56 protein-coding genes and 1 other RNA gene (1 of these 57 only partly in view) are annotated in these 55,848 nt (G+C 73.9%); 36 read left to right on the top strand and 21 right to left on the bottom strand.

Translation table 11 applies throughout. The features are described from left to right. Window positions 1-1,863 (top strand): ABC transporter ATP-binding protein (locus IN07_RS07335; protein WP_036334894.1); only part of this gene is annotated, 1,863 nt, incomplete at its 5' end. 31 nt (window positions 1,864-1,894) lie between these two features. Here IN07_RS07335 and IN07_RS07340 read toward each other — a convergent pair. After that, window positions 1,895-2,332, bottom strand: coding sequence for a hypothetical protein (locus tag IN07_RS07340; RefSeq protein WP_156119074.1), 438 nt, complete (start codon window positions 2,330-2,332; stop codon window positions 1,895-1,897). Window positions 2,333-2,428: 96 nt separating this feature from the next. Next, the gene (locus IN07_RS07345) at window positions 2,429-2,872 is read right to left on the bottom strand and encodes a hypothetical protein (protein ID WP_156119075.1); all 444 of its coding nucleotides are present in this window, start codon (window positions 2,870-2,872) and stop codon (window positions 2,429-2,431) included. 185 nt (window positions 2,873-3,057) lie between these two features. Here IN07_RS07345 and IN07_RS07350 point away from each other — a divergent pair, with 185 nt between their 5' ends. From IN07_RS07350 to nadA, 5 genes are all read left to right on the top strand, one after another. After that, window positions 3,058-3,555 (top strand): GNAT family N-acetyltransferase, encoded by a 498-nt coding sequence (locus tag IN07_RS07350; RefSeq protein ID WP_036334771.1) that lies wholly within the window; start codon window positions 3,058-3,060, stop codon window positions 3,553-3,555. A 77-nt stretch (window positions 3,556-3,632) separates the two neighbouring features. After that, window positions 3,633-4,487, top strand: coding sequence for a Nif3-like dinuclear metal center hexameric protein (locus tag IN07_RS07355; RefSeq protein WP_052091000.1), 855 nt, complete (start codon window positions 3,633-3,635; stop codon window positions 4,485-4,487). 78 nt (window positions 4,488-4,565) lie between these two features. Then, window positions 4,566-5,306 carry a zinc ribbon domain-containing protein gene (locus tag IN07_RS07360; protein WP_036334773.1) on the top strand — a complete coding sequence of 247 codons (741 nt, stop codon included), beginning with the start codon at window positions 4,566-4,568 and terminating at the stop codon, window positions 5,304-5,306. A 79-nt stretch (window positions 5,307-5,385) separates the two neighbouring features. After that, window positions 5,386-6,477 carry a bifunctional RNase H/acid phosphatase gene (locus IN07_RS07365; RefSeq protein WP_036334775.1) on the top strand — a complete coding sequence of 364 codons (1,092 nt, stop codon included), beginning with the start codon at window positions 5,386-5,388 and terminating at the stop codon, window positions 6,475-6,477. A gap of 74 nt (window positions 6,478-6,551) precedes the next feature. Then, window positions 6,552-7,562 (top strand): quinolinate synthase NadA, encoded by a 1,011-nt coding sequence (gene nadA, locus IN07_RS07370; RefSeq protein ID WP_081975258.1) that lies wholly within the window; start codon window positions 6,552-6,554, stop codon window positions 7,560-7,562. An 88-nt stretch (window positions 7,563-7,650) separates the two neighbouring features. Here nadA and IN07_RS07375 read toward each other — a convergent pair whose 3' ends face one another. Beyond that, window positions 7,651-8,406, bottom strand: coding sequence for a sulfite exporter TauE/SafE family protein (locus IN07_RS07375; protein ID WP_036334776.1), 756 nt, complete (start codon window positions 8,404-8,406; stop codon window positions 7,651-7,653). A 25-nt stretch (window positions 8,407-8,431) separates the two neighbouring features. On the opposite strand from IN07_RS07375, the gene IN07_RS07380 reads away from it, so the two are divergent. Next, entirely contained in the window at window positions 8,432-8,794 is a 363-nt protein-coding gene (locus IN07_RS07380; RefSeq protein WP_231558039.1) for a DoxX family protein, read from the top strand. A 49-nt stretch (window positions 8,795-8,843) separates the two neighbouring features. Here the strand turns inward: IN07_RS07380 and IN07_RS07385 are convergent, their stop codons facing one another. Beyond that, entirely contained in the window at window positions 8,844-9,851 is a 1,008-nt protein-coding gene (locus IN07_RS07385) for an Lrp/AsnC family transcriptional regulator (protein ID WP_036334779.1), read from the bottom strand. A gap of 88 nt (window positions 9,852-9,939) precedes the next feature. Between IN07_RS07385 and IN07_RS07390 the strand changes: the two genes are divergently transcribed. The 3 genes from IN07_RS07390 to rnpB all read left to right on the top strand — a co-directional run bounded on the left by IN07_RS07390 (window position 9,940) and on the right by rnpB (window position 12,637). Then, window positions 9,940-11,460 (top strand): MFS transporter, encoded by a 1,521-nt coding sequence (locus IN07_RS07390; RefSeq protein WP_036334781.1) that lies wholly within the window; start codon window positions 9,940-9,942, stop codon window positions 11,458-11,460. Between the two features lie 17 nt (window positions 11,461-11,477). Further along, window positions 11,478-12,206 carry a PIG-L deacetylase family protein gene (locus tag IN07_RS07395; protein WP_036334899.1) on the top strand — a complete coding sequence of 243 codons (729 nt, stop codon included), beginning with the start codon at window positions 11,478-11,480 and terminating at the stop codon, window positions 12,204-12,206. 30 nt (window positions 12,207-12,236) lie between these two features. Next, window positions 12,237-12,637, top strand: an RNA gene (rnpB, locus tag IN07_RS23875) — RNase P RNA component class A. Window positions 12,638-12,642: 5 nt separating this feature from the next. Here the strand turns inward: rnpB and IN07_RS07400 are convergent. After that, window positions 12,643-12,849, bottom strand: coding sequence for a hypothetical protein (locus tag IN07_RS07400; RefSeq protein ID WP_036334783.1), 207 nt, complete (start codon window positions 12,847-12,849; stop codon window positions 12,643-12,645). 157 nt (window positions 12,850-13,006) lie between these two features. Between IN07_RS07400 and IN07_RS26930 the strand changes: the two genes are divergently transcribed. The 9 genes from IN07_RS26930 (at window position 13,007) to IN07_RS07450 (ending at window position 20,910) form a co-directional block, all read left to right on the top strand. After that, the gene (locus tag IN07_RS26930) at window positions 13,007-13,426 is read left to right on the top strand and encodes a YkvA family protein (RefSeq protein WP_036334785.1); all 420 of its coding nucleotides are present in this window, start codon (window positions 13,007-13,009) and stop codon (window positions 13,424-13,426) included. Window positions 13,427-14,027: 601 nt separating this feature from the next. After that, complete coding sequence (locus IN07_RS07415; protein ID WP_036334787.1) at window positions 14,028-14,240, top strand: Flp family type IVb pilin; 213 nt, start codon at window positions 14,028-14,030, stop codon at window positions 14,238-14,240. 121 nt (window positions 14,241-14,361) lie between these two features. Next, window positions 14,362-14,766, top strand: a complete 405-nt coding sequence (locus tag IN07_RS07420; protein ID WP_036334788.1) for a TadE/TadG family type IV pilus assembly protein — start codon at window positions 14,362-14,364, stop codon at window positions 14,764-14,766. Beyond that, a complete protein-coding gene (locus tag IN07_RS07425; protein WP_052091001.1) occupies window positions 14,754-15,728 on the top strand; it encodes a pilus assembly protein TadG-related protein in 975 nt (324 codons plus the stop codon). Before IN07_RS07420 ends, IN07_RS07425 begins: the two co-directional genes overlap by 13 nt. Before the next feature lie 8 nt (window positions 15,729-15,736). Next, window positions 15,737-16,477 carry a Flp pilus assembly protein CpaB gene (gene cpaB, locus IN07_RS07430; RefSeq protein ID WP_036334789.1) on the top strand — a complete coding sequence of 247 codons (741 nt, stop codon included), beginning with the start codon at window positions 15,737-15,739 and terminating at the stop codon, window positions 16,475-16,477. Then, the gene (locus IN07_RS07435) at window positions 16,474-17,664 is read left to right on the top strand and encodes an AAA family ATPase (protein WP_036334790.1); all 1,191 of its coding nucleotides are present in this window, start codon (window positions 16,474-16,476) and stop codon (window positions 17,662-17,664) included. Before cpaB ends, IN07_RS07435 begins: the two co-directional genes overlap by 4 nt. Beyond that, window positions 17,664-19,076: a CpaF family protein gene (locus IN07_RS07440; protein ID WP_036334791.1), complete on the top strand. Its 1,413-nt coding sequence runs from the start codon at window positions 17,664-17,666 to the stop codon at window positions 19,074-19,076. The genes IN07_RS07435 and IN07_RS07440 overlap by 1 nt, the downstream gene beginning before the upstream one ends. Beyond that, complete coding sequence (locus tag IN07_RS07445; RefSeq protein ID WP_036334792.1) at window positions 19,076-20,017, top strand: type II secretion system F family protein; 942 nt, start codon at window positions 19,076-19,078, stop codon at window positions 20,015-20,017. The genes IN07_RS07440 and IN07_RS07445 overlap by 1 nt, the downstream gene beginning before the upstream one ends. A gap of 2 nt (window positions 20,018-20,019) precedes the next feature. Beyond that, the gene (locus IN07_RS07450; RefSeq protein ID WP_036334793.1) at window positions 20,020-20,910 is read left to right on the top strand and encodes a type II secretion system F family protein; all 891 of its coding nucleotides are present in this window, start codon (window positions 20,020-20,022) and stop codon (window positions 20,908-20,910) included. A gap of 53 nt (window positions 20,911-20,963) precedes the next feature. Here the strand turns inward: IN07_RS07450 and IN07_RS07455 are convergent, their stop codons facing one another. Next, window positions 20,964-21,308: a hypothetical protein gene (locus tag IN07_RS07455; RefSeq protein ID WP_036334794.1), complete on the bottom strand. Its 345-nt coding sequence runs from the start codon at window positions 21,306-21,308 to the stop codon at window positions 20,964-20,966. A 177-nt stretch (window positions 21,309-21,485) separates the two neighbouring features. Here IN07_RS07455 and IN07_RS07460 point away from each other — a divergent pair, with 177 nt between their 5' ends. The 3 genes from IN07_RS07460 to IN07_RS07470 are packed head-to-tail and all read left to right on the top strand — an operon-like array spanning window position 21,486 to window position 23,223. Further along, window positions 21,486-22,613, top strand: a complete 1,128-nt coding sequence (locus tag IN07_RS07460; protein WP_036334795.1) for a baeRF2 domain-containing protein — start codon at window positions 21,486-21,488, stop codon at window positions 22,611-22,613. A 59-nt stretch (window positions 22,614-22,672) separates the two neighbouring features. Next, complete coding sequence (locus IN07_RS07465; protein WP_036334796.1) at window positions 22,673-22,930, top strand: DUF2795 domain-containing protein; 258 nt, start codon at window positions 22,673-22,675, stop codon at window positions 22,928-22,930. Between the two features lie 50 nt (window positions 22,931-22,980). Next, window positions 22,981-23,223: a hypothetical protein gene (locus tag IN07_RS07470; protein ID WP_231558040.1), complete on the top strand. Its 243-nt coding sequence runs from the start codon at window positions 22,981-22,983 to the stop codon at window positions 23,221-23,223. 12 nt (window positions 23,224-23,235) lie between these two features. On the opposite strand, the gene IN07_RS07475 is transcribed toward IN07_RS07470, so the two are convergent. Further along, on the bottom strand, window positions 23,236-24,261 hold the full coding sequence (locus IN07_RS07475; protein ID WP_036334798.1) for a LacI family DNA-binding transcriptional regulator: 1,026 nt from the start codon (window positions 24,259-24,261) through the stop codon (window positions 23,236-23,238). Between the two features lie 181 nt (window positions 24,262-24,442). On the opposite strand from IN07_RS07475, the gene IN07_RS07480 reads away from it, so the two are divergent. The 3 genes from IN07_RS07480 to IN07_RS07490 all read left to right on the top strand — a co-directional run bounded on the left by IN07_RS07480 (window position 24,443) and on the right by IN07_RS07490 (window position 26,981). Continuing rightward, window positions 24,443-25,627 carry an endo-1,4-beta-xylanase gene (locus tag IN07_RS07480; protein WP_036334799.1) on the top strand — a complete coding sequence of 395 codons (1,185 nt, stop codon included), beginning with the start codon at window positions 24,443-24,445 and terminating at the stop codon, window positions 25,625-25,627. 103 nt (window positions 25,628-25,730) lie between these two features. Next, window positions 25,731-26,153: a ChaB family protein gene (locus tag IN07_RS07485; RefSeq protein WP_036334800.1), complete on the top strand. Its 423-nt coding sequence runs from the start codon at window positions 25,731-25,733 to the stop codon at window positions 26,151-26,153. 18 nt (window positions 26,154-26,171) lie between these two features. Next, window positions 26,172-26,981, top strand: a complete 810-nt coding sequence (locus tag IN07_RS07490) for a potassium channel family protein (RefSeq protein ID WP_064972381.1) — start codon at window positions 26,172-26,174, stop codon at window positions 26,979-26,981. Here the strand turns inward: IN07_RS07490 and IN07_RS07495 are convergent. Together IN07_RS07495 and IN07_RS23855 are read right to left on the bottom strand one after the other, a co-directional pair. Next, a complete protein-coding gene (locus IN07_RS07495) occupies window positions 26,914-28,236 on the bottom strand; it encodes a M24 family metallopeptidase (RefSeq protein ID WP_052091002.1) in 1,323 nt (440 codons plus the stop codon). The two genes, IN07_RS07490 and IN07_RS07495, sit on opposite strands and share 68 nt — an antisense overlap. 60 nt (window positions 28,237-28,296) lie before the next feature. Further along, entirely contained in the window at window positions 28,297-29,460 is a 1,164-nt protein-coding gene (locus tag IN07_RS23855) for a GGDEF domain-containing protein (RefSeq protein WP_081975266.1), read from the bottom strand. 190 nt (window positions 29,461-29,650) lie between these two features. On the opposite strand from IN07_RS23855, the gene IN07_RS07505 reads away from it, so the two are divergent. Together IN07_RS07505 and npdG are read left to right on the top strand one after the other, a co-directional pair. Beyond that, complete coding sequence (locus IN07_RS07505) at window positions 29,651-29,839, top strand: hypothetical protein (protein ID WP_036334802.1); 189 nt, start codon at window positions 29,651-29,653, stop codon at window positions 29,837-29,839. An 88-nt stretch (window positions 29,840-29,927) separates the two neighbouring features. Beyond that, window positions 29,928-30,623, top strand: coding sequence for an NADPH-dependent F420 reductase (gene npdG / locus IN07_RS07510; RefSeq protein WP_036334803.1), 696 nt, complete (start codon window positions 29,928-29,930; stop codon window positions 30,621-30,623). A gap of 128 nt (window positions 30,624-30,751) precedes the next feature. Here npdG and panB read toward each other — a convergent pair whose 3' ends face one another. Both panB and IN07_RS07520 read right to left on the bottom strand, forming a co-directional pair. Next, window positions 30,752-31,582, bottom strand: coding sequence for a 3-methyl-2-oxobutanoate hydroxymethyltransferase (gene panB, locus IN07_RS07515; RefSeq protein ID WP_036334804.1), 831 nt, complete (start codon window positions 31,580-31,582; stop codon window positions 30,752-30,754). After that, window positions 31,579-33,432, bottom strand: a complete 1,854-nt coding sequence (locus IN07_RS07520; RefSeq protein WP_052091003.1) for an NAD+ synthase — start codon at window positions 33,430-33,432, stop codon at window positions 31,579-31,581. The genes panB and IN07_RS07520 overlap by 4 nt, the downstream gene beginning before the upstream one ends. Before the next feature lie 176 nt (window positions 33,433-33,608). Between IN07_RS07520 and IN07_RS07525 the strand changes: the two genes are divergently transcribed. The 5 genes from IN07_RS07525 (at window position 33,609) to IN07_RS07545 (ending at window position 40,712) form a co-directional block, all read left to right on the top strand. Then, a complete protein-coding gene (locus IN07_RS07525; RefSeq protein WP_231558041.1) occupies window positions 33,609-34,958 on the top strand; it encodes a glutamine synthetase family protein in 1,350 nt (449 codons plus the stop codon). Between the two features lie 98 nt (window positions 34,959-35,056). After that, window positions 35,057-35,788 (top strand): type 1 glutamine amidotransferase, encoded by a 732-nt coding sequence (locus IN07_RS07530; RefSeq protein ID WP_036334806.1) that lies wholly within the window; start codon window positions 35,057-35,059, stop codon window positions 35,786-35,788. Window positions 35,789-35,790: 2 nt separating this feature from the next. Beyond that, the gene (locus IN07_RS07535; protein ID WP_231558042.1) at window positions 35,791-38,892 is read left to right on the top strand and encodes a bifunctional [glutamine synthetase] adenylyltransferase/[glutamine synthetase]-adenylyl-L-tyrosine phosphorylase; all 3,102 of its coding nucleotides are present in this window, start codon (window positions 35,791-35,793) and stop codon (window positions 38,890-38,892) included. 75 nt (window positions 38,893-38,967) lie between these two features. Then, window positions 38,968-39,330, top strand: coding sequence for a CDGSH iron-sulfur domain-containing protein (locus IN07_RS07540; RefSeq protein WP_231558043.1), 363 nt, complete (start codon window positions 38,968-38,970; stop codon window positions 39,328-39,330). A 107-nt stretch (window positions 39,331-39,437) separates the two neighbouring features. Then, window positions 39,438-40,712 (top strand): hypothetical protein, encoded by a 1,275-nt coding sequence (locus tag IN07_RS07545; protein ID WP_052091004.1) that lies wholly within the window; start codon window positions 39,438-39,440, stop codon window positions 40,710-40,712. Between the two features lie 19 nt (window positions 40,713-40,731). Here the strand turns inward: IN07_RS07545 and IN07_RS07550 are convergent, their stop codons facing one another. Both IN07_RS07550 and IN07_RS07555 read right to left on the bottom strand, forming a co-directional pair. Beyond that, window positions 40,732-41,745 carry an iron-containing redox enzyme family protein gene (locus IN07_RS07550; RefSeq protein WP_052091005.1) on the bottom strand — a complete coding sequence of 338 codons (1,014 nt, stop codon included), beginning with the start codon at window positions 41,743-41,745 and terminating at the stop codon, window positions 40,732-40,734. A gap of 112 nt (window positions 41,746-41,857) precedes the next feature. After that, a complete protein-coding gene (locus tag IN07_RS07555; protein ID WP_036334810.1) occupies window positions 41,858-43,417 on the bottom strand; it encodes a methyl-accepting chemotaxis protein in 1,560 nt (519 codons plus the stop codon). A 272-nt stretch (window positions 43,418-43,689) separates the two neighbouring features. Here IN07_RS07555 and IN07_RS23860 point away from each other — a divergent pair, with 272 nt between their 5' ends. Beyond that, window positions 43,690-45,234 (top strand): AMIN-like domain-containing (lipo)protein, encoded by a 1,545-nt coding sequence (locus IN07_RS23860; RefSeq protein WP_052091006.1) that lies wholly within the window; start codon window positions 43,690-43,692, stop codon window positions 45,232-45,234. Window positions 45,235-45,309: 75 nt separating this feature from the next. On the opposite strand, the gene IN07_RS07565 is transcribed toward IN07_RS23860, so the two are convergent. Continuing rightward, window positions 45,310-46,131 (bottom strand): alpha/beta fold hydrolase, encoded by an 822-nt coding sequence (locus IN07_RS07565; RefSeq protein ID WP_052091007.1) that lies wholly within the window; start codon window positions 46,129-46,131, stop codon window positions 45,310-45,312. A gap of 130 nt (window positions 46,132-46,261) precedes the next feature. On the opposite strand from IN07_RS07565, the gene IN07_RS07570 reads away from it, so the two are divergent. Continuing rightward, complete coding sequence (locus IN07_RS07570; protein ID WP_052091008.1) at window positions 46,262-47,500, top strand: EAL domain-containing protein; 1,239 nt, start codon at window positions 46,262-46,264, stop codon at window positions 47,498-47,500. A gap of 103 nt (window positions 47,501-47,603) precedes the next feature. Here the strand turns inward: IN07_RS07570 and glnA are convergent, their stop codons facing one another. Continuing rightward, the gene (gene glnA, locus IN07_RS07575) at window positions 47,604-49,037 is read right to left on the bottom strand and encodes a type I glutamate--ammonia ligase (RefSeq protein WP_036334811.1); all 1,434 of its coding nucleotides are present in this window, start codon (window positions 49,035-49,037) and stop codon (window positions 47,604-47,606) included. A 188-nt stretch (window positions 49,038-49,225) separates the two neighbouring features. Here glnA and IN07_RS07580 point away from each other — a divergent pair, with 188 nt between their 5' ends. Next, a complete protein-coding gene (locus IN07_RS07580) occupies window positions 49,226-49,648 on the top strand; it encodes an RDD family protein (protein ID WP_036334813.1) in 423 nt (140 codons plus the stop codon). Between the two features lie 5 nt (window positions 49,649-49,653). Here the strand turns inward: IN07_RS07580 and IN07_RS07585 are convergent, their stop codons facing one another. From IN07_RS07585 to IN07_RS26650, 5 genes are all read right to left on the bottom strand, one after another. Continuing rightward, window positions 49,654-50,451, bottom strand: a complete 798-nt coding sequence (locus IN07_RS07585; protein ID WP_036334815.1) for a helix-turn-helix domain-containing protein — start codon at window positions 50,449-50,451, stop codon at window positions 49,654-49,656. A gap of 82 nt (window positions 50,452-50,533) precedes the next feature. Next, entirely contained in the window at window positions 50,534-50,920 is a 387-nt protein-coding gene (locus IN07_RS07590) for a hypothetical protein (RefSeq protein WP_052091009.1), read from the bottom strand. A gap of 202 nt (window positions 50,921-51,122) precedes the next feature. Continuing rightward, a complete protein-coding gene (locus IN07_RS07595; protein ID WP_052091010.1) occupies window positions 51,123-51,995 on the bottom strand; it encodes a DUF4191 domain-containing protein in 873 nt (290 codons plus the stop codon). 86 nt (window positions 51,996-52,081) lie between these two features. Then, window positions 52,082-53,080: a lipoyl synthase gene (lipA, locus tag IN07_RS07600; RefSeq protein ID WP_231558044.1), complete on the bottom strand. Its 999-nt coding sequence runs from the start codon at window positions 53,078-53,080 to the stop codon at window positions 52,082-52,084. Between the two features lie 104 nt (window positions 53,081-53,184). After that, window positions 53,185-54,522 (bottom strand): hypothetical protein, encoded by a 1,338-nt coding sequence (locus tag IN07_RS26650; protein ID WP_036334816.1) that lies wholly within the window; start codon window positions 54,520-54,522, stop codon window positions 53,185-53,187. Window positions 54,523-54,652: 130 nt separating this feature from the next. Between IN07_RS26650 and IN07_RS07610 the strand changes: the two genes are divergently transcribed. Further along, a complete protein-coding gene (locus IN07_RS07610) occupies window positions 54,653-55,582 on the top strand; it encodes an LLM class F420-dependent oxidoreductase (RefSeq protein ID WP_036334818.1) in 930 nt (309 codons plus the stop codon). 74 nt (window positions 55,583-55,656) lie between these two features. Here the strand turns inward: IN07_RS07610 and IN07_RS07615 are convergent, their stop codons facing one another. Next, a protein-coding gene (locus IN07_RS07615; protein ID WP_197058388.1) for a phosphocholine cytidylyltransferase family protein crosses the window boundary here: on the bottom strand, window positions 55,657-55,848 show its 3' end. It continues 645 nt past the right edge of the window; 192 of the gene's 837 nt are visible here — the last part of the coding sequence; its start codon lies beyond the right edge, outside the window — the gene reads right to left on this strand; its stop codon occupies window positions 55,657-55,659.

Here is a 55,848-nt window from a genome sequence, read left to right on the forward strand (position 1 = left end):
GGGCGGGGCTCGGCGATGGCGGCGGCGGCGCCCACGCCGGTGCTGCGCCGGCTGGTCGCCCGGCTGCCCCCGACCGTCGACGACCCCGAGGTGCCGGCCGACCGCGCCCGCGCCGGCGACCGGGAGTTCTCGCTGTGGCGGCTGATCCGCCCGTTCCGGTGGCCGCTGGCCGGCGCGCTGGTCCTGGTGGCACTGGACACCGCGGCGCAGCTGGCGATCCCGGCGCTGGTGCGCGAGGGCGTCGACGACGGGATCACCGCCGGGTCGACGTCCCTGCTGTTCGCGGTCGCCGGCATCGCCCTGCTCGTCGTCGGCGCCGGTCTGCTCGTGGGACGGGGCGCGGCGTGGCTCACCGGGCGCACCGGCGAGCGGCTGCTCTACACGCTGCGGGTGAAGACCTTCGCCCAGCTCCAGCGGCTCGGGCTGGACTACTACGAGCGCGAGCTCGGCGGCCGGATCATGACCCGGATGACCACCGACGTCGACGCACTGTCGGCGTTCCTGCAGACCGGGCTGACCACGGCGGTGATCAGCGTGCTGACCCTGGTCGGGGTGCTGGTCGTGGTGTTCCTCTACGACGTGGTGCTGGCACTGGTGCTCGTCGCGTCGCTGCCGGTGCTGGCGGTCACCACCGTGTGGTTCCGGTCCCGGTCGGTGCCGGCCTACACCGAGGCCCGGGAGCGGGTCAGCGCGGTCAACGCCCGGTTGCAGGAGGACGTCGCCGGCATCCGGGTGACCCAGGCCTTCGACCGGGCCAAGCACTCGACCGCCACCTTCCGCGGGTACGCGCAGGCCTACCGCGACGTGCGGCTGCGGGCCCAGCGGTACATCGCCACCTACTTCCCGTTCGTCGAGTTCCTCTCCGAGGTGGCCGCCGCCGCGGTGCTGGCGGTGGGCGCCGCACGGCTGGCTGCCGGCGACATCACCGCCGGCGTCCTGCTGGCCTTCGTGCTGTACGTGAACACGTTCTTCTCCCCGGTGCAGCAGCTGTCCCAGGTGTTCGACAGCTACCAGCAGGCCGCGGTGGGGCTTCGCCGGCTGCGCGACCTGCTGCGGACGCCGACCTCCACCCCGGCCGCGGCCGACCCGGCGCCGGTGGGCCGGCTGCGGGGGGAGGTGCGGCTGGTCGACGTCACGTTCAGCTACCGCGGCGCCCCGGCCCCGGCGCTGCGCGACGTCTCGCTGACCGTGGCGCCGGGGGAGACCCTGGCGCTGGTGGGCGAGACGGGGGCGGGCAAGTCGACGGTGGTGAAGCTGGTCGCCCGCTTCTACGACCCGACGTCCGGGGCGGTCTGCGTCGACGGCGCCGACCTGCGCTCGCTGGACCTGCTGCAGTACCGGGCCCGACTCGGCGTCGTCCCGCAGGAGGCGTTCCTGTTCGCCGGCACGGTGCGCGACGCGGTCGCCTACGGCCGGCCGGACGCCTCGGACGCGGAGGTGGAGGCCGCGGCTCGCGCGGTGGGCGCGCACGAGATGGTCGCCGGGCTGCCGCAGGGCTACCGGACGCGGGTGGGGGAGCGCGGGCGGTCGCTGTCGGCCGGGCAGCGGCAGCTGCTGGCGCTGGCCCGGGCCCAGCTGGTCGACCCCGACGTCCTGCTGCTGGACGAGGCGACGGCGTCACTGGACCTGGCCACCGAGGCGGCGGTCACCCGGGCGGCCGACGTCGTCGCCCGGCGGCGGACCACGCTGGTCGTGGCGCACCGGCTCACCACCGCGGCCCGCGCCGACCGGGTGGCGGTGCTCGACGGCGGGCGGGTCGTCGAGGTGGGCCCGCACGCCGAGCTGCTGGCCGCCGGCGGCGCCTACGCCGCACTGTGGGCCGCCTACACCGCCGACGAGGACGCCGACCCGCTGATGGACTGAGCAGCACGGCCCGGGGCAGAGGGGTCCGTCCTCAGTCCAGCCGCCACGACATGAGCGCCGCGCCCATCGGGGAGAAGTAGAACGCCAGTGCGGCGAGGCAGCTCAGGGCCACCAGCGCCAGACCGGCCGTCACCACCGGGGCGCTCCGCCGACGGCGCGGGGCCAGGCCGGTCAGTGCGGCGGTGAGCACGGCCAGCAGGCCGAGCGGCGTCAGACTGATGGCGAGCAGGCCGGCGAGCTGGGTGAGGCCGGCGAGTGGGCCCTGCGGCCAGAGGTCCTTGGGGTCGTACGCGCCACTGGACACCTCGGCCAGCGGCAGGACGTCGAGGTCGTTGACGTAGTAGGGCACCAGGATGCCGGCCAGGTAGGGCGCCACCGCGAGCACGGTCGACCCGGCGAGCAGGGCGACCCGGCGACGACCCACCGGTCGGGGCGGGGCGCTGACCGTCCCCTGTGCCACGGCGCTCATGCCGGGAAGGCTGACAGGTCCGGCCCATCTGGACCAGCAGGCCGTCGATCGTTCACCTGGTCGATGTCCACCGGCCTGCTGAGGACGAGCTGGGACTCAGTCCAGCTGCCAGCTGGTCAGCGCGCTGCCCAACGGCGAGAGGAACCAGTACAGGGTGGCCACGCTGCCGACGGCGACCAGCGCGAGCGCCGCCGCGACCCAGGGGGTGAGGGTGCGCCGGTCGGCGGGCAGCAGGGCGAGCAGCTGCAGCGCTGCGCCGCCGAGTGACAGCAGGGCCCCCAGCAGAACCAGCACCAGTGCGGCGACCCCGGCGAGGTCCAGCGCTCCGCTGTGCGGCCACCCCGGGGCGAGCGCCCCGGCGGCGAGCTCGGGGAGCGGCAGCTCGTCCAGGTCGCTGGTCGCGAAGGGCACGAGCACGGTCAGGGTGTAGGCCAGCACGGGCAGCAGCAGGGCGGCGGCCAGGACGACCACCGATCGCCGAGAGACCTGCTCGGCGGGCGCCTGCCCTGACGTCGCCGTGATGACCGCCCCGGTTTCCATGTCCGGCAGGCTGACAGACCCCCGCGTCCACGACCAGAACGTGCAGGCGTCCGCCGAGTGAGCAGTTGGTGCTGCCCGCGCCGGCGAGTCCGCGCGTGTCGTCGACCAGTTCTGCGCACTCGGGGTCCGACGAGCAGGGCCGCCGCGGTCGACACGTCGATCCGTCGACGTGTCAGGGTGCCGACATGTCGACAGGTGGACCGCCGGTGCGGGTGGCCGACGAGGAGGACCTGCAGCAGCTCCCGGCCGTGGAGGCCGCCGCTGACGAGCTGTTCGTCCCGCTGGGCATCACCGACCTCCCGCTGCCCGCGACCGCCGGGGAGCGCGCCCGGGCCTGGCGGGTGCTGGTCGCCGGCCGCCCGGTCGCCGGGTTCGCCGTCCTGGAGCTGGTGGACGGCGCCGTCCACCTCGAGCAGCTGTCGGTGCACCCGGCGCACGGCCGGCGGGGGATCGGCACCGCGCTGCTGGCGGCGTCCCTGGACGCGGCCCGGCAGTCCGGCGCCGACCGGGTCACGCTGCTCACCTACGCCGACGTCCCGTGGAACGCCCCGTTCTACGCCCGGCACGGCTGGTCGGTGACCACCGAGCTGACCCCCGGGCTGCAGGCGTTGCGCCGCCGGGAGACCGAGCTCGGACTGGACCGGCACGGGCCGCGGGTAGCGATGGTGCGAGTGGTCACCTGACGGCGCAGCGGTGCCCACGCCACGGAGGGTGCTGTCCTACAGTCCCTCCCCGTGGCAACCGCGGTGCGAGGTAGGCGATGAGCGGTCCGGCGGCCGAGCAGAGCGGCTCCGGCCGTTCCCTCGGTGCGGTGATCGCCGCGCTGGAGGCCCGCTACGACCCGGCGCTGGCCGAGCCGTGGGACGCCGTCGGGCTGGTCTGCGGCGACCCGGCGGAGCAGGTCCGTTCGGTGCTCTTCGCCGTCGACCCGACCTCCGCCGTGGTCGACGAGGCCATCGCCGCCGGCGCCGACCTGCTGGTCACCCACCACCCGCTGCTGCTCACCCCGGTGCACGGCGTGCCGGCCGACGACCCCAAGGGTCGCGTGGTGCACCGGCTGGTGCGCGCCGGCATCGGGCTGTTCGTCGCGCACACCAACGCCGACCGGGCCGCCGGCCACGGCGTCAGCGACGCGCTGGCCGCGGCCGTGGGGCTGGTCGATGCGGTGCCGCTGGAGCCGGCGGCCGCCCCCGGGGCGGGGCTCGGCCGGGTCGGGGTGCTCCGGGAGGGGATCAGCCTCGGACAGTTCGCCGAGCAGGTGGCGATGGCGCTGCCCACCACGCCCGGGGGCGTCCGGGTCGCCGGTGACCCCGAGCGGCTGGTGCGCACCGTCGCCGTCTGCGGCGGCAGCGGCGGCTCACTGCTGGCCGCGGCTGCGGCGGCCGGCGCCGACGTCCTCCTGACCAGCGACGTCAAGCACCACCCGGCGGTCGACGCGGCCGAGGTCCCCGGTCCGGCCCTCTGCGACGTGGCGCACTACGCGTCCGAGTGGCCGTGGCTGCCGGTCGCCGCCGACCTGCTGCACCGGGACCTGGGCGGGCAGGTGCAGGTCACCGTCTCCGGCCGGCGCACCGACCCGTGGACGTTCCGCGTCGACGGCCGCCTCCGCCGCTGAGCGCACCGGGCCGAGCCGTTGTGGAGGGGGCCGGGCCGGGTGGTCCGGCGGCCCCGGCGGCGCGGGTAGGTTGGCCCCGTGCAGGCTGACCACTTCGACCAGCAGAAGCTGCTGGCCCTCGCTGCGGAGGACGTCGCCCTCGCGCAACTCGCCCACCGCAAGCGCACCCTTCCCGAGCTCGCCGCCGTCGACGCCGCCCAGGAGGCGCAACGGGCCCTCGTCGACGACGTCGTCCGGGCCGAGACCGAGGTGCGGGACCTCGACCGCGAGCAGAAGCGGCTGGAGGGCGACGTCGACACCGTCCGGCAGCGGGCTGCCCGCGACCAGTCGCGGATGGACTCCGGCGGTGCCACCCCCAAGGAGATCACCGGCCTGCAGCACGAGCTGGAGTCGCTGAAGCGCCGGCAGGCCGACCTGGAGGACCAGGTGCTCGAGCTGATGGAGCGCCGCGAGGCCGCCGACACCGCCCTCGCCACGGCGCAGGGCGGCCTGGCCGGGGCACAGGCCGACCAGGAGCAGGCCGAGCAGCGGCGGGACGCCGCTCTCGCCGACATCGCCGAGGCCACCGGCCAGCACCGGGCCAAGCGCGACGAGATCGCGGGCACCATCCCGGCCGACCTGCTCAAGGTCTACGACCGGGTCGCCACGCAGACCGGCAGCACCGGCGCCGCCGAGCTGAAGGCCCGTCGCTGCCAGGGCTGCCGGATCGAGTTCTACGGGACCGAGCTGGCCTCCTACCGCAACGCCGACCCGCACACCGTGCTGCGCTGCGAGAACTGCAACCGGGTCCTGGTGCGCACCGCCGAGTCCGGGCTGTGAGGCGTCCGAAGACGAAGGTGTCGGGAGCATCGCAGGGAGCGCCAGCGACCGAGGAGCGGACCGAGACCGGAGTCGAGCAGTGAGGCGGCTCATCGTCGAGGCCGACGGCGGGTCGCGGGGCAACCCCGGGCCCGCCGGGTACGGCGCGCTGGTGAAGGACGCCGAGACCGGCCGGCTGCTCGCCGAGCGGGCCGAGTCCGTCGGCCGGGCCACCAACAACGTCGCCGAGTACGGCGGTCTCGTCGCCGGGCTGCAGGCCGCCCTCGACCTCGACCCCAGCTCGAGCGTCGAGGTGCGGATGGACTCCAAGCTCGTCGTGGAGCAGATGTCCGGCCGCTGGCAGATCAAGCACCCGGACATGAAGAAGCTCGCCCTGCAGGCCCGGGACATCGCCCGGCAGCTCGGCTCGGTGCGCTACACCTGGATCCCCCGGGCGCAGAACAGCGCCGCCGACGCGCTGGCCAACAGCGCGATGGACGGCAATCCGGTGCGCCGCGACCTGGCCACCGAACCCGTGGTGGTCGAGGACGACACCCAGCCGACCACGGAGCCCGCCCCCGTCGTCGTGACCGTGACCCACCTGCTGCGGCACGGGCGCACCGAGCACACCCCGGAGCGTCGGTTCAGTGGCAGCAGCGACCTGCCGCTGTCCGAGCTCGGGCGCGCGGACGCCGAGGCCGCGGCCCGGCACCTGGCCGGGCGGGGCATCGACGTGATCGTCAGCTCCCCGCTGCAGCGCACCCGGCAGACCGCCGAGGCGGCCGCGCAGGTGCTCGGCGTCCCGGTCGAGGTCGACACCGACCTGCGCGAGCTGGACTTCGGCGCCTGGGAGGGGCTCACCGCGGCGGAGGCCCAGGCGAAGAGCCCGCTGGCGTTCCGGCGCTGGTCGGGGGCGACCGACGTCCGTCCGCCCGGCGGGGAGTCGGTGGCCGACGTCGCCACCCGCGTGGCCCGGGCCCGCGGCCGCATCCTGGACCGGCACGCCGGGGAGACCGTGCTGCTGGTCAGCCACATGATGCCGATCAAGCTGCTCTTGGCCGCCGGGCTCGGCGTGGGCGAGGACGTCGTGCACCGGGTGTTCCTGGAGGCCGCGTCGCTGTCGACGGTCACCTGGTCCTCCGACGGCCGCACCTCGGTGCGGCTGGTCAACGACACCTCCCACCTCGGCTGACCGCCCGGGGAAGCCGGGGGCGTCCCCGGCTGTTGGACCAAGGAGTACCGAAGCCCGGCCTGCTGAGGAGTTCTGTGACCGCGACCGTCGCCGCCGATGACCGCACCATGTCCGCCACCGAGTACGAGACGTGGGCGGCGGAGATCCGCCGGCTGGCCGACGAGCGCGGCGCCGTCGTCCTGGCGCACAACTACCAGGTGCCCGAGATCCAGGACGTCGCCCACTTCACCGGCGACTCGCTGTACCTCTCCCGGGTCGCCGCCGAGACCGACGCCCGCGAGATCGTCTTCTGCGGCGTCCACTTCATGGCCGAGACGGCGAAGATCCTGTCGCCGGACAAGACCGTGCTGCTGCCCGACCACGCCGCCGGCTGCTCACTCGCCGACAGCATCACCGCCGAGCAGTTGCGCGAGTGGAAGGCCGATCACCCCGGCGCCGTCGTGGTCAGCTACGTCAACACCACGGCCGCGGTGAAGGCCGAGACCGACATCTGCTGCACGTCGTCCAACGCCGCCGACGTCGTGCGCTCGATCCCGGCGGACCAGGAGATCCTGTTCTGCCCGGACCAGTTCCTCGGCGCCCACGTCAAGCGGGTCACCGGCCGGGAGAACATCTCGATCTGGGCGGGGGAGTGCCACGTGCACGCCGGGATCAGCCCGGCCGACGTCCGGTCGCAGATCGCCGCGCACCCCGACGCGGAGATCCTGGTGCACCCCGAGTGCGGGTGCACGACCTCGGTGCTGGACCTGGTCAGCCACGGCGACCTGCCGGCCGACCGCACCCGGGTGCTGTCGACCGGGGGCATGGCCGACGCTGCCGCCGCGACCACGGCGGGCCAGGTGCTGGTGGCCACGGAGATCGGCATCCTGCACCAACTGCGCGCGCTGAACTCGAAGACCGAGTTCATCCCGATGAACGCCCGGGCGGCCTGCCGCTACATGAAGATGATCACCCCGGCCAAGCTGCTGCACACGCTGCGCACCGGCGAGGGCGCGATCGACGTCGACCCGGACACCGCCGCCCGCGCCCGCCGCGCGGTCGAGGCGATGATCGCGATTGGCGAGCCCGGCCGCGGCGGCGAGTGAGCCCCACCCGCAGTTGATCATCGACGAACGGTGGCCCGCCTCGGCGTGTCGAGCAGCCGTTCGCCGATGATCGACAGGGGCCCGGTGCTCAGCCGCGGAGGAACAGGTAGATCGACACGGCGATGCCGAACACCACGATGAGCACGCGCAGCGGGGTGGTCGGGATGCGGGTCGCCACCTTCGCCCCGAGGAACCCGCCGAGCAGGGCGGCCGGTGCGCAGACGGCGACGTAGGCCCACTCCACCGGGCCCCAGATGCCGAACACGACGACGGTGACCGACGCGGTGACCAGCGAGATCGCGCTCTTCATCGCGTTGGCCAGCTTGAGCCGACCCAGCCCCAGCCCGAGGACGCCGACCAGGATCACGCCCAGCGCACCGCCGAAGTAGCCGCCGTAGACGGTGGCCAGGAACAGCGCCACGTACAGCCAGGCCGGGTCGGCGTGGGCGACGCCGTCCTCCTGCTTCTTGAGCCGCTTGGTGATCATCGTCTGGAAGGCCAGCAGGATGCTGGCGAGGAACACCAGCAGCGGGACGACGGTGTCGAAGGCCTCGGACGGCGTGGTCAGCAGCAACACCGACCCGGTCGTGCCGCCCAGCACCGCGACCACCGAGAACCGGATCATCCGGGCCCGCTGGCCGCCGTACTCCTTGCGGAAGCCGAGCACCCCGCCGATGTACCCGGGCCACTGGGCCACCGAGTTGGTGACGTTGGCCGCGACCGTCCCCAGCCCCAGGCCGACCAGCACGGGGAAGAGGATCAGCGACCCGCCGCCGGCGATCGAGTTGATGCCGCCGGCCAGGAGGGCGACCCCTGCGGCGATGAGCAGGTCGACAGGGGACACGGCCGCGGAGCCTACTGTCCGGCCCATGAGGGACGACGTGCGCGCACTGGGCATGGCGGCGGGGATGACCGCGACCGGGGTCTTCCACCTGGTCCGCCCGCAGGCCTACGACTGGATGATCCCGCCGGAGCTGGGCGCGCCGCGGCCGTGGGTGCTCGGCAGCGGGGTGGTCGAGCTGGTCACCGCCGGGTTGCTGGCCGTGCCGGCCACGCGGCGGGCCGGGGGCTGGGCGGCGGTCGGGCTGCTGGTCGGCGTCCTGCCCGCACACGCGCAGACGGTGCGCGCGTTCCGGCGCCAGCCGGGGAAGCTGGCCCTCGCGGTGGCACGGATCCCCTTCCAGATCCCGATGCTCACCGCCGCGCTGAAGGTCGCCCGCGGCCGCCGCTGAGCGGACTCCGGAACGGCTCGTGGTCCGACCCGAGCTGGTGGGGGCCCCTTCAGCGGCCGCGGACCGGCGGCGGCTCGGGGTCGGTCAGCCGCGGCCCGTCCATCAGGCTGCCGGCCTGCTTGACCCGGCGCAGCACCGTGGAGGTCTCCAGGGTGCGCACCGGCAGCGCGCCGACCCGGTCGGTGAGGAACCGGTAGAGGTGGGCGGTGTCCCGGCAGGTCACCGCCACCATCAGGTTCGCCGGGCCGGTGACGACCGCGGTGAACCCGGTCTCCGGTGCCCGGGCCAGGGACTCGCCGACGTGCGCGAGGTCCTTCGGGGCGACACCGAGCCACAGCAGCGCGCTGACCGGGTGCCCGAGCAGCTCGGTGGCGATCTCCAGGTCGAAGTAGAGGGCGCCGGCCGATCGCAGGGCCTCCACCCGCCGGGCCACCCGGCTCTCCGACCAGCCGGTGACCCCGGCGAGCTCGGCGTAGCTGAGCCGGCCGTCGGTGGCCAGCGCGGCCAACAGCAGCTCGTCCTCCGGGTCGAGGGCGACGGGGGTCGGGGTGGCCCGGGCCGAGTCGGAGCCGAGCGCGGCGATCTGCTCCTCGCTGAGCGGGTCGTCGAAGTCCGTCCACTCGTACGCGCCGCCGACGTAGGAGTGCAGCACCGAGAACGCGGCCAGGTCGATGACCTGGACGGTGCGGGGCAGCCGGTCCAGCAGCAGGGCGTCGCGCTGGCGGGTCGTGCGGGGCCGGGTGGAGCAGGTGATCTCGGCGCCGCCGGCGGTCAGGCTCACCCATGAGACGTCGGGACGGCGGGCCAGGGCGTCGGCGACGGCGCCCGCGGCGGCCGGCTGCACCCGCATCCGGATGTGCCAGCTGGGCTCGCTGGCCTCCGGGGTGGTCAGCCCGAGCACCCGGACCACGCCATCGGCCCGCAGCCGTCGCCACCGGCGGGCCACGGTCTGCTCGGAGACGCCCAGGACGGCGCCGATGCGGCTGAACGGCGCCCGGCCGTCGACCTGCATGGCGTGCACGATCTGGCGGTCCACGGCGTCGAGCACGGTCGCCATCCTGCACCACGGACCTGTGGATGGAGGATCCCGTCACCGGCGGGCTCCTGGCGTGGGTCCCGTCGGTGGACCGTTGCACAGTGGGACCATGCGCAAGTGGCTGCCGCTGGTCGCGATCTGCACCGGCACGTTCATGCTCCTCATCGACGTCACGATCGTGAACGTCGCCCTGCCCGACATGGCCACCGACCTGGACACCAGCTTCAGCCAGCTGCAGTGGGTCGTCGACGTCTACGCCCTGGCGCTGGCCGCCCTCGTGCTGGGCGCCGGTTCGCTGGCCGACCTGTACGGCCGGCGCCGGCTCTACCTGATCGGTCTGGGCCTGTTCGCGCTGGCGTCGCTGGCCTGTGGGCTCGCCCCGGGGGCGGAGCTGCTGATCGGGGCGCGGGCGGTGCAGGGCATCGGGGCGGCGGCCATGCTCGCCACCACCATCGCGCTGATCAACACCAGCTACGAGGGGCGTGACCGCGGGACGGCCTTCGGCGTCTGGGGGGCCGTGGTCGGTGCCGCCGCGGCCATGGGCCCGATCCTGGGCGGCGCGCTGACCGAGCTGGACTGGCGCTGGATCTTCTACGTCAACCTGCCGATCAGCGTGTTCGGCGTCGTGCTGACCCTCATCGCCGTGGAGGAAGCGCGCCAGCCGGGCGCCCCGCGTCCCGACGTCCCGGGCATCGTGCTGTTCACCCTCGGCGCCGGCGGGATCGTCTTCGGCCTCGTCCGGGCCGCCGCCGACGGGTGGGGTGCCCCGGTCGCCTGGGGCCCGCTGGCCGCCGGCGTCCTGGTGCTGGCCGCCTGGGTGCGCGTCGAGCGCAGCCGCCGGGCGCCGATGCTCGACGTCCGGCTGTTCGCCAACCGCTCCTTCACCGGGATCATGCTCGGTGCGCTGCTGCTGAACGGGGCGGCGTTCGCGCACAACCTCTACATCTCGCTGTGGCTGCAGTCGGTGCTGGGGCTCTCGCCGCTGCAGGGCGGGCTGGTGTTCATCCCGCTGTCGGCGTTCAGCTTCACCGTCGCCGCCTTCGCCGGGCGGTACCTCCAGACGCTGCCCCCGCGGTTCGTCGTCGGCGGTGGGCTGATCGTCATCGGCGTCGCCGCACTGCTGTTGGCCTCCATCCAGGCCGACTCCTCGTGGCGGGTCCTGGTCCCGGGGCTGGCCGTGCTCGGCATCGGGGTCGGGGTGGCCAACCCGACGCTGGCGTCGGCCGCGCTGGCCGCGGTGCCCCGCGAGCGCAGCGGGATGGCCTCGGGTGCGGTGAACACCGCCCGGCAGCTCGGGTTCGCCCTCGGCGTGGCGGTGCTGGGCAGCGTCTTCACCGCCCAGGCCGCAAGCGTGCTCCGGGACGGCGACGCGGCCGACCCCGAGGCCACCGCCGCGGCGCTCACCGCCGGGCAGACCGGGCAGCTCGTCGACGCAGCGCCCGCCGCGGACCGGGCCGGGCTCGCCGACCTGCTGGGCAGCGCCTACGCCAGCGGGCTGCGCGAGGTCTTCCTGGTCAGTGGCGGCGCCGGGATCGTCGGGGGGCTGCTGGTGCTGTGGCTGGTCCGCGCCGCGGCGCCGAGCCAGGGCGGACCGCGGGCCGCGGCGCCGGAGCCGGCCCCGGCGCGCTGAGCGGGCAGACTCCGGGCATGGCCTCCGCTCCCGCCCCGTTCCCCGACGACTGGCAGCGCGCACTCGTCGTCGCCGCGCACCCCGACGACATCGAGTACGGCCCCGCGGCCGCGGTCGCGGTGTGGACGGCGGCGGGCAAGGAGGTGCACTACCTGCTGGCCACCCGCGGCGAGGCGGGCATCGCCGGGCTGTCCCCGGCCGAGGCCGGTCCGCTGCGCGAGGAGGAGGAGCGCCGGTCGGCTGCCGTCGTCGGCGTCTCGGAGGTGGAGTTCCTCGACCACTCCGACGGCGTCCTCGTCGCCGACCTGCAGCTGCGCCGGGACCTCGCCGGGGCGCTGCGCCGACACCGGCCCGATCTGGTCGTGGTCATGCACGGCGGGGACACCTGGACCCCGCCGGAGGTCACCCCCGGCGCTCTGAACTCCGCCGACCACCGCGCGCTGACCCGGTCGCTGCTCGACGCCGTCGCCGACGCGGGCAACGAGTGGATCTTCCCCGACCTGACCGAGACACCGTGGTCGGGCGTGCAGTACGTCGCCGTGCACGCGGTCGGGTACCCGCCGCCGCACGTGGTCGGCGTCAGCGACGGCGTCGAGACCGCCGTCGCCTCCCTCGTCGAGCACCGCCGCTACCTCGAGGCGCTGTCCGACGACCCGGTCGAGGAGCAGGCCCGCCGCCAGGTCGACATGGCGACCCTGACCGAGGACGGCGGCCGGCAGGTCGGCTTCCGCCTCTACTGGGGCTGAACCGCCGGGGTAGGCTGCCGGCACGACGGACGAGTCGGCTGGGCGGTCGCGTCGGTGGGGGAGACCCTGCCGCCGAGGAACGTCCGGGCTCCACAGGGCAGGGTGGTCGTCAACAGCGACCCGGGGTGACCCGCGGGACAGTGCCACAGAGAACAGACCGCCAGTGCGTGCACTGGTAAGGGTGAAACGGCGGTGTAAGAGACCACCGCACACCGGGTGACCGGTGTGGCTCGGTAAACCCCACCCGGAGCAAGGTCGAAAAGGGACGGCGGTCCGCCGCCGTCCTGCGCAGGCGTTCGAGGGCTGCCCGCCCGAGCCTGCGGGTGGACCGCTCGAGCCTGTCGGCAACGGCAGGCCTAGATGGATGGCCGCTCATCGGGACGCCGCGAGGCGCCCGGGGACAGAACCCGGCGTACAGGTCGACTCGTCCGTCGCCTCAGCGCCCGGCGGTACCGCCGACCTCGGCGACGATCGCGCGGAACGTGGTGGTGTCCACCTCGTCGTCGACGGTGACCCGCACGATGTCGGTGATCTGCTGGCTGGACGTCGTCCGGCAGGCGCTCACCCGGGCCGCGGCGATCAGCGTCAGCTGCTGGAGGCGGGCGGTGGGCTGGGGGACCGGGGGAAGTCGGTTCGGGCGCATGGACGGACGGTAGGCAGACCGTCCAGCCGATCCCGGCAGGTTGCAGCACCGTGTCGTCTCACGGCCGCCCCACAGGGCACACCAGCCGTCTCCGTCCCCGTGGGCACCCCCGCGGTCGGGTCCCCCGGTCGGGCGGTGGGGCTGGGAGACTTCCCGGGTGACGCGCTGGCTGACCTGGGTGGGCATCGCCGTGGCCGTCGTCCTGCTCAGCTGGGCGGTGCTCGTGCTGCTGGCGCGCACCCTCCCCCCGGGCACGGCCCGCGAGCTGGCCCGGTTCCTCCCCGCGTGCGGCACCGCTCTCCGCCGGCTGCGCCGGCACCCGGCGGTCCCTCGCCGGGCGAAGGTGGCGCTGCTGCTGGCCGGGCTGTGGGTGCTCTCGCCGATCGACCTGATCCCGGAGTTCCTGCCGGTGATCGGGCCACTGGACGACGTCGTGGTGGTCGCCCTGGCGCTGCGCTACGCCGCCCGCCGGGTGCCCCGGGGCGTGCTGCTGGATGCCTGGCCGGGTGACCGCCGCATCATCGAGCGGCTGCTCGGTCCAGGTGTGCCGGAGGCGCCCCGACCGACCGGGCACTGAGCCGGAGTCGGTGAGCCGACCGGACGCGCGGGCTCCCGGCCTGCCGGGTGCAGGAGTGGCGGCGTGTCAGGGTGGCCGCCGTGCGCCTGTCCGGTGACCCCGTGCTGACCGCGGTCACCGGCGGTGCCTTGCTGTTGCGGTGTGCACCGGCCTGACCGCGCTGCGCGTCGGGCCGACGGCGGCGCTGCCTGCCTTCCTGCTGCTCGCCGTCGTCGCCGTGCTGCTGGCCGTGGTGGACGTGCAGCACCGGCTGCTGCCCGACCGGATCGTGCTTCCCCGCGCTCGCCGCCGGCGCTCTGCCGCCTCGTCCTGCTCGCCGCCGGCCGGGTCCGGCGCGCCAGCGCCCTGCCGTTCGGACCGGCCATGCTGCTCGGGGCAGCTGTGGCAATCGCACTCCCCTTCTCCTGACGCAGCCACGGGCAGCGGGGACCGCAACGCTGCGTGACGGTCTCCGGCGATCCACCCCGGATGGCTTGCATCGGTACTCCGGACGAGGGGTGTTGCTCAAGTTCGCCGCTCCGGAACTCGATGGTCTCGGTGCAGCCGCGAGGACGGGTCAGCCGACCCGCTCCAGTCGGCACGACCACCAGAGGAGCACCTCGTGACCCAGCTCTACACGACCCTGTTCACGCTCGCCTCCGTCGCCTCCGACCGGCTCAAGAAGGAGGAGAAGGGCGCCACCGCCGTCGAGTACGGCCTGATGGTCGGTCTGATCGCCGTCGTGATCATCGTCGCCGTCACCGCCCTCGGCGGTCAGCTGAACACCCTCTTCACCAGCATCACCACGGAGCTCGGCGGGACCGTCACCCCCTGACGTCCGCGCGCGTCCGAGTCCAGTAGCGGCTGCCCGGCGCGGCGGCCTCCTCCGGGGGGCCGCCGCGCCGCTGCACACGCAGGGGACAGCTGCACCAGCCCGGACAACGAGGAGGTGGGACATGGTCGGACGCCGACTGCGCGACGAGCGCGGGGCGAGCGCGGTGGAGTTCGCGATGATCGTCCCGCTGCTCATCGCGCTCGTCCTCGGCATCGCCGAGTTCGGGCACGCCTTCTCGGTGCAGGGGACGCTGTCCGCGGCTGCTCGTGAAGGTGCCCGGGCGATGGCCCTGCAGAATGACCAGGCCGCCGCCCGCACCGCCGTCCGCGGTGCAGCCGCCACGCTGGACCCGGACATCACCGACGCGCAGATCACGATCACGCCCGCGTCGTGCCCGCTCCTCGGTGGCATCGGCAGCAGCACGTACGTGAGCGTGACCATCAGCTACCCCAAGCCCTACCTGACCGGGTTCTTCGGGTCGGGTCTGAGCCTGAGCGCCAAGGGGGTCATGCGGTGCAACGGCTGATCTCCCGGGTCACCTCCCGGACGGCGCGCCGGCTCGGCGACGAGCACGGGGCCGCCGCCGTCGTGCTGTCGCTGCTGATGGTCCCGATGCTCGGCTTCGCCGCGATCGCGGTCGACGTCGGTGCGCTCTACGCCGAGCGGGCCCGGCTCCAGGTCGCGGCCGACGCGGCCGCGTTCGCCGTCGCCCAGGACTGCGCCCGCGGCGCCTGCGGGGACATGGTCGCCACCGCATCCGCCCTGGTCGAGGCCAACGACGGCGACGCCAGTGCCGCCCCGCCGGTGCTGTCGAGCGACCCGCTCAGTGTCAGCGTCACCGGCAGCACCCCGGTGCAGCACTGGTTCGCGCCGGTGATCGGGCACGACGCCACGGGGGTGACCGCCTCGGCCACCGTCGGCTGGGGCAGCCCGGACGCCGGCACGGCGGTGCTGCCGCTGACCTTCTCGTGGTGTGAGTTCGAGCGGCAGACCCACGGCGGTCTGCCGTCGGCGACCACCGTGCACACGATCACCTTGACCAAGGGGACCGCGGACGCGATGTCCTGCACCGGCCCCTCGGGCAACTTCGTCCCGGGCGGGTTCGGGTACCTGGACACCGAAACGGGCACGTGCAGCGTGGCGAGCGCCGTCGAACAGCGCTCGTACTCCTCGACGGGCAACACCCCGCCCTCGTCGTGCTCCGCGGCGGACGTGACGCAGTGGATCGACCGGATCGTGCTCCTGCCGATCTTCGACGAGTACGACGGCACGGGGAACAACGCGTGGTACCGGGTCTACGGCTACGCGGCGTTCCGGCTCACCGGCTTCCACTTCGGCGGCCAGTTCTCCACCAGCCCGAAGCCGTGCTCCGGGAACGACCGGTGCGTGAGCGGCTACTTCACCCGCTTCGTCGACCTCTCCGAGGCCTTCAGCTACAGCTCCGACGCGCCCGCGCTCGGCACCAACATCCTCCGACTCATCCGATAGGGGCTCCTGTGAGACGCCGACTGCTGGCCGCCTTCGCGGCCCTGGTCCTCGCCGTCGTCGGCACGGTGGTCCTGGTGGCCTACGTGCGCGGCGCCGACACCCGTGCCCTTGCCGGTGTCCAGACCGTCGAGGTGCTGGTCGTGGACCAGCTCGTCCCCGCAGGGACGGCGGCTCCCGAGCTGGCCGCCCTGGTCCGGCAGGAGCAGGTGCCGGCCAAGGCCGCGGTGGCGGGCCGGGTCACCGACCTCGCCGACCTGGTCGGCCAGGTGGCCACCGTGGACCTGCAGCCGGGGGAGCAGGTGCTCGCCGCCCGCTTCGCCCGCCCGGACCAGCTGCAGGTCCCGGGCACGGTCGCTGTCCCGGCCGGCGCGCAGGAGGTCAGCGTGCTGCTCGAGCCCCAGCGCGCCGTGGGCGGCCGGCTCGCCGCCGGTGACACGGTCGGGGTCTTCGTGTCCGTGGGTGACCCGCCCAGCACGCACGTGATCCTGCACCGCGTGCTGGTCACCCAGGTGCAGGGCGCCCCGGCGCCGGTCGGGGAGGCAGCCGACGTCGAGACCGCGTCCGCCGGGTCCGCGGCGCCGGCGGCCAGCCTGATGGTCACCCTGGCGGTCACCGCCGAGCAGGCCGAGGGCGTCGTCTTCGGCGCCGAGCACGGCACGCTGTGGCTCTCCCTGGAACCCGACGGCGCCGACATCGACGGCACCGAGGTCATCACCCCGGGCAACGTGTACGGAAAGGACTGGTCATGAGCCGCGTCGTGCTCGCCGCGTCCGACGACGAGCTGGCCCGGCGGGTCTCCGCCGCCGCCGACGGCGACGTCCACGTGCTGCCGGCCGGCCGGCTGCCCGGCGACCCGGCACGCCTGTTCGAGCAGCTCACCGACGGCGAGCTGCCGGAGGTGCTGATGATCGGCCCGGGGGCGCCGGCTCCCGACGTGCTCGCGCTGGCTGCCCGGATGGACGCGCAGTGCCCCGGGATCAGCGTGGTGCTCGTCACCCGGCCGGAGCCCGAGCTGTGGCAGGCCGCCATGCGGGCCGGCATCCGCGACCTGCTGGACCCCGGCGCCGACGTCGGGGAGATCCGGGCGGCCATCGAGCGGGCCGCGCAGGCCGCGGCCGGCCGGCGGCGTGCGCTGCGCCCGGCCGACGACACCAGCCGCTACACGGGCCGGGTGATCACCGTCGCCTCCCCGAAGGGCGGGGTGGGCAAGACGACGGTTGCGACCAACCTGGCCATCGGGCTGACCGCCTCCGCGCCGCAGTCCACGGTGCTGGTCGACCTGGACGTGCAGTTCGGCGATGTCGCCTCGGCGCTGGGGCTGGTGCCCGAGCACACGCTGCCCGACGCCGTGCACGGCCCGGCGAGCCAGGACACCATGGTGCTCAAGACCTTCCTGACCGGGCACCCCAGCGGGCTGTACGCGGTGTGCGGCTCGGACTCCCCGGCGGCCGGTGACACCGTCTCCGCCGCGGACGTCACCGCGCTGCTCACCTCGCTGGCCCGCGAGTTCCGCTACGTCGTGGTCGACACCGCCCCGGGTCTGTCCGAACAGACGCTCGCCGCCCTGGACCGGGCCACCGACGTCGTGATGCTCAGCAGCATGGACGTGCCCGGGGTGCGCGGCCTGCGCAAGGAGCTCGACGTCCTCCGCGAGCTCTGCATGATCCCGGCCGGCCGGCACGTGGTGATGAACTTCGCCGACCCGAAGGGTGGGCTGTCGGTGCGCGACGTGGAGACCACGATCGGCACCGGCGTGGACGTCGTCCTCCCGCGGTCGTCGGCCGTGCCGGCGTCGACCAACCAGGGGGTGCCCCTGCTGCAGAGCGGCGGCCGGGACCCGATGACCAAGGAGCTGCGCCGACTGGTGGCCCGGTTCGCCGCCACGCCCCTGGTCAGCCCCGGCCGTGTCCGCGCCCGGCACCGGGCGGCGTCCTGATGAACCTCGCCTCCCGCCTGGACGCCGCCCGTGGCGTCGCCGTCGCGCCGGTACCGGTCGCGCCGGTCGCGCCGGTGACGACCGCGCCCGCCGCCGGCTTCACGGGTCCGCCCGTCCCCGACGCCCTGAGCCGGCTCAAGGACCGGGTCGGCAAGGCGCTGTTCGAGCGCATGGGCAGCCGGATGAACGACCCGAGCCTGAGCGAGGACCAGCTCCGCGCCATCGTGCTCGGCGAGCTCGACGAGGTGGTGGAGGAGGAGAGCGTCCCGCTCAGCAGCGACGAGCGGCAGCGGCTCACCGCCGAGCTGGCCGACGACGTCCTGGGTTACGGCCCGCTGCAGCGGCTGCTCGACGACCCCGCGGTCACCGAGATCATGGTGAACGGCCCGGACTCCATCTACGTCGAGCAGCACGGCCGGCTCAGCCGGACCGCGTCGCGCTTCACCTCCGAGGAGCACCTGCGCCGGGTCATCGACCGGATCGTCTCCCGGGTGGGACGGCGGATCGACGAGTCCTCGCCGCTGGTCGACGCACGCCTGGCCGACGGCTCCCGGGTCAACGCCGTCATCCCGCCGCTGGCCTTCAGCGGCTCCACGCTCACGATCCGCAAGTTCTCCAAGGACCCGTTCACCGTCGACGACCTGATCGCCTTCGGCACCCTGTCACCGGAGATGGCCGAGCTGCTCGACGCCTGCGTGGCGGCGCGGCTCAACGTGATCGTCTCCGGTGGCACCGGCACCGGGAAGACGACGCTGCTCAACGTGCTGTCCTCGTTCATCCCCGAGGGCGAACGGATCGTCACCATCGAGGACGCCGTCGAGCTGCAGCTGCAACAGGACCACGTGGTCCGCCTGGAGTCCCGACCGCCCAACATCGAGGGCAAGGGCGCGATCACCATCCGCGACCTGGTGCGCAACTCACTCCGCATGCGACCCGATCGCATCGTGGTGGGGGAGTGCCGCGGTGGTGAGTCGCTGGACATGCTGCAGGCGATGAACACCGGCCACGACGGCTCGCTGTCCACCGTCCACGCCAACACCCCGCGCGACGCGATCGCCCGGCTGGAGACGCTCGTGCTGATGGCCGGGATGGACCTGCCGCTGCGGGCGATCCGCGAGCAGATCGCCTCCGCCGTCGACGTCGTCGTGCAGATCACCCGGTTGCGTGACGGCAGCCGGCGGGTCACCCACGTCACCGAGGTGCAGGGCATGGAGGGGGAGACGGTCACCCTGCAGGACGCCTTCCTCTTCGACTACTCCGCGGGCGTCGACGCACACGGGAAGTTCCTCGGCAAGCCGGTGCCCACCGGGGTCCGCCCGCGGTTCACCGACAAGTTCGACGACCTCGGGATCACGCTCTCCCCGCGGGTCTTCGGCGCTCCGGAGGTCCCCCGCCAGCGGAGCTGGTCCTGATGGCCTCGGCGTTCCTCGTCCTGGGCGTGTCGGCTGTGCTGGCCGCGCTGCTCCTGACGGCTCTCGTCGTCCTGCCCGCGGGCCCCGCCCAGGTCCCGCTCAGCCGGCTGGACCCGGCCACCGCGCCGCCGTCCTCCGCGCTCGCCGGTGCCGGGGCGGCCGCCGGTGCGGCGGTGGGCAGGGTGCTGGAGAGGCGGGGCCGGGCGGCCTCGGGCACCGCCGCGCTGGAGCGGGCAGGGATCGCGACGGCGCTGCCGGACTTCGTCCTGCTGGTCGGCGTGGCCACGCTCGGCCTGGGTGCCACCGGGGCGCTGCTGGGCGGGCCGGTGCTCGGCGTCCTCGCCGCCCTTGCCGGGCCACTGGGTGTCAGGCTGCTGCTGAAGGTCAGGGCCGCACGACGGCGGGCCGCGTTCGCCGACCAGCTCGACGACTCCCTGCAGCTGATGGCCAGCAGCCTGCGGGCCGGGCACAGCCTGCTCCGGTCGGTCGACTCGGTGTCCCACGAGGCCGAGGCGCCGACGTCGGAGGAGTTCGCCCGGATCGTCAACGAGACCCGGGTGGGACGCGACCTCAGCGACGCCCTGGACGAGGTGGCCGCGCGGATGGGCAGCGACGACTTCGTCTGGGTCGCGCAGGCCATCGCCATCCACCGGGAAGTGGGCGGGAACCTCGCGGAGGTGCTGGACGCGGTCGGCCACACCATCCGGGAGCGCAACGCGATCCGCCGTCAGGTGAAGGCGCTGTCCGCGGAAGGGAAGCTGTCGGCGACCGTGCTGATGGCGTTGCCGTTCGGCATCGTCGCCTTCCTCTCGGTGACCAACCCGGCCTACCTGGCCAAGTTCACCCAGAGCCTCGCCGGCTACGCCATGCTCGCGGTGGCCGCGGTGATGATGGCCGTCGGCGGCTTCTGGCTCAAGAAGACCGTGGCGATCCGGTTCTGATGATGGACCTGCCCCTCGTCGTGCTGACGGCCGCCGTCGCGTTGGCCCTCGCGCTGCCGGTGCTCGGCTGGGCCACCCTCAGCCGACCCGCGCCGGCCGCTGTCCAGGCACGGGAGAACCTCACCCGCGGTCTGGACCTGGGCTCTGCCTCCGCGGCCCGGTCCGGGTCCCGGGCGGGCGCCGGCCTGGTCCGGGCGCTGACGCCGCGCGGCACCGTCGCCCGGCTCAACCGGCTGGCCGGCACCGCCGGCCGCCCGGCGGCCTGGCCGCTGCCCCGGCTCATCGCGGCGAAGCTGGTGCTCGCCGTCGTTGCTGCGGGCCTGGGGCTCGTGGTCGTCTCCGGTCGCCCTGGTCTCCTGCCCGGCCTCCTCGCCGTGGCGGTGACCGGCGTGGCCTACTTCGTGCCGGAGCTGCTGCTGTACAGCCGCGGGCAGGAGCGGCAGCAGGCCATCAGCCTGGAGCTGGCCGACACGCTGGACCAGATGACCATCGCCGTGGAGGCGGGGCTGGGCTTCGAGTCGGCGATGGCCCGGGCCGGGAAGAACGGCACCGGCCCGCTCGCCGAGGAGCTGGTGCGCACCCTCCAGGACATCGCGGTCGGCCAGCCCCGCCGGGAGGCCTACCTCGCTCTCGCCGAGCGCACCGCCGTCCCGGACCTGCGCCGGTTCATCCGCGCGGTGGTCCAGGCCGACCAGTACGGGGTCTCGATCGCCGACGTGCTGCGGACCCAGGCCCAGGAGATGCGCCTCAAGCGCCGCCAGCGGGCCGAGGAGAAGGCCATGCAGATCCCGGTCAAGGTGATCTTCCCGCTGATCCTCTGCATCTTGCCGACCCTGTTCATCGTCCTGCTCGGGCCGGCCGTCATGGACATCGTGGCGGCCTTCAGCGACTGAGCCGGCCGCCGTCCGGAGAGCCCGGCGGCCGGCCCGTCACTGATAGCGGCCGGTCAGCCCGTGGAGCGGGGCTGGGCGGGGTTCGTCGGGTCGCCCTGGGACGGCGGGTTGATCTTCGGGCCGGTGGTCGCCTCGGAGACCTGCGAGCCACCCGAGGGCGCGGGAGCGTGCTCGGGCTGGGCGGCGGCGGGGTCTCCACCGGAGGGCTGGGCGCCGGCCTCGAGGTCGGCCAGTCGGTGCTTCATCGCCTGCACCACCTGCACCCGGTTGGCGTGGGCCTGCTCATAGGTGAGCAGGGTCCGCAGGTCGTCGACGGCCAGGGTGCGAATGCGGGAGGTGAGGCTCCCCACCGGCAGATGGTCGTAGTCGGGCAGCGGGAGGGTGTCGTGCTCGGGCATCCCAGCTCCTTCCGGTTGCGGGAACGTGTCCCGGACCGCCTACCCGGACCGGGCCCGCTGACACACCCGGGTGTGAGACGACCGGACCGGTGGGTAGGCCGCGACGACGCACCGCTCGGGGCCGAGTCTCCGGCCCCGTCCGTTTCCATCGACCACATCGAAGGAGCCACCCGTCCCATGGACGTGACCTTCCTGGAACAGGTGTTCAGCGCGCCGGGCCCGTACGCCACGATCTGCGCCGATGTCACCCACACCACCGAGAACGCCGACGCCGAGGTCGAACTGCGAGTCCGCGCGGTCTGCGAGGAGCTGGCCGCCGGCGGCGCACCCGAGGGGGTGGTCGAGTCGGTGCGCAGTCAGCTGCTGCAGGCCAACGACGGTGGTGAGATCGCCACCCTGCGCGGCCGCGCCCTGATCGTGGCCGCCGACGGCTCCGTGGTGCTGGACGAGGCGCTGGCCGACGTCCCGCGCGACCCGGTCGCCCGCTGGTCGCCCCACCCGGACCTGCTGCCGGTGTTGCGCCAGCTGGCCGGCCGGGTGCCGCACGTGGTCGTCGTCGCCGACCGGGTCGGCGCCGACCTCTCGGTGGCCACCACGCCCGGGCGCCCCACGGACGAGGAGACCGTCGAGGGCGACACCTTCCACATGCGCAAGGTCAAGGTCGGCGGGTGGGCGCACAACACCTACATGCACACCGCGGAGAACCAGTGGGAGGAGAACGCCGGTCAGGTGGCCGACCACCTCCACCGGCTGGTCACCGGGAGCGGCGCCCAGTTCGTCCTGGTCGCCGGGGACGTCCGGGCCCGTCAGCTGATCGCCGACAAGGCCAGCAAGGAGGTCGGCGACATCCTGATCTCGATGGAGGAGGGCGGCCGCGCCGCCGGGGCGGACCGCGCGCCGATCGAGCGCCGGGCGCTGGAGCTCGTCGCCGAGTACGAGGGGCACGGGCAGGCGGGAGCGGTGGAGCAGGTCCAGGCGGCCTCTGCCCACGGACTGGCCGTCACCGGCACCGCGTCGGTCGTCGAGGCTCTGCGCAAGGCCCAGGTCGAGACCCTGGTGCTCGCCGACCAGGCCGACGACGAGCAGCTGCTCGTCGGCACCGATCCGTTGCAGATCGGCGTGGACGAGGCGGACATGACCGCCGTGGGGGTCTCCGACGCCCAGCGCGTCCCGGTCGACCAGGCGCTGCTGCGCGCCGCCGTCGGCAGCGATGCGGCGGTCGTCGTCGTACGGCGGTCGGCGATGCCCGACGGCGTCTCGGTGGCCGCCGTCCTGCGCTACACCGACGCCTCCACCCCCAGCTGACCCACGGGTCACCCCCACCCCCAGGCCGCGCCGCGGCCGATCGAGACGAGGAGCACCCCATGACCGACCCCCGCCAGCCCGCCACTTCCCCCGGCACCGACCCGGCCGACATCGAGCACCGGGCCGCGATCGCCGAGGCGCTGGGCAAGGAGGTGTGGCCGGCCGACAAGGCCACCCTGGTCGCCAAGGCCCAGGAGTCGAACGCCCAGGACCGCGTGCTCGCCGACCTGAACCGGCTGCCGGCCGGCACCGAGTTCACCAACGTCCAGGAGGTCGCTGAGGCCCTCGGGATCCACACCGAGCAACAGCGCTTCTGATCAGCAGGCGTCGGCTCGGGGGACGTGGGTAGGGCAGCACCATGCCCTCCATGAAGGACCCGTCCCCCGAGGCGATCGCCAACGTCACCGAGCACAACGTCGAGACCCGGGCGCAGTTGCTGCCCGAGGAGCAGTCCGTCGAGGGTGACACCGACCCCACCAACGACGGCCTGGACCCCAAAGTGCAGGCCGCGGTCATCCTCGCCGAGTCGGAGGAGCGCACCGTGCACGCCGACCCCGACGACGCGCAGGGCGGGCACCGGCAGTCCGCCGAGACCGCCGACCTGCCCTAGGCAGGGCGCCGCTCAGCCCACGGAGCGGGGCGGGGCGGTGCTCTCCCGGACGACGAGCCGCGTCGACAGCTCCAGCCGGGGGGTCTCCAGGTGCTCGCCCCGCACCAACCGCAGGACGGTGCGGGCGGCGAGCGACCCCATCTCCGACAGCGGCTGGTGCACCGTGGTCAGCGGCGGGGAGGACCACTGGGCCACGGGCAGGTCGTCGAAGCCGATCACGCTGACGTCCTCGGGCACCCGCAGCCCCGCGCGACGGACCGCCTCGAACACCCCGAAGGCCATCTGGTCGTTCGCGGCCACGATGGCGGTGGGCGGCTCGGGCAGCTGCAGCAGCTCGGTCGCCGCACGGAAACCCGCCTCGTGGCTGAAGTCGCCGACATGGTGCAGCTCGGGATCGACGGTGAGACCGGCCGCCTCCAACGCGGCACGGTGACCGTCCTGGCGGGCCCGGCTGGACAGGAGGGTGGGCGTGCCGGCCACGACGCCGATCCGGCGGTGGCCCAGGCCGATCAGGTGCTCGGTGGCGGTGAGGCCGCCGGCCCAGTTGGTCGCACCGATCGTCGGCACGTCCAGTTCCGGGACCCCGGCCGGGTCGATCACCACGGCCGGCACGTGCAGCCGGCGCAGCTCCGCGTGTAGCGACGGGTCGACGTCGCTGGTCACCAGGATCGCGCCGTCGCTGTTCCGCCCGGCGAGGTTGTCCAGCCACGAGCGGGTGTCGCTGGCCCGCCGGTGGATCGCGGTGACGACGGTGCCCACCCCCTCGGCGTGGGCGGCGTCCTCGACGCCCCGGATGATCTCGACCGCCCAGGGGCTGTCGAGGTCGTTGAAGACGAGGTCGATCAGTCGGGCGGCGTTGGGGGGCCGACTCCCGCGGCGCCGGTAGCCGTGGTCGCGCAGCAGTCGCTCGACCCGCTCCCGGGTGTGCGGGGCGACGTCCGAGCGGCCGTTGAGGACGCGCGAGACGGTGGGTACGGACACCCCTGCCTCGGCCGCGATGGCCGCGATGGTGACCGTGCGCGTCTGGGTGTCGGACACCGACCCCTCCTCCTCGTGGACGGGCCCACCCTACGGCCAGGGGGCGTGCCCACCAGCCCCGGCCGGGTGACACCAGGACACGCCGGGCACCTGTTGTCAGGACGGTCGGTGGTTCGTAATGTGCCGCGCAGCACTTCCGGAAACTACCGACATGGCAACGATGCCGACGAGAGGTTGCGCCATGCGCTCCCAGCGGTCCCTGTCCCGAACGTTCGTCCGTTGCGCGGTGGGGGTGGGCATGCTGCCCGTCCTCCTCGGCGCCACCCTCGCCCCGGCAGCGGCCGGGGAGCGTGGTCGGGTTCCCGACCATGCCGTGGAACAACGCGTCCACAAGGCCCTCGACCGGCTCGGCCTGCGCGACGTGGCGCCGCGCGACCTGGAGATCGGCACCGCCGTCGCCGGGGGTGGGCACCACCTCGAGCAGGACTACCCCGACCCGTTCACCTACGACCAGACCTACCGCAAGGCCCTGGCGCGCGAGTTCAGCTCCCTCTCGCCGGAGAACCAGATGAAGTGGGAGTTCATCCACCCGGAGCAGGGCGAGTACAACTTCGCCCCCATGGACGCGATCGTCGAGTTCGCCCAGCGCCACGGGCAGGAGGTGCGGGGCCACACCCTGCTGTGGCACAGCCAGAACCCGGCGTGGCTGACGGAGGGCGACTTCACCCCGGACGAGCTGCGCGCGATCCTCAAGGACCACATCCAGACCGTGGTCGGCCGCTACGCCGGCAAGATCGAGCAGTGGGACGTCGCCAACGAGATCTTCACCGACGGGCCGAACCCGACTCTCCGCCCGGAGAACATCTGGATCAGCGCGCTCGGCCCGGGCATCATCGCCGACGCCTTCCGCTGGGCGCACGAGGCCGACCCGACGGCGAAGCTGTTCCTCAACGACTACGCGGTCGACGACATCGGGCCCAAGAGCGACGCCTACTACGCCCTCTCCCAGGAGCTCCTGGCCCAGGGCGTGCCGCTGCACGGCTTCGCCACCCAGGCGCACCTGAGCTTCGGGTACCCGTTCCCGGCGACGCTCGAGCTGAACCTGCAGCGCTTCGACGACCTCGGCCTGGAGACGGCGATCACCGAGCTCGACGTCCGCATGCCCCTCGGGGAGAACGGCCGGCCCACCCAGCAGCAGCTGGAGCAGCAGGCCGACTGGTACCGCTGGGCGCTGGAGGCCTGCCTCGGCGTCGAGGACTGCAACTCCTTCACCATTTGGGGCTTCAACGACAAGTACTCCTGGGTGCCGGTTTTCTTCGAGGGCACCGGCGCGGCCAACGTGATGTTCGAGGACTACACCCGCAAGCCCGCCTACTGGGCGCTGGCCGTGACCCTCGCCAAGGCCCGCTGGCTGGGCGTGCGGTGACCGACGGGATCGCCTGACCCCGGTGGGGAGCCCGGTGACTGGCCGGGCTCCCCACCGGGTAGCCGTTCGAGGCCGACCGTCCCGACGACCGAGGAGAACGGCCATGCCGAAGACCACGAAGAGCGGCGACGCGAAGCAGGACGAGATCCCCAGCACCCTGCAGCGCTCGGACGAGAAGGCGCAGCGGACCTTCGCCAAGGCGCACGACTCCGCCGCCGACTCCTACGGCGACGAGCAGCGGGCCAACCAGGTCGCCTGGAGCGCGGTGAAGCACACGCACGAGAAGGTGGGCGACCACTGGGAACCCAAGGACCACAAGGGGCCGAGTGATCCCCAGGCCGAGGGCGGCCGGGACACCGACCGGGAGACCAAGGGCGGCGTGGACGCGAACGCCTCCAAGTCCCACCTCTACGACGTCGCCAAGGAGCTGGACGTGGAGGGCCGGTCGACGATGGACAAGGACGAACTGGTCGACGCCATCCAGAAGGCCAACGACGAGAAGACCGCCGAGGCGCGCGAGAAGTGACCCGGCGACACTGACCGGGTGCACCGGGAGGAGATGCGGGCCCGCTACGAGCGGGCCAGCCAGTGGCCGTTGGTCGTCGTGGCCGTGCTGTTCGTCGTGGCCTACGCCTGGCGGGTGCTGCAGCCCGGCTTCCCGGGCTGGGTGCAGACGGTCCTGCTGGTGGTGACCGTCGGGGTGTGGCCGGTGTTCCTGGCCGACTACGTCATCCGGCTGGCGCTGGCCGAGCACCGGTGGCGGTTCGTCCGGCAGAACTGGCTCGACGGCCTGGCCGTGCTCCTGCCGCTGCTGCGCCCGCTGCGGATCATCAGCCTCGTCCGGGTCGCCCGGGTGCTCGACCGCAAGCTCACCGTCTCGCTGCACGGACGGGTCGCCTACTACGTCACCTCGATCTCCGCTCTCGTCGTCTTCATGGCCTCACTGGCCGTGTACGACGCCGAGCGGGACGCCCCCGACGCCGTCATCACCGACTACGGGGACGCCGTCTGGTGGGGGCTGACCACGATCACCACCGTCGGCTACGGCGACGAGTACCCGGTCACCGGCGAGGGGCGGCTGGTGGCGGCCCTGCTGATGGTCGGCGGCATCGCCCTGCTCGGTGTGGTCACCGCCGCGGTCGCCTCCTGGTTCGTCGGCCGGGTCGCCGACGCCGCCCATGCCCAGGACGAGGCGGACGACGCCGTGTTGCGTGCGCAGCTGGCCGACCTGACCGAGGAGGTCCGCCGGCTGCGCAGCGACCTCGCCGGGCAGCCCCTCGGCGAGCTCACGCCGACGGGATCAGGATCAGCTCGGTCTGCCGCTGGTCCAGGTACTCCACGCCTGCAGCCGTGAGCGCGATGCCCTGCTCCAGCGCCATCCGCACCAGCTGACCGCCCCACTCCGCGACCGGCACCCGCACACACAGCTCCAGGGCGTAGACGGTGTCCGGGTGCACCGGCGCCGAGCCCGCGCCGGGGACGCCGTCCTGCTGGTCCCACATCCCGATGGCCGGGCCGGCGCCGTGACCGTGCACCCCGACCGGGTGGGAGTAGACGTCGCCGTCGATGCCCGCCGCAGCTGCGGCGGCGCGGGCGGCGGCGAGCACCTCGTCGCCGGTCCGGCCCGGCTGCAGTGCTGCGGTCGTCAGGTCCTGCATCCGGTTGCCGACGCCCAGCGCCGCGACCAGCCCGGCCGGGGCGGCGCCCTCCCCGGGGCGGAGCACGTAGGCGTTGCGCTGGGTGTCGGTCATCAGGCCCAGGCTGGAGAGCCCGACGTCGCAGTGCACCAGGTCACCGGGTTCGATGACCGCGTCGTAGCGGACGCCGGGCAGCACGGTGCCGCGCTCGTCGGCGAGCGGGCTGCCGGCCCGCTGCAGCCCCACGGTGGGCTGGAACCAGGCGTCCACCCCGAGGTCGGCGAAGCGCTGGCGGATCCACCAGGCGACGTCGAGCGCCGTCGTCTCGCCCACGGTGATGACGGCCGGTGAGAACGCCTCGTCGATGACCTCGTGGGCCAGCCGGTTCAGGGCGTGCAGGGCGGCGATCTCCTCGGGCAGCCGGGTCTCCAGCCAGCCCACCGCGAGCTGCTCGGCCGAGACCAGCTCCTCCGCGTGCGGGCCCAGTGCCTGCACCAGCAGGTCGTGCTCGGTGTGGGCCAGGCCGTCGGCGTGGGCGAAGGTGGCCGAGACGTCCACGCCGATCGTGCGCGGCGCAGCCTGGTCCACGAAGCGGCGGACGGCGGTCCACTGCGACTCCTCCGCCGTCAGCCCCGGCTGCTCGTCGGCGTCCCAGGAGCTGAGGAACTGACCGACCGGGTACCGGGAGACCGCCGCGGCCGTGACGCCGTCGTCGCTGCGGTGGAACAGCAGGATGGTGCGCCGCCGGGCCGACAGCCAGGTCGCCGGCAGCAGGGTCGGGAGCACCGGGTCCTCGTTGTACTCGCGTCCGATGACCACCCACAGGTCGATCTCCGCGCGGTCCATCAGCCCAGGGAGCACGTCGAGCAGACGCTGGGTCAGCCAGCGGTCCCGGACGTCGGCCTGCTCGCGCAGCGACAGCGGCACGGTGCGGGTGGGGTCCGGGACTCCCGGCTCTGCGGTCGCGATCATGCTGGCAGGAAAGCAGACCGCCGACCGGGCCGCCCGGGGACGGTGGGTCGCCGCTCCCGCTCAGGCCATCCCGCCGCCGCCCGGACCACGCCGTGAGCCACCGGCGACCGGGGGGCGGGGGGCGAGCAGGCTGCCGGCCACGACCACCCGGTCCCGACCGCCCTGCTTCGCCTCGTACATGGCGGCGTCGGCGCGGTCGACCAGCCGCCACAGCGCGTCGGTGGGGTCCTCGCCGTCGACCGGGCCGGCCAGCGCGACCCCGATCGAGGCGGTCACCCCCCGCTGCCGTCCGCACTCGCTGTCCACGACGGCCAACCGGAGTCGCTGCGCCAGCCGCCAGGCCACGTCGGGGTCGGACACCAGCCCGAGCACGACGAGCTCCTCCCCGCCGGTGCGCGCCAACATGTCGGCCGGGCGCACGCTGGCGGCCAGGGCGTCGGACACCTCGCGGAGGACGGCGTCGCCGACAGCGTGGCCGTAGGTGTCGTTGAGCCGCTTGAAGTGGTCCAGGTCCAGGACCAGGGCCGCCACCCGCTGGCCGTCGCGCCGGGCCTGCCGCCAGATCCGTGGCGCCTGGTCGACCAGGGACCGCCGGTTCGCCAGGCCGGTCAGCGGGTCGGTGGAGGACAGCGCCTGGGTCGCCGTCAGCAGGCGCTGCACCCGCCGGCGCAGCACGAAGACCCCGAAGGTGGCGGCGTTGAGCAGCCCGGCGCTGGCCGTCACGGCGACGACGAGCCCGGCGGTGCCCGGGTAGCTGTCGGCCAGGGCGAGCCAGCAGGCCACGACGACGGCGACCATGTGCACCGCGAGCGCACGGATGCCGAGGAACCAGGCGGCGACGAGGCAGGTGAACAGCAGCATCAGGGGAGGGGCGTAGCGCAGCGGGTCGCCGGTCGCCCAGGCGAACACCACGTAGACCAGGTCGCCGAACAGCACGAGGGCGACGGTCGCGGCCTCACCGGCGCGCCGGTGCACCCCGAGGGCAGCGGCGAGCAGGAGGCAGGCGCCCAGCGTGACGGCGTAGACCGGACGGCTGGCGCCCTCGCGTACAGCTCCGTCGATGAAGAGGTTGATCGAGCCCAGGACCGCGCTCACCGCGAGCAGCACCGCCAGCGCCCCGGCGACCAGGGCGCTCTCCGGCCCCCGACCGGGGCGCAGGGGATCGAGCGCCGCACGGGTCGACTCCCCGTCGCGCCGTGTGCTGGGCGTGTGGCCCCCCGTCATGGGCAGGAGCATGCCGCAGGTGAGGGCTCAGCAGAACGGGATGGGGCGTGTCATTTCCGGAACCGGTTCTGTTGCCAGGCGCAACGGCCGGGCCCACGGCGAGGACGACCAGCGGATGCGAGGCTGGACGTCACGAGCCGGAGACCACCAGCTGGACACGACGAGCCGGACACCACGAGAGGAGCCGACGATGGCGCAGGGACCGTGGTTCTACTGCCTGAAGCACCACGCCGTCGAGACGCGGGACGGCTGTGCCGAGCGGCACCGCCTGGGCCCGTACGACGACCGTGCGGAGGCCGAGGCCGCCCTGGAGAAGGTCGCCGAGCGGAACGAGGCGGCCGACGCCGCCGACCGCGCCTGGGAGGAGGGCCGGGGCTGAGCCGACCCGCGCGGCCGGGTGCGGTCGCGCGGGGCATGATCGTCGGCAGGGGGCGTCCGTGAGGGCGCCCGGAGGATCAGGAGGAGTCGTGACGGACGGACGCGCGATGGAGGACCTCGTCGTCGGCGTGCTCGGGGGCACGGGGCCGCAGGGGCGGGGCCTGGCGGTGCGGCTGGCCGCGGCCGGGCAGCGGGTGCTGCTGGGATCCCGGGACGCCGCACGCGCCGAGGAGGTCGCCGGCGAGGTGGCCACCCGGGCCGATGCAGCCGCCGGCGGCGTCGGGGTGTCGGTCCGGGGTGGCTCCAACGACGACGTGGCCGGTGCTGCGGACCTGGTGATCGTCGCCGTCCCGTACGCCGGGCACGCCGACACCCTCGCCGAGCTGGCGACCCCGCTGGCAGGGAAGGTCGTCGTCGACTGCGTCGTCCCGATGGGCTGGGACGAGCTGGGCGCCTACGTGCTGGACGTTGCCGAGGGCAGTGTGTGCCAGCAGGCCGCCGCCCTGCTGCCGGACAGCTCCGTCGTCGGCGCCTTCCACCACCTCTCGGCCGTGACGCTGGAGGACCTCTCCCAGCCGACGCTCGAGGGCGACGTGATGGTGGTCGGCGACGTCCGGGAGGCCACCGACCTGGTGCAGGCCCTCGCCGGCCGGCTGCCGGGGATGCGCGGGGTCTACGCCGGCCGGCTGCGCAACGCCCGCCAGGTCGAGGCGCTGACGATCAACCTGGTGTCGGTCAACCGCCGCTACAAGGCCCACGCCGGCGTCCGCATCACCGACGTGTAGTCGCGCTCTTGCGGCCGGGAGGCCGCTGTCCGGGCTCGGCGCGGGGCCGGAGGCTCCCGCCGGGCCCGGACCAAGCGGCTCAGTGGCAGCCGGGACGGCTCCTGGCCGCGATGCGGCCCGGGGGGTCGCTATTCAAAAGAGTGCTCCGGCCCCGGGAAGGAGCCCTCGCGGACCTCTGCCGCGTACTCCTGGGCGGCCCGGAGCAGCTCGCCGCGCAGGTCGGCGTACTTCTTCACGAACTTCGGCACCCGCCCCGAGGTCATCCCGGCCATGTCCGGCCAGACGAGCACCTGGGCGTCGCAGTCGGGCCCGGCACCGATCCCGATCGTCGGGATGGACAGCTCCTTGGTGACCTGCCCGGCGACCTCGGCCGGCACCATCTCCATGACGACGGCGAACGCGCCGGCGTCCTGCACCGCGTGCGCGTCGGCGAGCAGCTGCTCGGCCCCGGCGCCACGGCCCTGCACCCGGAAACCGCCCAGGGCGTGCTCGCTCTGCGGGGTGAAGCCGATGTGCGCCATCACCGGGATGCCGGCCTCGGTGAGCAGCCGGATCTGCGGCGCCACCCGGACGCCGCCCTCCAACTTGACCGCCTGCGCCCCGCCCTCCTTCATCAACCGCACCGCGGTGTCGAAGGCCTGCTGCGGGCCGGACTCGTAGCTGCCGAACGGCAGGTCGGCGACGATCAGCGAGCGCTTCGTGGAGCGGGTGACCGCCTTGGTCATCAGCAGCAGGTCCTCCACCGTCACCGGCACGGTCGAGGTGTGCCCGAGGACGACGTTGCCCGCGGAGTCACCGACCAGCAGCACCGGGATGCCGGCCTCCTCGAACACCGCGGCCGCATAGGTGTCGTAGGCGGTGAGCATCGCCCACTTCTCGCCGCGCTCCTTGGCCTGCTGCAGGTGGTGGACGCGCACCCGGGCGGTGGCGGTGCCGCCGTAGAGGGGGGACTCGGTCATCGGGCCGCTCCTTCGCGGACGCTGGGCAGGCTCTCCCGCCAGCGGTTGGTGATGGGCAGCCGGCGGTCCCGGCCGAACGCCTTGAGCGAGATCTTGGTGCCCGGCGCGGACTGGCGGCGCTTGAACTCGGCCAGGTCGACCAGCCGCAGCACCCGGGCCACCACCTCGGGGTCGTGGCCGCGCTCGAGCAGCTGAGCCAGCCCCAGGTCACGGTCGACGTAGTCGGCGATGACGGCGTCGAGCTCCTCGTAGGAGGGGAGCGAGTCGCTGTCCTGCTGCCCGGGGGCCAGCTCGGCCGACGGTGGCTTGTCGATGGAGTTCTGCGGGATCGGCTCCACCTGGCCGCGATCCCGGGCGTGCGCGTTGCGCCACCGCGCGAGGTCCCAGACGAGGGTCTTGAGCACGTCCTTGATCGGGGCGAAGCCACCGGCGGCGTCGCCGTAGAGCGTGGAGTAACCGACGGCCACCTCGCTCTTGTTGCTCGTGGCCAGCAGCAGGTGGCCGTGCTGGTTGGACAGCCCCATCAGCAGCGTCCCGCGCACCCGGGCCTGGACGTTCTCCGCGGCGACGCCGGACAGCTCAACCGCCTCCTCGAACGCCGTCACGACCGGGGCGATCGGGACGACGGAGTAGTGCATGCCCAGGCGCTCCGCCGAGTCCGCGGCGTCGGCCAGGGAGTGCTCGCTGGACCACCGCGAGGGCAGCCCGACGCCGAACACCCGGTCGGCGCCCAGGGCGTCGACGGCCAGCGCGGCCACCACCGCCGAGTCGATGCCGCCGGACATGCCGAGCACCACGGAGGGCATGCCGTTCTTGTCGATGAAGTCGCGCAGCCCCAGCACCAGGGCCCGCCAGACCTCCTCGCAGTCGCTCAGCGGCTCGGCCACCGTGCCCGGCTGCGCCGGGTAGGCGGCCACCGGCTGCTCGGACACCAGGTGCCGGGTGACGGTCATCGGGCCGATCCGGCCCTGCCGTCGGTCCGGCACGGCCGCCGGGTCCACCGCCAGGTCGACGGTGAGCAGGTGCTCGACGAACTGCGGGGCGCGGGCGAGCAACTCGCCGGCGGCGGAGACGGCCAGCGAGTCGCCGTCGAAGACCAGCTCGTCCTGGCCGCCCACCTGGTTGCAGTAGACGATCGGGGCGTTCGCCTCCGCGGCGCGACGCTGGACCAGCGGCAACCGCAGGTCGTCCTTGGCGCGCTCGTAGGGGGAGGCGTTGGGGGAGACGACGAGGTCGACGCCGGCCTGCCCGGCCACCCCGCACGGGCCGCCCTCCACCCAGAGGTCCTCGCAGACGGTCAGCGCGACGTCGACGCCGTGCAGCCGCACGATCGGCAGCTCGGTGCCGGGCACGAAGTAGCGGGCCTCGTCGAAGACGCCGTAGTTGGGCAGGTGGCGCTTGTGGTAGCGGGCCACGACCTCCCCGCCGTGCAGCAGGGCGGCGGCGTTGCGCGGGGCGCCCCGGCGGGGGTTGGCGTCGCCGGGGGCGTCGTCCGCGTCGGTCGGGATCGCGTCCACCGGGGCGGGGCCGGCTCCCTCGGTGTGCGCCAGGTAGCCGACGACGACGGCGGTGCCGCCCAGGCCCTGCTCGGCCAGCGTGCCCGCCAGCTCGACCAGCGTCTGCTCGCTGGCCCGGGCGAAGGACTCCCGGAGCACCAGGTCCTCGGCCGGGTAGCCGGTCAGCGTCATCTCCGGGAACACCACGAGGTGGGCATCGCGGCCGGCGGCCCGCTGGGTCCACTCGACGACCAGCTCCGCGTTGCCCGCGAGGTCGCCGACCCGGGTGTCGACCTGGGCCAGGGCCACCCGCAACTGCCGCGCCGACTCCGCCGTCCGCTGCTGATCACTCACACCGGAGAGTGTGGTCGCCGCCCCACCCGGTCGCCCAGGTGGGGACTCCCCGGGCGGGTGTGGTTCACGCCACATGAGCGGCGGCGTGCGACCGGTCCGGGGTGCCTGTTCCGCCCGGCCCCTCCGAGGGGGCAGGCTGGGACCACGTAACACCGTTGTCACGACTGGAGTGGAGCATGGCGAGCATGGACCGCCAGCAGGAGTTCGTCCTGCGCACCCTGGAGGAGCGCGACATCCGCTTCGTGCGGCTGTGGTTCACCGACGTCTCCGGCTACCTGAAGGCCGTCGCGGTGGCCCCGGCCGAGATCGAGGCCGCGTTCGCGGAGGGCATCGGCTTCGACGGCTCGGCGATCGAGGGCTTCGCCCGGGTCTACGAGTCCGACATGCTGGCCAAGCCCGACCCGGCCACGTTCCAGGTCATGCCGGGCTCCCGTGGGCAGGCGAGCGAGACCGCGCGGATGTTCTGCGACATCACGCTGCCCGATGGTTCACCGGCCTGGGCAGACCCGCGGCACGTGCTGCGGCGGGCGCTGGGCAAGGCCGCCGACATGGGGTTCACCTTCTACACCCACCCCGAGATCGAGTTCTTCCTGCTCAAGGACCTGCCCAGCGACGGCACGCCCCCCGAGCCGGCCGACGTCGGGGGCTACTTCGACCTCTCCACGCACAACGTGGCCCACGACTTCCGCCGGGAGGCGGTCTTCGCGCTGGAGGCGATGGGCATCTCGGTGGAGTTCAGCCACCACGAGGTCGCCCCGGGCCAGCAGGAGATCGACCTGCGCTACGCCGACGCACTGTCGATGGCCGACAACATCATGACGCTGCGGCACGTCGTCCGGGAGGTGGCGCTGGCCCAGGGCGTGCACGCGACGTTCATGCCCAAGCCCTTCACCGAGCTGGCCGGCTCGGCGATGCACACCCACCTGTCGCTGTTCGAGGGCGACCGCAACGCCTTCCACGACCCGGCGGACCCGATGCGGCTGTCGACCACCGGCAAGCAGTTCATCGCCGGGCTGCTCACCCACGCCCGGGAGATGACCGCGGTCACCAACCAGACGGTCAACTCCTACCGGCGGCTGCTGGCCGGCACCGAGGCGCCCACCGCGGCGACCTGGGGCCGGGCCAACCGGTCGGCGCTGGTGCGGCTGCCCTCCTACAAGCCGAACAAGGGCAACTCCGCCCGGGTCGAGGTCCGCTCGCCGGACTCCGCGTGCAACCCCTACCTCACCTTCGCGGTGCTGCTGGCCGCCGGCCTGCGCGGCATCGAGAAGGGCTACGAGCTGCCGCCCGAGGCCGAGGACGACGTCTGGTCGCTGACCGACACGGAGCGGCGGGCGGCCGGGTACGAGGACCTGCCGGTCTCCCTCGGCGAGGCGCTCACCGCGATGCAGGGCAGCGAGCTCGTCGCCGAGACCCTCGGGGAGCACGTCTTCGACTTCTTCCTGCGGAACAAGTGGGAGGAGTTCAACTCCTACCGCCAGAACGTCACCCCCTTCGAGCTGAAGCGCTACCTCCCCGGCCTGTAGAAGGACCCCCTCGCCCCCCAGGCCTCGCCAGCTCGGCCCGGAGCCCTGCGAGGGGGCCGTTCCAGTCCAGACCCGACGCCGCTCACTACGCTGCGAACATGGCCCGTCTGCTCGTCGTCGTCCCCTCCGACACCGACCCGCCGACCCGGCTGGGGGAGTGGTTGCGCGACGCCGGGCTGGAGCTGGACGAGCGGCGGCTGTCCGGCGGTGAGCCGTTGCCGGCGGACCTGACCGAGGTCGACGGGCTGCTGGTGATGGGCGGCCCGCAGTCCTCGCTGGACGACGAGCAGACCTCACCCGAGCTGGTCGGCGTGCGGCACCTGCTCGGCCAGGCGGTCGCGGCCGACATCCCGACCCTGGCGATCTGCCTGGGCGCCCAGCTGCTGGCCCAGGTCGGTGGCGGCAGCACCCGGGTCGGCGCCGACGGCCCGGAGGTGGGGGCCACGCTGGTGGCCAAGCGGGACTCCGCCGACGCCGACCCGCTGTTCGCGCCGCTGCCGCTGTCGCCGGACGTGCTCCAGTGGCACCACGACGAGATCGACCGGCTGCCCGCCGGCGCGACCCTGCTGGCCAGCAACCCGCGGTACCAGCACCAGGCCTACCGGGTCGGTGAGCACGTCTACGGCCTGCAGTTCCACATCGAGACCGACCCGGCGCTGGTGCGGCAGTGGGCCGACGGCGACGCGGTCGGGGTGGCCAGCAGCGGCCTGGACGTCGAGACGATCTGTGCCCGCGCGACCGCCGTGCACCCGGACCTCGCCGAGGTCTGGGCGCCCTTCGCGGCCCGGTTCGCCGACCTGGTGCGCGCTCGCGCCACCGCCAGGGGCTGACGGTGGCGGCCGCTCCGCAGCTCGACGACGAGGTGCCCCGCCGCGCCGTCGTCCGGCTGGTGCGCTTCGGCTTCGACGACGGCGCCCGGGTGGCCCGGCTGCTGGCATCCCCGGAGCTGGGCCTGTGGGACCTGGAGCGCAACGAGCCGGCCGACCCCGAGGCGGCGCCGGTGGTCTCCGCGCTGGCCCGCGCCGGCGACCCGGACCTCGCCGTCCGCTCGCTGGCCCGGCTGGTCGAGGCCCTCGACGCCGCCGACTCCGACGGCGAGCTCGCGGCCGCGCTGCTGGCCCGGCTGCGGGGCTCGTCGACGGTGCGCTCCCGGCTGCTCGCCGTGCTGGGGGCCTCCGCCGGTCTCGCCGACCACCTGGCCGCCCACCCGACCGACTGGGTCGTGCTGGACACCGAGGACCGCGCCGCCCGCCCCAGCCCGCAGGAGCTCGAGCAGCAGCTGCTGTTCGCCGTCGGGGCCGACCCGCACGACCCGCCGTGGGGGGTCCGGCTGGGCACCGCCGCACCCGACGCCGACCCCGCCCGGGTCCGCGACCTCCGGCACGCCCACCTGCGCGCCGTCCTCTCGCTGGCCGGCCGTGACCTCGGCGACGGGCTGCCCGCCGACGAGGTGGCCGCCGAGCTGTCCGACATCGCCGGGGCCGTGCTCACCGCCGGCCTCGCCGTGGCCCTCGCCGAGCAGCCGGCCGACGCCACCCCGTGCCGGCTGGCCGTCATCGCGCTGGGCAAGTGCGGTGGCCGGGAGCTGAACTACGTGAGCGACGTCGACGTGGTCTTCGTGGCCGAGCCCGTCGACGGGGAGGACGACGCCGCGGCGACGGCCGGCGCGGCGCGCGTGGCCAGTGCGCTGATGCGGATCTGCGGGCAGGCCGCCTGGGAGGTGGACGCAGCGCTGCGCCCGGACGGCAAGGCCGGTGCACTGGTGCGCACCGTCGCCGGGCACCGCGCGTACTACGACCAGTGGGCCAGCACCTGGGAGTTCCAGGCCCTGCTCAAGATGCGGCCGGTGGCCGGGGACCCCGGGCTCGGCCGGGAGTACGTGGACGAGATCTGGCCGCTGGTCTGGAAGGCCGGGGACCGCCCCGGCTTCGTCGCGGAGATCCAGGCGATGCGCCGCCGGGTGGAGCAGAACATCCCGGCCGCCCAGGCCGAGCGGCAGCTCAAGCTCGGCCGCGGCGGGCTCCGCGACGTCGAGTTCAGCGTCCAGCTCCTGCAGCTGGTGCACGGCCGGGCCGACGTCTCGCTGCGCGCCGGCGGCACGATCCCGGCGCTGACCGTGCTCGGCGCCGGCGGGTACATCGGGCGGGACGACGCCGCCACGCTCATCGCCTCCTACCGCTTCCTGCGCACCGTCGAGCACCGGCTGCAGCTGCTGCGGCTGCGGCGCACCCACCTGCTCCCGGTGGCCGGTGACCAGCTGCGCTGGCTGGCCCGCTCGCTGGGCTACAAGCCCGACGACCGCGGCGACTCGGTCGCCGTCCTGCAGGCCGAGCTGGCCCTGCACACCCGGGTGGTGCGCCGGCTGCACGAGAAGCTCTTCTACCGGCCGCTGCTGTCCTCGGTCGCCCGGGTGCCGGGCGAGCAGCTGCAGCTGGGTCCGAAGGCAGCGGGGGAGTGGCTGCGGGCGCTCGGCTTCGCCGACCCCGACGGCGCGCTGCGGCACCTCACCGCGCTCACCGGTGGACTGAGCCGGTCGGCGTCGATGCAGCGCTACCTGCTGCCGGTGCTGCTGCAGACCTTCGCCTCCTGCGCCGACCCCGACGCCGGGCTGCTGGCCTACCGCAAGGTCAGCGAGGCGCTGGGCAAGGACCAGTGGTTCCTGCGGCTGCTGCGGGACGAGGGCCAGGCCGCCGAGCGGCTCGCCGTGCTGCTGGGCTCGAGCCAGTACGTCGCCGGCCTGCTCACCCGGACGCCGGAGGCGATGCGGATCCTCGCCGACGACGCCCAGCTGGAGCCCCGCAGCGCGGATGCGCTCACCTCGGCGTGGCGGCAGGCGGTGGCCCGGGCCGACAACCCGAGCGCCGGCGTGCAGGTGCTGCGGTCGCTGCGCCGCCAGGAGCTGCTGCGGATCGCCTGCGCCGACCTGCTCGGCCGGCTGGACGTGCTCCGGGTCGGCCAGGCCCTGTACGACGTCGCGGTGGCCACGCTGCGCGCCGGCCTGGACGCCGCGGTGCGCAGCTGGGCGGCCGAGACCGGGCTGGCGGTCGCCGACGTCCCGGTCGACGTCGCGGTCATCGGGATGGGCCGGCTGGGCGGTGCGGAGCTGGGCTACGGCTCGGACGCCGACGTCCTCTTCGTGCACCGCGTCCGCCCGGGCGCGGACGAGGGCCGGGCCACGTCGGCGGCCACCGCCATCGCGCACGCCCTGCGCCGGCTGCTGAGCGAACCCGCGCCCGACCCGGCCTTCGAGGTGGACGCCAACCTGCGCCCCGAGGGCCGGCAGGGCGCGATGTCTCGGAGCCTGAGCGCGTTCGCCGAGTACTACGAGCGCTGGGTCTCCACCTGGGAGGTGCAGGCACTGCTGCGTGCCGAGCCGGTGGCCGGGGACGAGGCGCTGGGCCGGGAGTTCGTGGCGCTGATCGACCCGCTGCGCTACCCGGCCGCCGGGCTGTCGACCGAGCAGGTGGCCGAGATCCGTCGGATCAAGGCCCGGGTGGACAGCGAACGGCTGCCCCGCGGCGCCGACCCGGCCACGCACACCAAGCTCGGCCGGGGTGGGCTGGCCGACGTCGAGTGGACCGCGCAGCTGCTGCAACTCCAGCACGCCGCGACGCACCCGGCGCTGCGGGTCACCGGCACGGTGGCGGCCCTGGAGGCGCTGGCGGAGACAGGCCTGCTCGACGACGAGGAGCGGGACGCGCTGCGGGCGGCCTGGGAGCTGGCCAGCCGGGCACGCAACGCGGTCTTCCTGGTCCGCGGTCGGCCGGGTGACCAGCTGCCCCGGCAGGGGCTCGAGCTCAGCGGGGTGGCGCGGGCGTGCGGGTACGGGCCGGAGACCGACGCCGGGCAGTTCCTGGACGAGTACCGGCGGGTCACCCGGCACGCACGCACGGTCGTGGAGCGGGTCTTCTACGGCCGGACCGAGGAGGGCTGAGCAGGTGGACGGCCGCCCGCGCACAGCCGACGGGGTGGTCGGTTGAGCACGACCGGTCCCGGGCACCATCGACCGGTGCCCACCGATGAGAGCTCGGTCCCCGTGTCCGCCGACGCCGCCGACGTGACCGACGCCCGGGTGCGCGACGAGCCCCCGGCCGACGAGCCGACGGCCACCATCACGCCCTACCGGGACGGCCCGCTGATCGTGCGCGGCAACTTCCAGCTGGTGGACACCGACGGCCAGGAGATCGATCCGGGTCGCAAGACGGTGGCGCTGTGCCGCTGCGGGAAGTCCGGGATCAAGCCCTTCTGCGACGGCACCCACAAGCTCGCCGGGTTCCACTCCGGCAGCGCCCCGTCGCGTCCACGCCCGGCGGCCCGGCTGTTCCAGGAGGCCGGCCGCGAGGCCGACGACGGGCAGCGGCCCCCGGCCTGAGCGGACGTCGGCCCTGGTCCACCGCGTGTTCGCCGGTGGGCCACCTGCTGGCCGTGCGGGCGTACCAGGGTCGGCGGCGACCCTGACCCGAACTCCCGAGGTGGCCCGTGCTCCGTCGTCCGCTCCGTCCCGTCACCGCCGTGCTCTCGCTCAGCGCGCTCGCCCTGCTGGCCGCCGCCGGCCCGGCCGCCGCCGCACCGGCGCGCACCTTCACGCCGCTGGCCACGTTCCCGGTGGCGGGTGAGGTGGCCGAGATCATCTCCGCGACGCCGGACGGGCGGACGGTCGTCTACAGCGACTCCGAGCTCGGTCGGATCGGACTGGTCGACCTAAGCGACCCCCGCGCACTGCGGGACCGGGGCGCCATCGACGTGGGTGGCTCACCGACCTCGGTGACGATCACCTCCAGCGCGCGGTACGCCCTGGTCGCCGTCAACACCACCACCGACCTGGCCTCTCCCTCGGGCCACCTGGCGGTCGTCGACCTGCCCCGGCGCGCGATCGTGCGGACCATCGACCTGGGCGGCCAGCCGGACTCGATCGACATCGGCCCCAGCGGCGTCTTCGCGGCCATCGCCATCGAGAACCAGCGCGACGAGGAGATCGAGGTCGGGGACGTGGAGGGTGGCCTCCCGCAGCTGCCGGCCGGCTTCCTCTCGGTGGTCGACCTGCGCGGCCCGGTGAGCGCGTGGACGGTCGGCCGGGTGGAGCTGACCGGGCTGCCGGGCGCCGTGTTCGCCGAGGACCCGGAGCCGGAGTTCGTCGACGTCGACGGCCGGGACATCGCCGCCGTGACCCTTCAGGAGAACAACGCGATCGCGCTGGTCGACCTGGCCCGCCACACGGTGGTCGGCTCCTTCTCGGCCGGCACGGTCACCCGCACCGACGCCGACACCGCTGACGACGACGTCGTCGCCTTCGACGACCCGCTGGTCGCCCCCCGTGAGCCGGACACGGTGCAGTGGACGCTGCGGGGCAACCTGGTCACCGCCGACGAGGGGGACCTGGCCGACGAGCCCAGCGGTGGCCGTGGCTGGACGGTGTTCGGTCAGGACGGCACGGTGCTGCACAGCAGCGGCAGCTCCGCCGAGCGGGCACTGGCTGCCGCCCGTGCCTACCCGGACGGGCGCAGCGACGACAAGGGCGCGGAGTTCGAGGGCGCCGAGGTGGCCCGGATGCGCGGGGTCGACCACACGTTCATCGGCGCCGAGCGCGGTGACGCCGTGCTGGTCTACGACACCGACCGCGACGCCGCACCGGAGCTGCTCCAAGTGCTGCCGGTGGGCGACGCACCGGAAGGGCTGCTCGCCATCCCGTCCCGCGGCCTGTTCGTCGCCAGCAACGAGGACGACGGCACCCTCTCCGTCTTCGGCCTCCGCTGAGGCCGGGCAGCCGGTCGCCTCAGGCGGCGACCGGCTGCTCCTCACGCAGACCGGAACGCCCGGCCTCCCAGGCGCCCAGCAGGTGCTCGGCGGTCAGGCCGTCGAGGGCCAGCGAGCACTGGGCGCCGAACAGGACGTCGGCGGCCAGTGACGGGTCCTCGGACACCAGCGAGCCGCACATGTCGACCGAGGCGATCTGCTCGTGCACGGCGTCGGCCTCCACGTGCTCGTCGTAGAAGACGCTGGTCTGCTCCCCGAATCCGAGGCGCCGCAGCCCGGAGGAGTAGCGGCGGCTGGGCTCCGAGGAGGTCATCTCCACCGCGGCCAGGTGGCCCAGGCACGCCCCGCGGAACCGGCGGTGCAGCCCGAACAGCGACATGGTGTTGACCGACGTGAACGCCACCGCGGGGGCGTCGTCCCAGAGCGCGCCGTACCCGGTGTCCAGGTCGAGGTCGGCCATCATCCCGGCGAACAGCTGGCTGTGCATGCGCTCGGCCGACCCGCCGCCGTACTCGTCGGCCTGGATCTCCACCATTGCCGCCTTGGCCCGCCCGCTGATCCGCGGGATGGCCCAGGTGTGCGGGTCGCCCTCCTTGAGGTGGTAGACCGACCGCAGCGTGAGGTACTCCTGCCACTGCTCGCGGGTGCCGTGCCTGGCCAGATACCTCGACAGCGACGGTCCGTCATCGGCGGCGATCACGGCGGTGAGCTGCTGGTCGACCGGTTCGTCGGTGACCTCCACCGGGGTGACCAGGGCCCGCAGCGCTGCGAGGTGCCGCTGCTCGAGCAGGGCGCGCAGCCGCAGCAGCTCCGGGTCCCACTCCCAGGCGTCGTCCACCTCGTCGAAGCCCCGGTAGTGCAGCTCGTAGCAGACGGCCAGGGTCAGCTGGAGGTCGTCGTCGGTCAGCGGGTCGGCCACCGAGGCGGCCAGCCCCTCGGCGGCGGCGAGCGTGCGGGGGCTGAGGGTCGACCCGGCGGTGAGGTCCGCGCACAGCGCGGCGCTGACGGGACCCCGTGGCTTGGGAAGGCGCATGGACCCGGTCATGCCCAGCCGGTCGGCGTCCGGAACCTCTCGCGGCGGATCGGTGGTGCGCCATCTGCTGCCGGGCCCCGGAACTCGGGTCGGGGCCCGGCGTGCTGCGAGGTCAGATGTCCCGGTCGAAGGCGGAGGCCATCCGGGCCTGCTCCTCCAGCACCTCACCGATCCGGGCCTGGACGGCGTCCAGCTGACCGATGATCTCCCCGGTGGTGTGGATGCCGTCGGCCACCGCCTTGCTGCTGGCCTGGATCCCGGCGACCTGGTCGGACACCTTCTGCGTGGCGTTGGCGGTCTCGCGGGCGAGGTCCTTGACCTCGCTGGCCACGACCGCGAAGCCCTTGCCCAGCTCACCGGCGCGCGCCGCCTCGATCGTGGCGTTCAGCGCGAGCAGGTTGGTCTGGTCGGCGATGCCGGAGATGATCCGGATGACCTCGCCGACCGCGGCCGACGCCTCGTCCAGCGCCTCGACCTCACTGGTCATCGTGGACGCCTGGCTGACCGCGCTCTCCGCCACCCGGCCGGCGTCCCCGGCGGCCTCACGGAGCCGGGAGACGGTGTCCAGCAGCTCGCGGGCGTTGTCCGCCGACTCCTCCGTGCGGCGCAGCACGTCCAGCCGCTGGGAGACCAGCTGCTGCACGTTGCGCAGCGCCGAACGGCGGGAGTCTGACAGCTCGATGGTCGCGGTGACGAAGAAGTCCATCGTGCCGACGACCCGGCCACCGACCATCAGCGGGAAGCACACACCGGACTTGACCCCGGCGCGCTGGGCCGCGGGGGCACGCACGCAGTCGGTCATCTCGCCGATGTCGCGGACGATGAACAGGTCCCGGGACCGCCAGGTGCGCCCGGACAGGCCGACCCCCTCGGCGAAGCTCGCCGCCAGGGTGACCTTGCGGAACTCCTCACCGGCCGAACCCGACTCCTGCTGGAAGCGCAGCACGTTCGCGCTCTCGTCCAGTGCCCAGTAGGAGCCGTAGGCCCAGCCGAACGCCTCCCGCACGGTGTCCAGCGCGATCCGCAGGGCGGCCTGCTGGTCGCGGGCCGCGCTGACCTCGGTGACGACCGTGGTGACCGCGACCCGGTCGTCGAGGGTCTCCTGCAGCTCGGCCCTGCCCAGGGCGGACCGGCGGGCATGGGTGAGCAGGCGGCCGAGGGAGTCCCACTTGCCCTGGCGGGCACCGAAGAAGGGGAGCTCGCCGGCGTTGTAGTACTCGTAGAGCGCGACGACCCGGCCGTGCTCCACCAGCGGCACGATGCACCCGGCGGTGGCGCCGGCGGCGAGGGCCGCCGCCCAGCGCAGGCACTTCCTGGGGTCGCTGCTGGAGTCGGTCACCAGCGCCTTCTTGTTCCGGATCGCCTCACCGCCGTAGCCGTCGGAGGTGGTCATCTGCAGCGCCTGGTTCCCGAAGCCCGCGGCGATGGTCGGTGCGAGGGGGCCGGACTCGTGGGTCAGGTGGAAGCTGCCGCGGTCACCGGCCAGCCACACGGCGCCGTAGGCGATGCCGAGCTCCTGGACGAGCGTCTCGAGGATCAGCTGATGGGCGTGGGGCTCGTCGGTGACGCCCTGTTCGAGCCGTGCGATCACGGCCTCCACCGCCTCGACGTCCCGGGGCATCTGCCCCGCCTCGATCGCGGGCGTGACCGGGGTGCTGGTGCGCCGCCTCATCCATGTCCTCCATCGCAGGCCGTGGCCGGCCTGCGGGGATCGCAGCCGGCGTGCTGTGCTGCCCGGCCCCCGGCAGCGGTCGGCGCAGTCCACCCAGAGAATCGGCAGGTCGGGGCGGAAGTTGAACCGGGGGCGACTCGATCGTGTGCGGTCGAGTCGGCTGGTCGTTCGACACCGCCCGGAGGCCCTCCCCGCAGGTGTTTGCGGCCCGTTCCGGTGGCAAGGGCCACAGGGTCAGGAAGACACAACGCGACCGGATCGGGGTCTGCCTCGTGAACACCTTCCTCGCACTCTCCTTGTCCCTGCTGCTGGCGACCAGCGGACTGGTGGGCGGCGCCAGCGCCGCTCCGTCGGCCGGACCACCCGCCCCGGTGCCACTGGCCGGACCACTGGCTCCGGCGACCGAACCCGTGGGCACACCCGGCACCGGCCCGGAGCAGGCAGGCGACTTCCCTGCCGTGACCGGGCCGACGGCCCACCTGACCGACGTGCGGACCGCCCGGCAGGACGGCTTCGACCGCGTGGTCCTGGAGTTCGCCGGCACGGCGGCGCCCGGGTACCGGGTCTCCTACGTCCAGCCGCCGATCACCGAGGACGGCTCCGGCGCCGAGGTCCCGGTGCCCGGTGCGGCGTTCCTCGAGGTGCGGGCCGCGCCGGCCAGCGGCGTGGACCTCTCCGGCGACGAGCCGCAGGAGACCTACACCGGGCCCGACCGGGTCGCCCCGACCGACGGCGGCGTCGTCACCGAGATCGTCCGGACCGGCGACTTCGAGGGACAGCTGGCCTGGACGATCGGCCTGCAACAGCGCGTGCCCTTCGGCGTGGCGGTGCTCGAGGAGCCGACCCGGTTGGTCGTGGACGTGCACCACGAGCCGGGACGGTCGATCGAGCCGATCGGGGCCGGGGACACCGCCGACTCCGTGGTCGCCGGCGCCGGGGCCCCGGTCGTGGTCACCGACGTGCGGTTGGGTGCCCACCCCGGCTTCGACCGGATCGTCCTCGAGGTCGCCGGCGAGGGGGAGGCCGGCTGGCGGATCGGGTACACCGACAACCCGCGGGCCCAGGGCTCCGGTGCGCCCGTCGAGGTGCCGGGGGACGCCGTCCTCGGCATGACGCTGACCAACGTCGCCCTGCCCGGCGACGCGCCGGACGGGGTGCAGCCCTGGGACGGTCCCGACCGGCAGCAGGTGCCCGGGGCCTCCACCCTGCAGGCGCTGGTGGAGGACACCGTGTTCGAGGGGCACCACACGTTCTTCGCCGGGCTCGACGCCGAACGGCCGTTCGCGGTGTCCCGGCTGTCCTCGCCGCAGCGGATCGTGGTCGACGTGCTGGCCCAGGACGGGCTGCCACCGGTCGACCTGGGCAGCCGGTGCGAGCACCCCGACGGCTTCGCGCTCAGCTACCCCGGGTCGTGGACGACCAACACCGGTGACGTGCTGCCGCCCTGCTCGCGGTTCGCGCCGGAGCCGTTCACGCTGACCGCGGGGACCGACGTGCGGACGGCCCCGATCGCCGCCTCGGTGGAGCCGGTGCCGTACGCCCGGGTGAGCGCTCCCCAGGAGGGCATCGAGGAGAGCCGGAGCGGCACCGTCGTCGACGGGCGGCAGGGCGTCCGGATCCAGCGCACCTGGGACGGCGAGGGACTGTGGCCGGAGGGCACCCGGACCACCACCTACGCCATCGACCTGGGTGCGGACGGGCCGGACGGCCCGGCCACGCTCGTGGTGGACACGGTGGGGCTGCCGGAGTTCGACTACGAGCGGAACGTCCGGGTCCTCGACCACATGGTGCACACGCTGGACATCACGGCCGGCTGACCGGTCGCGGCACGGCCCGCCTCCGCCGGAGGCGGGCCGTGCGGTGCGCCCGTGCGCCCTGGGACCGACCGGAGGTCAGACCCGCTCGACCAGCCGGAGCACCGCCTCCGCGACCACGTCGGGGCGGTCGGCGGGGACGAAGTGGCTGGCGTCGTCGACCCAGGTGAGTCGCGCACCGGGCAGGTCGTCGGCCAGTCGCTGACCGTGTTCGGGCTTCATCTGGTGGTCCTGCCGACCCCAGACCACCTCGGCAGGGACGGTGAGCCGCGGGAGGAACGGGGCGACCGTCTGGGTGTAGACGGAGTCGAGCGAGCGGAGGTGCCGGCTCAGCAGGCGGGGGCCGTCCGGCCGTTCCCACGGCTCGACGAACCGGTCCAGGAAGGGCTTCGCACGCTCCTGGTGGGCGAACAGCGTGCGCAGTGCCGGCCGCAGCGCCGTGCCGAGGGCCGCGGGGGGCAGCTGCCGGACCAGCGGCCAGCCGGCCTTCATCGCGCGCACCAGCGGCACCGGCCACGCGTCGTAGCAGACGCCGTCGACGACCCCCAGGCCGGCGACCCGTTCGCTCGCCGTCGTGGCGAGGATCTGCGCCACCCCGCCACCGAGGTCGTGTCCCACCACGACGACCCGCTCCAGGTCGAGCGCGTCGAGCAGCCCGAGCAGGCGGGCGGCCTGGGCGGCGAGGTCCACCGGCTGGCCGTCGGGTGCGGGGGAGTCGCCGTAGCCGGCCATGTCCACGGCCAGCACCCGGGCCCGCTGGGCCACGGTCGGGACGACGTCCCACCACAACCGGTGGTTGGTCGGGATGCCGTGGACGAGCAGGACGGTGGGTCCGTCGTCCCCGGCCGTCCAGACGTTCATCGGGCTGTCGCCCACGGGGATGAGCTGGGTCTCTCCCATCGGTAGGTCCATGGCAGCACCAGTGCCCGCGACGGCCGGGTCGGCATGCGCGGTGTGACGAATTCGGGTGAAGTGCTTCAGCTCGGGCCGGGCCCCGTCGATGGGACCAACGAGGCCCCGAGGAGGGAACGTGGAGAAGAGACGGTCGGACACCGACCAGAAGGTCGCTGAGCTGCTGCGGACCGCGAAGGAGTCGCTGCAGCTGTCCGTGGCGTTCCTCTCCCGGCTGGACGGGACCACCCAGCACCTGGAGGTCGTCGAGTCGTCGGTGCCGTTCCTCTTCCAGGAGGGGAACCAGCAGCGCCAGGAGACGTCCCTCTGCCAGGCCGTCCTCGACGGCGAGCTGCCCGCGGTGATCCCCGACCTCCGCCGGCACCCGGCGGCCATGGCGTTGCCGGCCGCCCGTCTGCCGAGGATCCGCAGCTACGTCTCGGTGCCCGTGGTGCTCAGCGACGGGGAGCTCTACGGCACCTTCTGCGCCGCCGGCCTCACCACGGACAAGGGGCTGACCAAGCGGGACCAGTCCCTGATGACCGTCCTCGCCTCGGCCGCGGCCGTGCTCATCGAACCCTCGGTGCGCGAGCGGGAGCGCCGCGGGGAACTGCTGAGCCGACTGGTGCCGGTGGTCACCGCTGGTGGCCCGATCGTCGTCCTGCAGCCCATCGTCGACCTGGCCACCGGGCTCCGGGTCGGGCAGGAGGCGCTCAGCCGGTTCCCGGCAGCGTGGGGCAAGGCGCCGGACGTGTGCTTCGAGGAGGCGCACAGCGTGGGGCTGGGACACGAGATGGAACTGCTGGCGCTGCGTCGCGCGGCCGACCACCTGGCGGCCGTCGACGGGTACGTCGCCATGAACATCTCCCCGGCGACGCTGGTGCAGCCGGAGTTCGCAGCACTGATGGACACGTTGCCGCTGGACCGAGTGCTGCTCGAGCTCTCCGAACACGACCAGGTGGCGGACTACGCGGCCCTGGCTGCCGTGCTGAGCCCGCTGCGGGCCCGGGGGATGCGGCTGGCCATCGACGACGTCGGCGCCGGGTTCTCCTCGTTGCGGCACATCGTGATCACCGCACCGGACGTCATCAAGCTGGACCGCAGCATCGTCTCCGGGGTCGACGTCGACCCGGTGCTGACCCGGCTGGTCTCGTCCCTGGTCGAGTTCGGACACAGCTGCGGCGCGAGTGTCGTGGCCGAGGGCGTGGAGACGGCCGCGGAGGCCTCGGCGCTGCGTGGGCTCGGGGTGGACCTCGGTCAGGGATGGCACTTCGGTCGACCGGAGCTGCCCGGGGCGACGGTCACCCTGCCGACCGTGCAGGTGCCGGCCCCCCGGACCCCGGTGGCGACCCCGCCAGTGCCCGCGGTCGCCGGCTGAGCGGTGCCCGCGGCGCGGGTCGCCCACGACAGCGCAGCCCCCGCCGGGAGACCGGCGGGGGCTGCGCTGTCGAACGGGTCAGGGCCGGTGAGGACCCCGTCGATCAGATGTCGTAGTACATCGCGAACTCGTGCGGGTGCGGGCGGAGCCGGATCGGGTCGATCTCGTTCTCCCGCTTGTACTCGATCCACGTCTCGATCAGGTCGGAGGTGAACACGCCACCGTCGAGCAGGTAGTCGTGGTCGACCTCGAGCCGGTCGAGCACCGCGTCGAGCGACGCCGGCACCTTCTCGATGCCGAGGGCCTCCTCGGGCGGCAGCTCGTAGAGGTCCTTGTCGATCGGTGCCGGGGGCTCGATCTTGTTCTTGACGCCGTCGAGGCCGGCCATCAGCATCGCCGAGAAGGCGAGGTAGGGGTTGGCCGACGGGTCGGGCACCCGGAACTCGATGCGCTTGGCCTTCGGGCTGTCGCCGGAGATCGGGATGCGCGTGCACGCCGACCGGTTGCGCGCGGAGTAGACCAGGTTGATCGGTGCCTCGTAGCCGGGGACCAGTCGGTGGTAGCTGTTCACCGTCGGGTTGGTGAAGGCCAGCAGCGACGGGGCGTGGGCCAGCAGGCCGCCGATGTAGTGCCGGGCCATGTCGGACAGGCCCGCGTAGCCGGTCTCGGCGTGGAAGAGCGGCTCGCCGTCCTTCCAGAGGCTCTGGTGGCAGTGCATGCCCGAGCCGTTGTCGCCGAACAGCGGCTTGGGCATGAACGTCGCGCTCTTGCCGTGCGCCCAGGCGGTGTTCTTCACGATGTACTTGAAGAGCATCAGGCTGTCGGCCGAGCGCAGCAGCGTGTCGAACTTGTAGTTGATCTCGGCCTGGCCGCCGGTGCCCACCTCGTGGTGCCCGCGCTCGAGCTCCAGCCCGGCGTTGGCGAGGTTGACCATCATCGTGGCCCGCAGGTCGCTCTGGTGGTCGTACGGCTCGACCGGGAAGTACCCGCCCTTGGGTCGGGTCTTGTAGCCCAGGTTGGGACCGCCGTTCTCACCGGTGAGCGCCCCGGTGTTCCAGGAGCCCTCGACCGCGTCGATGTGGTAGTAGCCCTCGTTGATCGAGGTGTTGTGCCGCACCGAGTCGAACACGTAGAACTCGGCCTCGGGGCCGAAGTACGCGGTGTCGGCGATGCCGCTGGCCGCCAGGTAGGCCTCGGCCTTCTTCGCCACGTTGCGCGGGTCGCGGCTGTAGGCCTCGCGCGTGATCGGGTCGTGGATGAAGAAGTTGATGTTCAGCGTCTTGTGGATGCGGAACGGGTCGACGTAGGCGCTGCTCGCGTCGGGCAGCAGCAGCATGTCGGACTCGTTGATCGCCTGGAACCCGCGGATGGACGAACCGTCGAAGCCCAGGCCGTCGGCGAAGGTGTCCGGCCCGAACGTCTCCGCGGGGATGGTGAAGTGCTGCATGACGCCAGGGAGGTCGCAGAACCGGACGTCGACGAACTTCACGTCGTTGTCGCGGATGTAGGCGGTGACCTCTTCGGGACTGTTGAACATCGATCCTCCGGGAGTGGACGGAAAGCCACCCGCAAGTTACGAGTGCGGGGTTGCTCCGGGGTGTCTCTCGTGTTTCGTCGCTGTAACACCGTCCTCCGGCGTGTCGCGGAGGTGGCGGTCGAGCCGCTGCTCACCCCACCGGACGGCTCCCGACCGGGACGGCGTCGGGCAGGACATACGCTGGTGGAGTGGCCAGGGACGACGCTCAACCCTCTCAGGAGCGCGCCCGCGGCGACGCACTGGGGCTGCCCGGCACCGGACCGGGCTCACTGGCGTCCTTCGGGCAGCGGGTCGTCGCCTTCCTCGTCGACGCGCTGGCCGCGGCGCTGGTCGCCGGCCTGGTCACCGCGCCGGAGCTGCCCCGCAACTGGAGTCTGCTGGCCTTCGTGCTGATCACCGTGGCCTTCCTGGTGCTGGCCGGTCAGACACCGGGCATGCGGCTGCTCGGGCTGCGGCTGGCCCACCCGGAGCCGGAGCGGCGGCTCGCCCTCTGGCGTGCGCTCGTGCGCACCGGGCTGCTCGTGCTGCTGGTGCCGGCGCTGATCGTGGACGTCGACGGCCGGGGCCTGCACGACCGGTGGACCAGCACCGCGGTCGTCCGCGACCGCTGAGGCCGTCACGCCCGGGCGGCCGTCTCGGCGAACCACCGGCGGGTGGTCTCGTCCGCCGGGAGGAACGTCTCGATGGCGAGCTCGCTCGCGGCGACGTCCAGCGGGGTGCCGAAGGTGGCGACGGTGCTGTACGTCCGCAGCACGGCGCCGTCCACCTGAAGCTCCAGGGGCAGCGCGAACGTCGGGCCGGGCTGCACCGGGGTGGCCGAGGGCCGGCACGGGTACCCCTCCACCTCGCGCAGCAGGGCCCGTAGGTCCGCCGACGGTGCGGCGGCAGCGTGCCGGCGGACCTGCCGGAGCAGGTGCGCGCGCCAGGCGGCGTGGTCCACGATCCGGTCGGCCAGTCCGCGTGGGTGCAGCATCACCCGGACCACGTTGACCGGCGGGTCGAGCAGCTCCGGGTCGACCAGGGCCATCAGCCGGTCGACGGCTGCGTTGGTGGCGACGACGTCGAAGTGGGCGTCGATGACCAGCGCCGGCCACGGGTCGTGTGCGGCGAGGGCCAGCTCGAGCACCTCGAGCAGGTACCGGGTGGCCGTGGCGTCGCGTCGGGCGTCCGGGAACTCCGGCGCGTGTCCCGCGGCGAGCAGGACCTGGTTCTGGTCGGCCAGTGGCATCTGCAGTGCCTCGCCGAGCCTGAGCACCATCTGGCGGCTCGGCCGGGACCTCCCCGTCTCGACGTAGGACAGGTGTCTGGTGGAGGTCTGCGCCAGGTCGGCCAGGTCGAGCTGGCTCAGCCGCCGGCGCTCCCGCCACTCCTTCAGCAGGGCGCCGGCGACCGGGGGCCGGAGGGTCGCCGTCACGGCACGACGCCCGGCGCCGTCGTGACCTGCCGGCCGGGAGGGGCCGACGACGTGGGCCCGGGTGCCGGGATCACGCTCCTGCTCACCGCCGGCCGGCCCGCAGCTGGACGAGGGCGAGCGCGCCGACGGCCAGTCCCTGAGCGGCGACGAGGACCCGACCCGCCGTGCTGAGGTCGGCGAACGCGGCGACCGCCAGGCTCGCCACCTCCCAGCCGATGTTCCCGATGGCGGCCGCCCGCAGCGCCGTGCGGGCCCAGCGGGTGCGGGAGCTGACGACCAGGCCGACGGCGTAGACCACCAGCGCGATCCCGACCCCGCGGACGACACCGGTCGCGTCGGTGCCCAGGAGCTCGGCGACCGGACCGGCGGCGATCCCCATGACCAGTCCCATGGCGGCGCAGAGCACGCCGTCGAGCTGGAGCAACCGGACTGGTGCCGTGCGGGCCGGGGGCAGGGTGAGCGCGGTCATGGTGGGTCCTCTCGACGGAGCCGACGCGGCCGGTCGTCCGGCCAGGACCACCGTCGCCGGTCCGTGGCGCGCCGTCCATGACCCCGCAGGTCATGGCCGGACCGAGGGGCCGACCGACCCGCCTGGCGGGCGACCAGTCGGACGCACGACGCCCCGACCGCTGGGGCAGCGGCCGGGGCGTCGTGGTGCTGTGCTCGCGAGGTCAGCGGCGGCGGACCTGGCGCTGGCTGACCGACATCTGCCGGCCACCGGGGAGCGGGCCCCCGGGCACCGGCGGGCGGGGGCCGCCCAGCGCCGACATCCGCTTGCCGAGTGCGTTGACCTCGCCGCCGGAGAGGTTGCGCGGCAGCTTCATCACGTGGGCGCTGAGCTTCTTCAGCGGCACCTGGCCTTCACCGTCGCCGACGGTGACGTCGTAGATCGGGGTCTCGCCGACGACCTTGGCGATCCGACGCTTCTCGGCCGCGATCAGGCCGCGGACCCGCTGCGGATCGCCCTCACCCACCAGCACGATGCCCGGCCGCCCGAGCACCCGGTGGACGGAGTCCAGCTCGCGGTTGCCGGCGACGCCGGAGCTGACCCGCCAGTCGCCGCGCATGCCCTCCAGGACCCAGGACGCCGCACCCGGCCGGCCCTCGACCTGCCGGTACGCCGAGCCCTGCGCCCGGCGGCCGAAGATGATCAGCGCCGCCAGCAGACCGAGCAGGACGGCGAAGGGCAGGAAGAGGAACGGTGAGCTGAGCAGGATGCCGACCAGCTCGACCACGCCGGCCACCGCCACGAAGGCGATGAGCATCACCCAGGGCAGCTTCGGGTCGTTCTTGTAGGTCATCGAGTAGGCCTGCCGGATCATCCCGGCCTGGCGCTTCAGCTTGGTCAGCCGCGAGACCTTCGGCTGGCCGTCCTTGCCCAGCTTGGGTGCCTTCCCTGCCTTGCTGCGCCGGCCCTTGCCCGTCGCGTCGGGCGCGCCGACCGCGGTCGAGCCCTTGCTGCCGCGCCCGGGCGGGGCGCCAGCCGGGCCGCGGCCCGCGGCGCCGGCGGGGGCGGAGGTGTCGGTGGACCTGCTGCGTGCCATGCCACCCACGATAGTCGGAGGAGCGGCCGCCCTCCCGCCACTCGCGAGCTCGCGGCGGGCCGCCCGCAACTGGCCGGGGGAGGAGCTCAGCGGGTGACGGTGAGCCCGCGGGCCTCGGCGGCCTGCTGGTAGAGCCGGCCGGCGCGGTAGGAGCTGCGCACCAGCGGACCGGCCAGGACGCCCGGGAACCCGATCCGCTCGGCCTCGGCGGCGAAGCCGACGAACTCGTCGGGCTTGACCCACCGGACCACCGGGTGGTGCCGGACGCTGGGCCGCAGGTACTGGGTGATGGTGAGCAGGTCGCAGCCGGCGTCGTGCAGCGCCTGCATGGTCTCCACGACCTCCTGCGGCTCCTCGCCCATGCCCAGGATCAGGTTGGACTTGGTGACCAGGCCGGCCTCGCGGGCGGCGGTGATCACCGACAGGGACCGCTCGAAGCGGAAGCCGGGGCGGATCCGCTTGAAGATGCGCGGCACCGTCTCGACGTTGTGCGCCAGCACCTCCGGCCGGGAGGAGAACACCTCGGCCAGCTGGTCGGGCTCGGCGTTGAAGTCGGGGATGAGCAGCTCGACGCCGCAGCCGGGGATCTGCTCGTGGATCTGGCGCACCGTCTCGGCGTACAGCCATGCGCCGCCGTCGGGCAGGTCGTCGCGGGCGACGCCGGTGATGGTGGCGTAGCGCAGGCCCATCGTGGCCACGCTCTCGGCGACCCGGCGGGGCTCGTCGGCGTCGAAGTCGGCGGGCTTGCCGGTGTCGATCTGGCAGAAGTCGCAGCGCCGGGTGCACTGGTCACCGCCGATGAGGAAGGTGGCCTCGCGGTCCTCCCAGCACTCGTAGATGTTGGGACAGCCGGCCTCCTCGCACACCGTGTGCAGGCCCTCGCGCTTGACCAGCGACTTGAGCTCGGTGTACTCCGGCCCCGTCTTGAGCTTGGTCTTGATCCACTCGGGCTTGCGCTCGATCGGCGTCTGGCTGTTGCGGACCTCCAGGCGCAGCAGCTTGCGGCCGGCCGGCCCGATCGGCGAGGACGTCGTGGACGTCTCCGGCGCTGCAGTCGTGGCTGCCTCCTCCATGCCCAGGCTCATGTCCAGCACGGTACTCCCGCCGATCGCCCCCGCTCGGGGCCCGGAGACGGCTCGAGGGCCCAGCCGGATCGGCTGGGCCCTCGGGTCGGTGTGGTGCGGGGAGGTCAGTCCTCGCTGGGCATCTTGCCCAGGCTGGACGGCGTGTCGGACGGCCCGGCCGTCTTCGACGGGGTGTCGCCGGCGTCCTTCGTGCCGGTGGCGGAGTCCGGGCGGTCCTGGTTGCTGGACTCGCCGGGACCGGACGCAGGCTGGGCGGTCTGCGCGCCGAGGTCGCTGTCGGGCGGGGTCGCGTCGCCCACGGCGTTCTCGGCCGTGGAGACGGTCTTGCCCTGGGCCTCGGGGCTCTCGGTTCCGCCTGCGGGGGTGCTCGGGGAGGTGGGCACGGGGTCCTCTCGGTAACTGGGCACGGGGCCGTCGCCGGTCGGCGCCGGGGTCCAGGGGTCGCTGGCGTTCTTCTTGCGCAACACCACGGCGACCGCGGCGAGGACGGCGAGGACGGCGACCACCCACGGCCAGCGCCGGGGCTCGGGCTCTACGCCGATGCGCCGCTTGACCGTCGTGACGGTCTTCGCCGTGCGCTTGCCGGCCTCCTTGCGGGCCCGGCCGGCGGCCTTCTCCAGCTCGGTGCGCCGCTTGGCCGCCTTCTTGGACAGCTTGTCGGCCCGCTTGCCCAGCTTGTCGGCCTTCTTGCCGGCGGCCTTGCGGTTGGTCTCGGCGGCGGCGCGCACCGCGGCGACCCGCAGCGCAGCCTGCGCACGAGCGGCGTCGGCGGCAGCAGCGGCGTCCTGGCGGACCTTGTCGCCCTGCTTCGCGGTGGCCGCACCGAGGGTCGCCGCGGTGGCGGCGAGCTCCGCGCTGCGGGCGTCCAGCTGGGCCCGCGCCGCCTCGACGCTGGTGGCCAGGCCGGCGCGGGCGTCGGCCAGCGCGGGGCCGGCTGCACCGCGAGCGGCCTCGATCCGGGGCGCCGTGGCGGCGATCGCCGCCTCCAGGTTGGCCCGGGCGGACTTGGCGGCGGCGTCGAACGCCGGGCCGCTGGCCTCACGGGCGGCCTCGAGCCGTGGGACGGCGGTGGCCACCGCCAGCTCCAGGTTGGCCCGCGCGGCCCGGGTGGCCGCGTCGAGACGTGGGACCAGGTCCTTCTCGTAGGCCTTCTGTGCCGCGTCGATGCGCGGTCCGAGGTTCTTCTGCGCCGCCTCCAGCCGCGGGACCAGCACCTCACGGGCGGCGTCCAGCTGGGGGGCGAGTGCGGCCACGGCCGCCCCGACCCGGGGGGCCACGTCAGCGGCGTAGGCGGTCTGGGCCGCCTTCGTCGCGGCCGCCACCTGAGGGGCGAGCTGCTCCGCCGTCGCCCGACGGGCCTCGGTGACCGCCGCGCCGATGTGGGCGAACCCCTCTTGCAACTCGGTCCCGATGACCTCTGTCGAGCTCTTCTTGCGGAACACTCCAGCACCTCCGAGTTGATCGCTTCAGCGATCATCCTGCCCGCTGGCGTCCCCGGGCACACCCCGAACCCCCACCGCAGTCGGCGAGAGGCCCGAACCGAGCGGCCGCGCCGCTGGCAGACTCGACCGGGTGCAGCTACGGATCTTCACCGAACCCCAGATGGGCGCCACCTACGACGACCTGCTCGCGGTGGCCCGGCGCACCGAGGAGACCGGCTTCGACGCCTTCTTCCGCTCTGACCACTACCTGACCATGGGCGGGGACGGCCTGCCCGGCCCGACCGACGCGTGGGTGACCCTGGCCGGCCTCGCCCGGGAGACCTCCCGGATCCGGCTCGGCACGCTGATGACGGCGGCGACCTTCCGGCTGCCCGGGCCACTGGCCATCGCGGTGGCGCAGGTCGACCAGATGAGCGGCGGGCGGGTGGAGCTGGGCATCGGCTCGGGGTGGTTCGCCGCGGAGCACCGCGCCTACGGCATCCCGTTCCCCGAGGTGGGGGAGCGGTTCGACCGCTACGAGGAGCAGCTCGCGGTCATCAGCGGGCTGTGGGCCACCCCGCTGGGAGAGACCTTCGACTTCGCCGGTGACCACCACCAGCTCACCGGCTCCCCGGCGCTGCCCAAGCCGGTGCAGCCCGGCGGCGTCCCGATCCTGATCGGCGGGACGGGCAAGAAGCGCACCCCGCGGCTGGCGGCGCGGTACGCGGCCGAGTTCAACGTGCCCTTTGCCTCCGCCGAGGAGAACGCCCGGCTGTTCGCCGGCGTCCGGGACGCGTGCACCGAGGCCGGCCGCGACCCCGGTGACCTGGTCTACAGCTCCGCGCTGGTGCTGTGCGTCGGCCGGGACGAGTCCGAGCTGGCCCGCCGGGCCGCCGCCATCGGCCGGGACGTCGACGAGCTGCGCGCCAACGGAGTGGCCGGCACGCCCGCCGAGGCCGTGGACACCCTGGGCCGGTACGCCGAGGCCGGCGCGAGCCGGGTCTACCTGCAGGTCCTGGACCTGGCCGACCTGGACCACCTGGACCTGGTGGCCGCCGAGGTCGCCCCGCAGCTGGGCTGAGCAGCACTGCGCCCCGCCCGCCGGTGGCGGACGGGGCGCAGGGACCTCAGCACAGCGACCTCAGTGCGGTGACCTCAGCGCAGTTCGGAGGCGAGTGGCTCCAGCGCGGCCCGGGAGCCCAGCCAGGTGTTCGCCCGCTGCAGGTCGTCGTCGAAGTCGATCTCCACCGCGGAGAACCGGGAGATGTCCAGCGGCCGGAAACGGACGCCCGCCCGCTGGATCGCCAGCTCCATGCCGCGCTCGAAGTAGTCCGAGGCCTCGCAGGC

Origin of the sequence: Modestobacter caceresii (assembly GCF_000761485.1) — a bacterium.
Taxonomy (GTDB): domain Bacteria; phylum Actinomycetota; class Actinomycetes; order Mycobacteriales; family Geodermatophilaceae; genus Modestobacter; species Modestobacter caceresii.

Bases quoted from the DNA above. Each gene is read 5' to 3' on its own strand.
- IN07_RS07485 (WP_036334800.1), top strand. From the start codon at position 25,731: ATGCCGAAGACCACGAAGAGCGGCGACGCGAAGCAGGACGAGATCCCC.
- IN07_RS07555 (WP_036334810.1), bottom strand. From the start codon at position 43,417: ATGAGGCGGCGCACCAGCACCCCGGTCACGCCCGCGATCGAGGCGGGG.
- IN07_RS07530 (WP_036334806.1), top strand. From the start codon at position 35,057: ATGGCCCGTCTGCTCGTCGTCGTCCCCTCCGACACCGACCCGCCGACC.
- IN07_RS07420 (WP_036334788.1), top strand. From the start codon at position 14,362: ATGGTCGGACGCCGACTGCGCGACGAGCGCGGGGCGAGCGCGGTGGAG.
- IN07_RS07435 (WP_036334790.1), top strand. From the start codon at position 16,474: ATGAGCCGCGTCGTGCTCGCCGCGTCCGACGACGAGCTGGCCCGGCGG.
- panB (WP_036334804.1), bottom strand. From the start codon at position 31,582: ATGACCGAGTCCCCCCTCTACGGCGGCACCGCCACCGCCCGGGTGCGC.
- IN07_RS23855 (WP_081975266.1), bottom strand. From the start codon at position 29,460: ATGACGGGGGGCCACACGCCCAGCACACGGCGCGACGGGGAGTCGACC.
- IN07_RS07550 (WP_052091005.1), bottom strand. From the start codon at position 41,745: ATGCGCCTTCCCAAGCCACGGGGTCCCGTCAGCGCCGCGCTGTGCGCG.
- glnA (WP_036334811.1), bottom strand. From the start codon at position 49,037: ATGTTCAACAGTCCCGAAGAGGTCACCGCCTACATCCGCGACAACGAC.
- IN07_RS07445 (WP_036334792.1), top strand. From the start codon at position 19,076: ATGGCCTCGGCGTTCCTCGTCCTGGGCGTGTCGGCTGTGCTGGCCGCG.
- IN07_RS07390 (WP_036334781.1), top strand. From the start codon at position 9,940: ATGCGCAAGTGGCTGCCGCTGGTCGCGATCTGCACCGGCACGTTCATG.
- IN07_RS07595 (WP_052091010.1), bottom strand. From the start codon at position 51,995: ATGGCACGCAGCAGGTCCACCGACACCTCCGCCCCCGCCGGCGCCGCG.
- IN07_RS07385 (WP_036334779.1), bottom strand. From the start codon at position 9,851: ATGGCGACCGTGCTCGACGCCGTGGACCGCCAGATCGTGCACGCCATG.
- IN07_RS07505 (WP_036334802.1), top strand. From the start codon at position 29,651: ATGGCGCAGGGACCGTGGTTCTACTGCCTGAAGCACCACGCCGTCGAG.
- IN07_RS07395 (WP_036334899.1), top strand. From the start codon at position 11,478: ATGGCCTCCGCTCCCGCCCCGTTCCCCGACGACTGGCAGCGCGCACTC.
- IN07_RS07450 (WP_036334793.1), top strand. From the start codon at position 20,020: ATGGACCTGCCCCTCGTCGTGCTGACGGCCGCCGTCGCGTTGGCCCTC.
- IN07_RS07460 (WP_036334795.1), top strand. From the start codon at position 21,486: ATGGACGTGACCTTCCTGGAACAGGTGTTCAGCGCGCCGGGCCCGTAC.
- IN07_RS07565 (WP_052091007.1), bottom strand. From the start codon at position 46,131: ATGGGAGAGACCCAGCTCATCCCCGTGGGCGACAGCCCGATGAACGTC.
- IN07_RS07455 (WP_036334794.1), bottom strand. From the start codon at position 21,308: ATGCCCGAGCACGACACCCTCCCGCTGCCCGACTACGACCATCTGCCG.
- IN07_RS07470 (WP_231558040.1), top strand. From the start codon at position 22,981: ATGAAGGACCCGTCCCCCGAGGCGATCGCCAACGTCACCGAGCACAAC.
- IN07_RS07440 (WP_036334791.1), top strand. From the start codon at position 17,664: ATGAACCTCGCCTCCCGCCTGGACGCCGCCCGTGGCGTCGCCGTCGCG.
- IN07_RS07350 (WP_036334771.1), top strand. From the start codon at position 3,058: ATGTCGACAGGTGGACCGCCGGTGCGGGTGGCCGACGAGGAGGACCTG.
- IN07_RS07465 (WP_036334796.1), top strand. From the start codon at position 22,673: ATGACCGACCCCCGCCAGCCCGCCACTTCCCCCGGCACCGACCCGGCC.
- IN07_RS07400 (WP_036334783.1), bottom strand. From the start codon at position 12,849: ATGCGCCCGAACCGACTTCCCCCGGTCCCCCAGCCCACCGCCCGCCTC.
- IN07_RS07340 (WP_156119074.1), bottom strand. From the start codon at position 2,332: ATGAGCGCCGTGGCACAGGGGACGGTCAGCGCCCCGCCCCGACCGGTG.
- IN07_RS07480 (WP_036334799.1), top strand. From the start codon at position 24,443: ATGCGCTCCCAGCGGTCCCTGTCCCGAACGTTCGTCCGTTGCGCGGTG.
- lipA (WP_231558044.1), bottom strand. From the start codon at position 53,080: ATGAGCCTGGGCATGGAGGAGGCAGCCACGACTGCAGCGCCGGAGACG.
- IN07_RS07345 (WP_156119075.1), bottom strand. From the start codon at position 2,872: ATGGAAACCGGGGCGGTCATCACGGCGACGTCAGGGCAGGCGCCCGCC.
- IN07_RS07380 (WP_231558039.1), top strand. From the start codon at position 8,432: ATGAGGGACGACGTGCGCGCACTGGGCATGGCGGCGGGGATGACCGCG.
- IN07_RS07495 (WP_052091002.1), bottom strand. From the start codon at position 28,236: ATGATCGCGACCGCAGAGCCGGGAGTCCCGGACCCCACCCGCACCGTG.
- IN07_RS07590 (WP_052091009.1), bottom strand. From the start codon at position 50,920: ATGACCGCGCTCACCCTGCCCCCGGCCCGCACGGCACCAGTCCGGTTG.
- IN07_RS07355 (WP_052091000.1), top strand. From the start codon at position 3,633: ATGAGCGGTCCGGCGGCCGAGCAGAGCGGCTCCGGCCGTTCCCTCGGT.
- IN07_RS07525 (WP_231558041.1), top strand. From the start codon at position 33,609: ATGGCGAGCATGGACCGCCAGCAGGAGTTCGTCCTGCGCACCCTGGAG.